Below are 57,671 nucleotides of genomic sequence, written 5' to 3'. Positions count from 1 at the left end.
CGCCACCATCGCCGCCACCGCCAGGTACGGGTTCACGTCGCCGCCCGGCACCCGGTTCTCGATCCGCAGCGACGGCCCGTGGCCCACCAGGCGCAGCGCGCAGGTCCGGTTGTCCACGCCCCACTTGACGGCCGTGGGCGCGAAGCTGCCGGGCACGAAGCGCTTGTAGGAGTTGACGTTGGGCGCGTACATGAGGGTGAGCTCGCGCAGGCAGGCGAGCTGACCGGCGACGAACGCGCGGCCGAGCTGCGACAGCCCGTGCGGGCCCGCGCCCGCCATGACGAGCTCGCCGTCGAGGCCGCGCAGCGACAGGTGGATGTGGCAGGAGTTGCCCTCGCGCTGGTTCGGCTTGGCCATGAACGTGATCGCCTTGCCCTCCTGGGCGGCGATCTCCTTGGCGCCGTTCTTGTAGATGGCGTGGTTGTCGCAGGTGACGAGCGCCTCGGCGTAGCGGAAGGCGATCTCGTGCTGGCCCAGGTTGCACTCGCCCTTGGCCGACTCGACGTACAGGCCGGCGCCCTCCATGCCGAGCCTGATCCGGCGCAGCAGCGGCTCCACGCGGGCGGTGCCGAGCAGGGAGTAGTCGATGTTGTAGAGGTTGGCGGGCGTCAGGTCGCGGTAGGCGCGCCGCCACGCGTCCTCGTAGGTGTCGTCGTAGACGACGAACTCCAGCTCGGTGCCCACCTGGGCGCACAGGCCGCGCTCGGCCAGGCGGGCGAGCTGTGCGCGCAGGATCTGGCGCGGCGAGGCCGTCACGTCGGCGCCGCCCTCCCAGGCCAGGTCCGCCATCAGCATGGCGGTGCCCTCCTGCCAGGGGACCCGCCTGAGCGTCGACAGGTCGGGCTTCATCACGAAGTCGCCGTAGCCGCGCTCCCAGGACGACATCGCGTAGCCGGCGACGGTGTTCATGTCGACGTCCACGGCGAGCAGGTAGTTGCAGCCCTCGGAGCCGTGGTGGAGCACCTCGTCCAGGAAGTAGCGGGCCGACAGCCGCTTGCCCTGGAGCCTGCCCTGCATGTCGGCGACGGCGAGCAGGACCGTGTCGATCCGCCCCGCGGCCACCTCGTCCCGCAGCTCGCCAACGGCGAGGAACCCGGCCCGCTCGTTCACGCCCATCCCGCTTTCCCGTTGATTGGGCTAGTCTCAGACCATTGATGTGTATAGCGGGATCATCTGTCAAGACCTGAGGACATGTTGGACGAGTCGGCGCGTTTGATGACGGTGCTGCGCCCGGTGCGGGCCGGCAACGCCTTCGAGGAAACCGTGGAACGGCTCCTGCAGGCGATCAAACTCGGCGTGGTCGCCCCGGGCGAGAAACTGCCGCCCGAGCGCGAGCTGGCGGTCCGGCTCGGCATCAGCCGCGTCACGCTGCGCGAGGCCATCCGCGCCCTCCAGGAGGCCGGCTACCTCGACGTGCGGCGCGGCCGTTACGGCGGGGCGTTCGTCACCTACGTGCCGCCCCGGCCCGCCGACGGCGACCTGCGCCGCGTCGTCGCCGACATGGGCACCGCCGACCTGACCGACGCGCTCACCTTCCGCATGGCCGTCGAGTGCGGCGCCGCCCAGGTGCTCGCCGGGACCCCGCTCACCGCCGACCGGCGCGCCGTGCTGGAACGCCGCCTGGCCGACCTGAACGCGGCCTCGCTGGAGGACTACCGGCGCCTCGACACCGCCTTCCACCTGTCGATCGCCGAGCTGACCGGCTCCCCGCTGCTGGCCGCTGCCTGCGCCGACGCCCGGCTGCGCGTCTCCGACCTGCTCAACGCCATCCCGATGCTCCAGGTCAACCTCGACCACGCCGCCACGCAGCACCGCGCCATCGTGGCCGCCGTCGTCGCCGGCGACCCGGACGCGGCCCGCCGGGCGGTCGCCGAACACCTGGAGGGCACCGCCGCGCTTCTCCGGGCATTCCTCTCCTGACGGACACTCCACTCGGGGAGAGCTCGTAGAGTCTCTTTCAAGGTCATGGCGAACTGGTTCGAGCACAGCATCATCGCGACAGGACGGCTTCCGCTGTTCTGCTTCTTCGTCGCGCTCATCGTCACGTTCATCGCCACCCGCATCAACGTCCGGCTCATCCGGGCCAAGATCGGCTGGTTCCGCAACGTCAACGTGGGCGAGATGCACATCCACCACGTGGTCTTCGGCGTCATCCTCATGCTGGTGGGCGGCGTCGCCGGGCTGATCGTCTCCGGCGGCTCCCAGACCGGCTACGCCGTGGCCGCCTCCGTCTTCGGCATGGGCTCGGCGCTCGTCCTCGACGAGTTCGCGCTCATCCTGCACCTGCACGACGTCTACTGGGAGGAGGAGGGCCGCACCTCGGTCGACGCGGTCTTCATCGCCATCGCGATCACCGGCCTGCTCCTGACCGGCCTGCGCCCCCTCGTCTGGGACTACGCCCTGCCGATCAGCCCCGTCCCGCTGATCGCCGCCCACCTGGCCATGGTCGTCATCACCCTGCTCAAGGGCAAGATCTGGACCGGGATGGTGGGCATGTTCGTGCCCATCCTGCTCGCGGTCGGCGTCGTCCGGCTGGCCCGGCCCGGCTCGCCGTGGGCGCACTGGTTCTTCGCCGGGCGCTCGCCGCGCAAGCTCGCCAAGGCGATCCGGCGCGAGGAGCGCTGGCGGCGTCCCGTCATCCGGGCCAAGATCGCCTTCCAGGAGTTCCTCTCGGGCCGCCACGACCTCCCGTCCACCCGCCGCGCCCGCCGCCTCCCGTGACCCCCGGCGGCGTGGGGCCCCTGGTGCTGGCGCTGCACGACCGGGGGCTCGCCGAAGACCTGGCCGCCGTGGCCGCGCTCGCCGGGCGCTGGAGCTTCCGCGAGCTCGAGGCGCACGCGCGGGCGCACGACGCCGCGTTCGGCCTGGACGAGCTGATCATGCGGCTGGAGTACGCCGAGTTCATCCCCGACGACGAGTACGCGCCACACGGTGACGGGCCGGCCGTCCGGCGGTTCGCCGCGGCCTGGGTGGAGGACGTCAAGCTGCGGCGCGCCGACGACGGGGACGCCGACCACGACTGGCCCGACACCCCCGACCTCGACTAGATCACCGTCCCGCCCCTCCTCGGCTCCGCCCCCCGCCCCCGCCTCTCCGCGGCCCCGCCCTCTGCCCTGCCTCCGTCCCCGCCTCTCCTCGGTTCCGGGCGCGTGCGTTCCCGTGGGGTGTTCTCCTCCTCAGGGAGGAGGCGTCAATCAAAGTTGACATACTTTGGTCGTCAATTTAGGTTGACCGGTGCGGATTCCGCTCCGTCGTTCGTTGGGGTTTTTCGGGATATGTCGCGAGAGGAGATCGCGTGATCAAGGAGTTGCTCGCTTACCTGCGACCGCACAGGGGCATCCTGGTCGTGGGCGGGGTGCTGGGCCTGATCGGCTCGGCGGCGGGCCTCGCGATGCCGCTGCTGGCCAAGTACGTGGTCGACGCGTTCGGCGAGAACGCCTCCATGGCCGGGCCGCTCATCGGGCTGACCGTCGCGGTGCTGGTCGGAGCCGTCGTGTCGGCCGGTGGCAGTTATCTGATGGAGCGCACCGGCGAGGGCATCGTGCTGGGCGCCCGGCGCAGGCTGGTCGACCGGATGCTGCGCCTGCGGGTCGCCGACGTCGACCGGCTCAAGCCCGGCGACCTGCTGTCGCGGGTGACCGGCGACACGACGCTGCTGCGCGCGGTGCTGACCAACGGCGTGGTCGACTCGGTCAGCTCGGTGTTCATGCTGGTCGGCGCCGTCGTCATGATGGCCACGATGGACGGCGTGCTGCTGCTGGTCACGCTGCTCGTGATCGTGGTGATCGGCGGGCTGACCGGGCTGGTCATGCCGAAGATCCAGCGGGCCCAGAAGGACGCGCAGGAGGCCGTGGGCGAGATGGGCGCGGTCCTCGACCGGGCGCTGCAGTCCTACCGCACGGTCAAGGCCAGCGGCGCCGAGGAGCGGGAGATCGGCGTCGTCGCCGAGGCCGCCGAACGCGCCCGTGATCGCGGTCTCCAGGTCGCGGGCTGGACCTCGCTCGCCGGGGTCGCCACCTGGATGGCCGTGCAGATCGCCTTCCTGGCCGTGCTCGCCGTCGGCGGCGCCCGCGTCGCCGCGGGCACGCTGGAGGTCTCCTCGCTGATCGCGTTCCTGCTCTACCTGTTCTACCTGGTGGCGCCGATCGGCCAGCTCGTCGAGGGCGCCGTCCAGCTCCAGCAGGGCCTGGCCGCGATGAAGCGCATCCGCGAGATCGAGGACCTGCCCGGCGAGCCCGTCGGCGCCGTCCCGGCGAGCGACGCGCGCCCGCTCGGCGTCCGCTTCGACGACGTCGTCTTCTCGTACGGCGAGGACCGGCCGGTCGTGCACGACGGCGTCACGTTCGAGGTGCCGCCCGGCGGCCTCACCGCGCTCGTCGGCCCGTCCGGCGCGGGCAAGTCCACCGTGTTCGCCCTGCTCGAACGCTTCTACGAGCACCAGGGCGGGACGATCACGCTGGACGGCCGGGAGATCCGCGACTGGCCGCTGGCCGAGCTGCGGGCCGCGCTCGGCTACGTCGAGCAGGACGCCCCCGTGCTGGCCGGCACGCTGCGCGAGAACCTGCTGTTCGCCGCCACCGACGCGACCGAGGAGGAGCTGCTCCGCGCCGTCGCACGCACCCGGCTCGACGACCTGGTGGCCCGGCTGCCCGACGGGCTCGACACCGCCGTCGGCCACCGCGGCGTGCTGCTGTCCGGCGGCGAGCGGCAGCGGGTCGCGATCGCCCGCGCGCTGCTGCGCAAGCCCCGGCTGCTGCTGCTCGACGAGGCCACCTCCCAGCTCGACGCGGTCAACGAGCTGCGGCTGCGCGAGGTCATCGCCGAGGTGGCGACCGAGACGACCGTGCTCGTCATCGCGCACCGGCTGTCCACCGTGACGAACGCCGACCGGATCGTGGTCATGGAGGGCGGCGGCGTCCGCGCGGTCGGCACCCACGACGAGCTGGTCGGACAGGACGGCCTCTACCGGGAGCTCGCGGCCACCCAGTTCCTCGTGACCTGAGCCGTTGTACTCTTCGGGTGACAAAGGTGAATGTGTTCATTCAGGAGGGTCACCATGGGCCGCACCGTCCGCGCGCCGCGAGGCGCCACGCTCACCGCCAAGGGCTGGCCGCAGGAGGCCGCCCTCCGCATGCTCCAGAACAACCTGGACCCCGAGGTCGCCGAGCATCCGGAGGAGCTGGTCGTCTACGGCGGCTCGGGGCGGGCGGCGCGTGACTGGCCCTCGTTCGACGCGCTGGTCAGGACCCTCACCACGCTGGAGGGCGACGAGACGCTGCTCGTGCAGTCCGGCCGCCCGGTCGGCGTCTTCCGCACCCACGAATGGGCGCCCCGCGTCCTCATCGCCAACTCCAACCTGGTGCCCGACTGGGCCAACTGGGAGGAGTTCCGGCGGCTGGAGGCGGCCGGGCTGACCATGTACGGGCAGATGACGGCAGGCTCCTGGATCTACATCGGCACCCAGGGCATCCTCCAGGGCACCTACGAGACGTTCGCGGCCGTCGCGGCCAAGCGGTTCGGCGGCTCGCTGGCCGGCACGATCACGCTGACGGCCGGGCTCGGCGGCATGGGCGGCGCCCAGCCGCTGGCCGTCACCATGAACGGCGGCGTGGCCATCTGCGTCGACTGCGACCCGCGCTCGGTCGAGCGCCGCATCGAGCACCGCTACCTCGACGTCCGCGCCGGCTCCCTCGACGAGGCGCTGGAGCTGGCGTACGAGGCCCGCGACGCGCGCCGCCCGCTGTCGATCGGCGTGGTCGCCAACGCCGCCGACGCCCTGCCCGACCTGCTGGCCAGGGGCGCCGAGATCGACATCGTGACCGACCAGACCTCCGCCCACGACCCGCTGATGTACCTCCCGTCCGGCGTGGCGTTCGAGGACATGGCCGGCGAGCGCGACAAGGATCCGGCGGGCTTCACCGGCCGGGCCCGCGAGTCGATGGCCCGGCACGTCGAGGCCATGGTCGGCTTCCAGGACGCCGGGGCCGAGGTGTTCGACTACGGCAACTCCATCAGGGGCGAGGCCAAGCTGGCCGGCTACGAGCGGGCCTTCGACTTCCCCGGGTTCGTGCCCGCGTACATCAGGCCGCTGTTCTGCGAGGGCAAGGGCCCGTTCCGGTGGGCGGCGCTGAGCGGCGACCCGGCCGACATCGCCGCCACCGACCGCGCCATCCTGGAGCTGTTCCCCGAGAACGAGCCGCTGGCCCGGTGGATCAGGAAGGCGGGGGAGAAGGTCCACTTCCAGGGGCTGCCCGCGCGCATCTGCTGGCTCGGCTACGGCGAGCGCGACCGGGCCGGCGAGCGGTTCAACGACATGGTCGCCACCGGCGAGCTCAGCGCGCCCGTCGTGATCGGGCGCGACCACCTCGACAGCGGCTCGGTCGCCTCCCCGTACCGCGAGACCGAGGCGATGGCCGACGGCTCCGACGCGATCGCCGACTGGCCGCTGCTCAACGCCATGCTCAACACCGCGTCGGGCGCCTCCTGGGTGTCCATCCACCACGGCGGCGGCGTCGGCATCGGCCGCTCCATCCACGCCGGGCAGGTCACCGTCGCCGACGGCACCGCGCTCGCGCGGGAGAAGCTCAACCGCGTCCTCACCAACGACCCCGGCACCGGCGTCATGCGTCACGTCGACGCCGGTTACGAGGAGGCGGCCGCGGTGGCCGACGAGCGGGGCGTCCGCATCCCCATGCGCGAGCGTCCCGAAGCGGGAAAGTGAGTTTCCCGTTACGGGATGAGATTGCCGTGGCCGCGGTGTTGGAGGAGGCGTGACGGGCGCATACCACGGCGGGCTGGACGGGCTGCTCGACGGCCGGAGGCTGTCACCGGTGCAGCGCAGGATCGCCCACTACCTGTCGGAGCACCTCGAAGAGGCGATCTTCCTGTCCAGCGTCGAGCTGGCCGAACGGTCGGGCGTGAGCCAGCCGTCGGTGACGAGGTTCGCGATGGTGCTGGGGTTCGCCGGCTACCCGGAGCTGCGGCAGGCGCTGCGCCCGCTGGTGCTCGGCGCCCCCGCCGAACGGCCGCAGGAGAGCCTGATCAAAGGGGCCATCGACCGGGAGATCCGCAACCTGTCGCTGGTCCGCGACCGGCTCGGCAGCCTGCCGCTCAAGGAGCTCGGCGCGTCGCTGGCCGCCGCCGAGCCGCTGCCCGTGCTCGGGCTGCGGGTCTCGGCGGGGCTCGCCACCACGTTCGCCTACTACACCCGGCGCATCCACCCTGACGTCCGGCTGCTCACCCACGGCGGGTCCGAGCTGGCCGACGGGCTGCACGCGGCGCGCCGGGCCGGTGCCGAATGGCTGGTGGCCGTCGTGCTGCCGCGCTACCCGGCCGAGGTCATGCAGGCGCTGGAGTACGCCGGGAAGCTCGGCTACCGGGTGGCGGCGATCTGCGACCGGGCCGACTTCCCCGCCGAGGTGGTGCTCGACGCGCCCGTCGGCGACCGGCTCGTGTTCGACTCGCACGCCGCCCCGCTCGCCCTGGCGATGGCCCTGGTGGAGGCCATGGCCGACGCCGCGCCGCTGCGCACCCAGGCGCGGCTGGAGGAGTACGAGCGGATGACGGACGAGACCGGCACGTTCCTAACCGGCGATCCGTCGTAGCGAGCGCACCGACCAGGTGACGGTCAGCGCCGCCAGGCCCAGCATCACGGCGAACGCCAGCGGGATCGACAGGTCCGTCAGGTCACCGGCGAACAGCGCCCGGCCGGCCTCGACCGGATGGTAGAAGGGCGTGAACCAGGCGACCCGCTCCAGCCAGTCGGGGCCCAGCGCCATCGGCAGCAGCGCGCCCGACAGCAGCATCAGCGGCAGCGCGAAGAACTGCATGATCTGCCCCATCGCGTTCTCGTCCTTCAGCCCGAACGCCAGCCCGTACGCCACGCCGGAGGAGAACAGCCCCGTGACGCCGAGCAGCAGCAGCATGAGCAGCAGCCCGGCCACGCCGATGCGCAGGCCCATGAGCGCCGCGATGAGGATCACCACGAGCGACTGCGCCATCAGCACGGCCACGTCGCGCAGCATCCGGCCGAGCACGATCGCCGGCCGCCACGTCGGCGTGACCGCGATCCGCTCCAGCACGCCGCTGCGCATCTCGTAGATCGTCCCGTACGCGACGCTCATCGAGCCGAACAGCGCCGTGATGACCAGCATGCCCGGCGCGAACGAGGTCAGCGCCCGGCCGACGTCGCCCCCGGCTCCCATGCCCGCGTACAGCGGGCCGAACAGCAGCAGGTACATCACCGGCTGCATGATGCCGAACAGCGGCCAGATCGGGTTGCGCAGCGTGCCGCGCATCTCGTGGCCCAGGAAGAGCGCGGTGTCCCTGATCACGCGGCCACCCCCGTGTCACGCAGGGACCGGCCCGTCTTGGCCAGGAAGACGTCGTCGAGCGTCGCCCGGTCGAGCGAGACGGACGTGATGCCCAGCCGCTGCTCCTCCAGCGTGCGCAGCAGCACCGGCAGCGTGTGCTCGCCGTCGTCCACGTACACGCGCAGCACGTCGTCGTCCACGCGGGTGTCCTTGGCCAGCGGCGCCAGCGTGCCGGCCGCCCGCTCCGGCTCGGCCAGCCTGAGCGTCACCACGTCGCCGGACACCTCGCGCTTCAGCTCCGCCGGGGTGCCGTCGGCGACGACCACGCCGTGGTCGACGATCGCCAGCCGGTCGCAGAGCGCGTCGGCCTCCTCCAGGTAGTGGGTGCTGAGCAGCACGCTGGTGCCGCCGTCGCGCAGCTCCCTGATGCGGTCCCACAGGTTGGCGCGGTTCTGCGGGTCGAGGCCGGTGGTCGGCTCGTCCAGGAACAGCAGCGGCGGCGTGTGGACCAGGCCGAGGGCGATCGACACGCGCCGCTTCTGGCCTCCGGAGAGGGTACGGCCCGGCCGGTCGGCGATCTCCGCCAGGCCGAACCGCTCCAGCACCGCGGCGGTGGCCTTCTCCGGCTGCGGCACCCCGTACAGCCTGGCCGCGAAGACGATCTGGGTCCGCGCGGTGTTCTGCTCCTCGACGCCGCCGTTCTGGCTCACGTAGCCGAGGTTGCGCCGGACCATCGCCGGCTCACTGAGCAGGTCGTGGCCGGTGATCGTGGCGGTGCCCGCGTCGGGCCTGATCAGCGTGGCGAGCATCCGGATCGTCGTGGTCTTGCCGGCGCCGTTGGGGCCGAGCACGCCGTAGATCTCGCCGGCCTTCACCTCCAGGTCCACGCCCCGGACGGCCTCGACCGTCTGGGGGCCTTTGCGGCTCTTGGTGGTGAAGGTCTTCTTTAACCCATGTGCCTGAATGATCATGCTTCTCCCTAGGGAAGCTCGTCGTCTTCCACCTTCCGCATCGCCTGCTGGCACCATTCGAGCTGCGCGCGCAGCGTGCCGATGTTGAGCTTGAGGTTCTCGTCGATGTGGCGGGGGGCGCCGTAACGCTGCTTGGCGCCCAGCGCCCGCTCGGTCGTCGCGATGCCCAGCTTGAGCTGCTCGATCCTGTTCTCCATGGCGGCCAGGATCTGGGACTTCTCGAGCCGGTCGAGATAGGTGACCGCCACCTGGAACGGGTCGACGATCGGCTGGAGCTCGTGCCAGGTCTGCATCAGCAGCCGGTGGAACTCGAACCGGCCGTCCTCCGTCAGCTGATAGACCGTGGAACCGCCCTTGCCGCCCTCGACCACCTCCAGCAGGCCCTCGTCGGCCATCTTGCCGAGACCGTGGTAGATCGAGCCGAACTTGACGTTGGCCCAGGTGTCGGTGCCCCACGTCTCCAGGTGCCTGCGCACCTGATAGCCGTTGAGCGGGCCGTCGAGGAGGGTGCCGAGGATGAGGATGCGGGTCGTGGATGCTGTGGACACATTCAAGTTTGTATTCAAATTTGAGTGCCTGTCAAGCGTGAGAGGCTTCCCGTCATGAGCGAACGACCGACGGCCCTGGTCACCGGGGCCTCACGCGGGGTGGGCGCGGCCGTGGCCCGGGCCTTCGCCCCGACCCACCACATCATCCTCGGCGGCCGCGACCGCGACGCGCTCTCGGCGCTGGCCGCCGAGCTGCCCGGCGCGCGGGCCTGGCCGGTCGAGCTGACCTCCGTCACCGAGGCCGACGTCGCCGGGATCGACCGGCTCGACGTGCTCGTCCACAGCGCCGGCCTCACCCGGCTCGGCCGCATCGGCGACCTGCCCGCCTCCGTGTGGCGCGAGACCATGGAGCTCAACCTGTTCGCGGTCGCCGAGCTCACCCGGCTCCTCCTGCCCGCCCTGCGCCGCGCCCGAGGCCACGTGGTCTGCGTCAACTCCGGCGCCGGCCAGCGCGCCAACCCCGGCTGGGCCGCCTACTCGGCCAGCAAGTTCGCGCTGCGCTCGTTCGCCGACGCGCTCCGCCTCGAAGAGCCCGAGCTGCGCGTCACCACCGTCTACCCCGGGCGCATCGACACCGACATGCAGCGCGGCGTACGCGAGCAGGAACACGGGGCGTACGAGCCCGAGAAGTACCTCACCGCGCAGAGCGTCGCCCGCGCCATCCACGCCGCCTGCACCGCCGGGCCCGACGCGCACCTCACCGAACTCACCCTCCGGCCGAGCGCGGGACCCCTCACCTGACCGCCTGAATGGATCCATTCACTACAGTGGGTCCATGCTTGAAGATCTCGCGCGCGTGGGCCGCGACCCCGCCACCGGAGGCTACGTACGGGACGCCTGGTCGCACGCCGACCAGGAACTGCGCGAATGGTTCGCCGGCGAGGCCACGCGCCGCGGGCTCGACCTGCGCGAAGACCGCAACGGCAACCTGTGGGCCTGGTGGGGCGACCCCGCCCGCGAGCCCGGCGTCGTCACCGGCAGCCACCTCGACTCCGTCCGCCAGGGCGGCGCCTACGACGGGCCGCTCGGCGTCGTGTCCGCCTTCGCCGCCATCGACCTGCTGCGCCGCCGCGGCTTCCAGCCCCGCCGGCCCCTCGGCGTCGTCTGCTTCACCGACGAGGAAGGCGCCCGATTCGGCGTCCCCTGCGTCGGATCCCGGCTCCTCACCGGCGCGCTCACCCCCGAACGGGCGCTCGGGCTCACCGACGACCACGGCGACACCCTCGCCGACGTCCTCACCCGCCTCGGACGCGACCCCCGCGCCCTCGGCCCCGACCCCGAGACCCTGCGCGCCATCGGCGTCTTCGTCGAACTCCACGTCGAACAGGGCAAAGGACTCGTCGAACACGGCCGGCCCGTCGGCGTCGCCAGCGGCATCTGGCCCCACGGACGGTGGCGCTTCGACCTGCGCGGCCAGGCCAACCACGCCGGCACCACCCGGCTCGCCGACCGGCACGACCCCATGCTCGCGCTGGCCCGCCTCGTCCTCGCCGCCCGCGAGCACGCCGCCCGCCGCGGCGTCGTCGCCACCGTGGGCAAGGTGCTCGTCTCCCCCAACAACGCCAACGCCGTCCCGGGGCTCGTGTCCGCCTGGCTCGACGCCCGCGGGCCCGCCGAGGCCGACGTCCGCGCCCTCGTGGCCGACCTCCACCACCTCACCGCCCCGCCCGATCACCCCGCCGCCCCCCAACCCCCCGAACCCCGCACCCCAGCCGGCTCCCCCAGCCACCAGCCCCCGCCGGCCGCCCCCCATCCGGAGGGTGCGACGCCCCAAGGGGACGGGTACGGACCGCCGGCCGTGGGGGAGGCCGGCCCGCCCACCCCAACGACCGCGCCCCCGGCGGGCAACTCCGCCCCGGGGGAGGCCCCGGCCCCGTACGGCGGCGCGGCTTCCCCCGAGGGCGCGGCCTCGCAGGGGGGTGCGGCCTCTCAGGGTGGGGTGGGTCCGGTGGCTGGCTCCTCCTCGGGGGAGGCCGCAGCCCCGTACGGCGGTGTGGGGTCTCAGGGGGGTTACGTGGGTTCGGTGAAGCGTCGGGGCTCCGAGGAGGGCGGTTTGGCTCCGGGTGAGGGGTCGGGCTTGCGGGGTGGGGTGGTGGTGCGGGAGGAGTCCTGGACGCCGCTGGTCGGGTTCGATGTGGGGTTGCGGGAGCGGGTGGGGCGGGCAGTGGGAGGTGAGGTGCCGGTGCTGGCGACCGGCGCCGGGCATGACGCGGGGATCCTGGCGGCGGCCGGGGTGCCGAGCGCGATGTTGTTCGTGCGCAACCCCACCGGCGTGTCCCATGCCCCGGATGAGCATGCCGAGCAGGCAGACTGCGAGGCGGGAGTCGCCGCACTCGCGAACGTGCTGGAGGAGCTGTGCCGCTGACCTACTGGTGTGAGCAGGCCTGGCTGCCCGACGGCGTGGCGGCCGGGGTGCTGGTCGAGGTGGAGGGCGCCCGGATCGTCGGGGTGCGCCGGGGCGAGCCCGGGGGCGCGCACCGGCTGCCGGGGTTGACGATCCCGGGCCTGGCCAACGCGCATTCGCACGCCTTCCATCGGGCGTTGCGGGGTGTGACGCAGGGCGGCAAGGGGGATTTCTGGACGTGGCGCGACCAGATGTACGAGGTGGCCGCGCGGCTGGATCCGGACGCGTATCTGGCGCTGGCCCGGGCGGTCTACGCCGAGATGGCGCTGGCGGGGATCACGAGTGTGGGGGAGTTCCACTACCTGCATCACGGTCCGGGCGGCACGCCGTACATCGATCCGAACACGATGGGGCACGCGCTGGTGCAGGCGGCGCGGGAGGCGGGGCTGCGGATCGCGCTGATCGACGCCTGTTATGTGGCGGGCGGGCCGGGGCGGGCGCTGGCGGGGGCGCAGTTGCGGTTCGGTGACGGTGACGCTGACGGGTGGGCGGTGCGGGCGGAGGAGCTGGCCGCGGCGTACGAGGGCCGGCCGGACGTGGAGATCGGCGCGGCGATCCATTCGGTGCGGGCGGTGCCGCCGGAGCAGATGCCGGTGGTGGTGGAGTTCTCGCACCGGCATGCCGCTCCGCTGCACGCGCACGTGTCGGAGCAGCGGGCGGAGAACGCCGCCTGCGTGGAGACGTACGCGGCGACTCCCGTGCAGGTGCTGCACGAGCAGGGGGCGCTGGGCCCGCGTTCGACGGCGGTGCACGCCACGCATCTGTCGGAGGTGGACGTGGAGCTGCTCGGGCAGTCGGGGACGTACGTGTGCATGTGCCCGACGACGGAGCGGGATCTGGCCGACGGGATCGGGCCGGCGAGGAGGGTGTACGACCGGGGGGCGCCGGTGACGCTGGGGTCCGACAGTCACGCGGTCGTGGACCTGTTCGAGGAGGCGCGGGCGGTCGAGCTGGACGAGCGGCTGGCGACGGAGCGGCGCGGCCATTGGAGCGCCGCCGAGCTGCTGGGCGCGGCGACGGCGGCGGGGCACGCGTCGCTGGGGTTCCCGGAGGCGGGGCTGCTGGTGCCGGGGGCGTGGGCGGATCTGGTGACGGTGGGCCTGGACTCGGTGCGTACGGCGGGTGCGGGCGGGCTGGAGGCGGTGGTGTTCGCGGCGACGGCGGCGGACGTGCGCTCGGTGATCTCCGGGGGCCGCCGGGTGGTGTCCGACGGCCGCCACGAGCTGGGGGACGTCGGCGCGATGCTGGCCGACGCGATCGGCCGCGTGAGATGACCGCGCGGGACGACCCGCGCGGGACGGCGATGACGGCATGACGGCATGACGGCATGACGGCATGACGGTGACGATGACGGCGACGAGGGCGGGACGGGTGCGATGACGACGACGGTGATCGACGGGATCGGGTTGCTCTACACGGGGGATCCGGAGCGGGAGGAGGTCGCCGGGGCGGCGCTCGTGCTGGAGGACGGCCTGGTCGCCTGGGCGGGACCGGCGGGGCGGGCCCCGGCGGCGGACCGGCGGGTGGACGCCGGGGGCAGGGCGGTGATCCCGGGGTTCGTGGACAGTCACGCGCATCTGGTGTTCGCGGGCGACCGCACCGCCGAGTTCCGGGCCCGCATGTCGGGGGAGCGCTACACGGGCGGCGGCATCAGGACGACGGTCGAGGCCACCCGGGCGGCGGGCGACGCGGAGCTGGCCACGCGGGCCGCCGCGCTGGTCGCCGAGATGCTGGCGCAGGGCACGACGACCGTGGAGATCAAGAGCGGTTACGGCCTGTCCGTGGAGGACGAGCGGCGCTCGCTGGAGATCGCCACGTCGCTGACCGACGAGACCACGTTCCTCGGCGCGCACGTGGTGCCGGCGGGCGTGGACGCCGACGACTACGTCCGGCTGGTCACGGGCGACATGCTGGCGGCCTGCGCCCCGTACGCGAAGTGGGTGGACGTCTTCTGCGAGCGCGGCGCCTTCGACGGCGAGCAGTCGGCGGAGATCCTCAAGGCCGGACTGAAGGCCGGGCTGCAGGCCAGGGTGCACGCCAACCAGCTCGGCGAGGGGCCGGGGGTGCGGCTGGCGTGCGAGCTGGGCGCGGCCTCGGCCGACCACTGCACACATCTGAGCGCCGCCGACGTCGACGCGCTCGCCGCCTCGGAGACGGTGGCGACGCTGCTGCCGGGGGCGGAGTTCTCCACGCGCTCGCCGTACCCGGACGCCAGGCGGCTGATCGACGCGGGGGTGACGGTGGCGCTGGCGACCGACTGCAACCCGGGCTCGTCGTTCACCTCGTCGATGCCGTTCTGCGTGGCGCTGGCGGTGCGGGAGATGGGGATGACGCCGCTGGAGGCGGTGCGGGCCGCGACGGTGGGCGGGGCGCGCGCGCTGCGGCGGACGGACGTAGGCTGGCTGGGTCCCGGCGCGCGTGCCGACCTCGTCATCCTCGACGCGCCCTCCTACGTTCATCTGGCTTACCGGCCCGGTGTTCCCCTTGTTCACCAGGTGTTCCAGGACGGCCTCCTCCTTTAGGAGGACATCCAGAACCGTCCGCTGGTCGTAGTCCTTTAGGGAATCTTTGCCCCTGGCCGGACGTTGGCCGGATATAGAACGCAGCTGCGGAACGAGGTGCCTGGGGATGGCAAGGCCTACGGGGAGTCGCGCGCAGGAGCAGGCGGTCGCCGACCGCGATCTGCTGGGGACCTACCTGGCGGAGATCGGCAGGGTCCCGCTGCTCACGGCGGAGGAAGAGGTGGAGCTCGCCAAGCGGATCGAGGCGGGCCTCTTCGCCGAGGTGCTGCTCGACAGCGGGGGCGCGGAGCCGCGGATCGGGGACGCGGCGGACGAGGAGCTGGAGCGGCTGGCCGTCTCCGGCCAGCGGGCGAAGGACGAGTTCATCCAGGCGAACCTGCGCCTGGTGGTGGCGGTGGCCCGCAAGTATTCGGGGCGCGGGATGCCGCTCATCGACCTGGTCCAGGAGGGCAACCTCGGGCTGGTCCGGGCGGTGGAGAAGTTCGACTACAAGCGGGGTTACAAGTTCTCCACCTATGCCACGTGGTGGATCCGGCAGTCGGTGGGCCGGGCGATCCACGAGCAGGCGCGGCCGGTGCGGCTGCCGACGCACGCCGGTGAGCAGATGACGCGGCTGATGCGGGTGCGGCGCGACATGCTGGCCGAGTTCGACGTGGAGCCGACCGACGAGGATCTCGCGGCGCTGCTGGAGCTGCCCATCGAGCGGGTGCGCGAGCTGCGCCGCTGGGCGTCCGACCCGGTGTCGTTGCAGCTCGGCGTGGGTGACGAGGACGAGACCGAGCTGGGCGACATGATCGCCGACGAGACGTGGGCGGATCCGGAGCAGCAGGCGATCGACATCCTGGAGCGCGAGCGGCTGGACCAGTGGCTGACCGGGCTGGAGGGTGACACGAGCGAGATGCTGCGGTGGCGTTACGGGCTGGTCGACGGGCGCGAGCACACGCTGACCGAGGTGGGGGAGCGCTACGGCATCGGCCGTGACCGGGCGCGGCGCATCGAGCGTGACGCGCTGGCGCGGCTGCGGCGGATGGCCGACGCCGCCGCCTGAGCTCGCCGCACCGGGTGCCTAGGATTCCGGGCATGCAGATTGGTGAGATCGCGTCCCTGTTCCGTTACCCGGTCAAGTCGATGCTGGGCGAGGAGGTCGCGGCCAGCAGCGTGAGCGAGCGCGGGCTGGCCGGTGACCGGGTGAAGGCCGTGCTCGACGTGGCGACCGGGAAGATCGCCAGTGCCAAGAACCCGAGGCTGTGGCGCGGGCTGCTGACGCTGCGCGGCGGCGCGGCGCCCGGTGACGCGGAGCTGTCGGAGCTGCTGGGCCGCGAGGTCCGGCTGGTGGACACGCCGCCCGAGGGCGCCGAGCTGGAGCGGTCGGTGCCGGACGAGGTGCTCGACCGGGGCGTCGACGCGGAGGTGCCGTTCACGGTCGGCGGGCTGGGCGGGGCGGCGCCCGAGGGCACGTTCTTCGACTTCGCGCCCGTCCATCTGATCACCACGTCGGCGCTGGCCAGGATCGGCGAGCTGGGGCCGCGCGGAGTGGTCGAGGCGGCCCGCTACCGGCCGAACCTGGTGATCACGACGCCCGAGCCCGGGTTCCCGGAGAACGCCTGGGTGGGCGCGGAGCTGACGGTGGGCGACGAGCTGGTGCTGGGCGTCATCGCGCCGACGCCGCGCTGCGCGGTGCCGACGCTGGCCCACGGCGAGCTGGGGCGCGACACCGACGCGCTGCGCACCCCGGCCCGGCACAACCGGGTGGACGTGCTCGGCACCGGCCCCCAGCCGTGCGCGGGCGTGTACGCGCGCGTGCTGCGTCCCGGCACGATCGCGCAGGGCGATCCGGTGCGCCTAACGCGCTGAAGCCCCTTGCGGGCGGGGCTCATAGGACCGCAACGGGCCGCGTGAACTGTCCGAAACGCGGGTGAAACACCGGCGCGGCGAGATTCACCCATGCGAAACACACCAGGTGGAGGGCCGAAACCGGCGGCGAACACGCTGTGGCGACACGTCACATTTAAGGAGGGTCGCCGTGCAGATCGATACCGGCACCACGGCCTGGATGCTCGCGGCCACCGCGCTGGTGCTGTTGATGACTCCCGGCCTCGCGTTCTTCTACGGTGGTATGACCAGGGCCAAGAGCGTCCTGAACATGATGATGATGTCGTTCGCCGCGATCATCACCGTCACCGTCATCTGGGTGCTGTTCGGCTACTCGCTGGCCTTCACCGAGAACCCGAGCCCCGCGCTCAACAACCTCGTCGGCGGGTTCGACGCGCTCGGCCTGCAGAGCCTGGTCGACACCGCGACCAAGGACGACGGCACGGGCATGCCGAGCCTGCTGTTCGCGGCCTTCCAGCTGACGTTCGCCATCATCACGGTCGCCCTGATCAGCGGCGCGATCGCGGACCGGGCCAAGTTCGGCGCCTGGGTGCTGTTCACCGTGGTGTGGGCGACGATCGTGTACGTCCCGGTCGCGCACTGGGTGTGGGGCACCGGCGGCTGGCTCAACGCGATGGGCATCGAGGACTTCGCGGGCGGCACCGTCGTCCACATCAACGCCGGAGCCGCCGCGCTCGCGCTCGCCCTGGTCATCGGCAAGCGGCAGGGCTGGCGCAAGGAGCCGATGCGGCCGCACAACCTGACGCTGGTGCTGCTCGGCGCGGGCCTGCTGTGGTTCGGCTGGTTCGGCTTCAACGCCGGCTCGGAGCTGGCGGTCGACGGCACGGCCGCGCTGGCGTTCATGAACACGCAGATCGCCACCGCCGTCGCGGCGGGCGCCTGGCTCGTGGTGGAGAAGCTGCGCGACGGCCACGCCACCAGCCTGGGCGTCGCCTCCGGCGCGGTCGCCGGGCTCGTCGCCATCACCCCGGCGTGCGGCTTCGTCGACCCGTGGGCGGCCATGCTCATCGGCCTGCTCGCCGGCGCGGCCTGCGCCTACGCGGTCGGCCTGAAGTACCGGCTCGGCTTCGACGACTCGCTCGACGTGGTCGGGGTGCACCTCGTGGGCGGCGTCGTGGGCGCGGTGGCGCTCGGCTTCGTGGCCGCCTACCCGTTCCTGCCGCAGCAGAGCAAGGGCCTGTTCTACGGCGGCGGCCTCGGCCAGCTCGGGCTGCAGGTGCTCGGCCCGGTCGTGGTCGGCGGCTACTCGTTCGCCGTCACCTGGGTCATCGCCAAGGTCATCGACAAGACGATGGGCTTCCGCGTCAAGCCCGAGGACGAGGTCACCGGCATCGACGTCACCAGCCACGCCGAGACCGGCTACGACCTCGGCACCGTCTACGCCTCGGGCGTGACCTCCCCGAACGGCCCCGTCACCGTCACCCCGGCCCCCAAGAATCCGGCCTCCAAGAAGGTGGAAGCATGAGGCTCATCACAGCCGTCATCAAGCCCTTCAAGCTCGATGACGTGAAAGCGGCCCTGGAGCAGTTCGGCATCAAGGGCATGACGGTCAGCGAGGCGAGCGGCTACGGCCGCCAGCGCGGCCACACCGAGGTCTACCGGGGCGCCGAGTACCAGGTCGACCTGGTGCCCAAGGTCCGGCTGGAGGTGCTGGCCGAGGAGGACGACGCCGAGGACGTCATCGACGTCATCGTCAAGGCGGCCCAGACCGGCAAGATCGGCGACGGCAAGGTCTGGTCCGTCCCGGTGGACACGGTGATCCGGGTGCGCACCGGGGAGCGGGGGCCGGAAGCCCTGTGACGAGGGGAGAGGCGCGGTCCTACGCCGCGGCCCGCAAGGAGCGGGCCGCGGACACCGACCGCTGGCTCAGGGATCTCTTCCGCACGGCGAGCGACGGGGAGCGCGTCTCCCTCGTCGCCGTCGGCAGTCTGGGCCGCGGCGAGCTGGCCCCGGGCAGCGACCTCGACCTGGTCCTGCTGCACGACGGCCGGCCGGACGTGGCCAGGATCGCCGACCGGATCTGGTACCCGATCTGGGACTCGGCCGCCGGGCTCGACCACTCGGTGCGCACGGTGGACGAGGCCGTCTCGGTGGCCAGGCAGGACCTCAAGGCCGTGCTGGGCCTCATCCAGGCCCGGCACGTGGCCGGCGACCCGGAGCTGACGCGCCGGGCCAGGGAGGGCGTGCTGGCCGAGTGGCGGGCCGACTCGCGGCGGCGGCTCGCCGAGCTGCGCGAGTCGGCCGACCAGCGGGCCAAGGTCAGCGGCGAGCTGGCCTTCCTCCTCGAACCCGATCTCAAGGACGGCCGGGGCGGGCTCCGCGACGTGCAGGCGATGCAGGCGGTGGCGGCGGCGTGGGTGGCCTCGGCCCCCGGCCCGCGGGCGCGGGAGGCGTACGAGTTCATCCTGGACGTCAGGCACGCGCTGCACGTGGTCACCGCGCGCGGCACGGACCGGCTGGTGTTGCAGGAGCAGGACGCGGTGGCGGGGCTGCTGGGCCTGCTCGACGCGGAGGCGCTCATGCGCAGGCTCGCGGAGGCGGGCCGGACGATCTCGCACGCCTTCGACGGCACCTGGCGTTCCGTTGACAGGCTGCTGTCAGGCCCGGTGCCGCGCGGGCGGCGTCCGCTGGCCGACGGGGTGGTGGAGCACGGCGGGGAGGTGGTGCTCGCCCGGGGGGTGTCGCCGCGCAAGGACCCGGTGCTGGTGCTGCGGGCCGCCGCCGCGGCGGCCGGGGCGGGACTGCCGCTGGCGCCCGCCACGGTGTCCGTTCTCGCAGCTCAGTCGCCTCCGATGCCGGTGCCGTGGCCGGAGGAGGCGCGGGACGCGCTGGTGTCGATCCTCGGCGCCGGGCGCGCCGCCGTGCCCGTGTGGGAGGAGCTCGACCAGGCGGGCGTGCTTGTCAGACTGCTTCCTGACTGGGAGCGCGTACGGCACCGGCCGCAGCGCCATCCGATCCACCGTTTCACCGTCGACCGGCACCTGATCGAGGCCGCCGCGAACGCGGCCGGCCACACCCGCGAGGTCTCGCGCCCCGACCTGTTGCTGATCTCCGCGCTCTTCCACGACATCGGCAAGGGCTGGCCGGGCGACCACTCGGTCACGGGCGAGGTCGTGGTGCGCGACCTCGGCGCGCGCATCGGCCTGCCCCCGGCCGACGTGGACGTGCTGGCCACCGTGGTGCGCCACCACCTGCTGCTGCCCGAGACGGCCACCCGCCGCGACCTGGACGACCCGGTCACGATCGAGAAGGTCGCCGCCACCGTGGGCTCGCGCGACGTGCTGGACCTGCTGGCCGCTCTGGCCGTCGCCGACGGCGCCGCGACCGGCCCCGCCGCCTGGAACGCCTGGAAGGCCGGGCTCGTCGCCGACCTCGTGCGCCGGGTGCGCTCGGTGCTGGCGGGCTCGCCGCCGCCGCAGCCGCCCACGCTCTCGCCCGAGCAGGCCGCGCTGGCCCGGCACGGCGGCGGCGCGGTGCGCGTCAGCGGCGGGGCGGTCACGGTGGTCGCGCCCGACCGGGCCGGGCTGCTGTGGAGCGCCGCCGGGGTGCTCGCCGCGCACCGCCTCGTCGTGCGGTCGGCCTCGGCCGCGTCGGCGGGCTCCACGGCCGTGATCGAGTTCTCCGTCATCCCCGAGTACGGCACCCCGCCCGACCCCGCCACGCTGGAGGCGGATCTGCGTCTGGTCCTTGCTGGACGCCTTGACATCGAGCAGCGGCTGGCCCGCCGGACCAGGTCGATGCGGCCCGCCCGGGTGCCGGTCGCTCCACCCCGTGTGACGTTGGTGGACGACGCCTCCGCGACGGCCACCGTGGTGGAAGTCAGGGCCCATGACAAGCCAGGACTCCTGTGGCGCATCGGACGGGCATTCGGGGCCTGCGGTCTTGACGTAAGGGCCGCTCGCGTAGAGACTCTCGGCGCGGAGGCGGTGGACGTCTTCTACGTGGTTGACCGCGCCGGACGCCCCCTCAGCGACGAGGCGCAGCGCAACCAGGTCCGCGACGCGGTGCTTGCGGCACTGCGGTAACCAACAGCACACGACACACGGTCACATTTGTAACGATTGTGTCCGTTTTGCCTGATACGTCAGATGCTGCGGATACCTTGTGGACGGCCTACGGCCCGTGCCGGGAACGGGATGATTGAGGGGTAGCGGGAGCAGTGACAACGGGGAGTGCAGACAGCGGCGCCGCCGCCGGGAAGGGTCGCCTGAAGCGGCCGATGCCCCGGCTGGGGCTGCGCAATTGGCGCGTGAGGTGGCGGCTCACCGCACTCGTCCTGGTCCCCACCATCGCAGGCGTCGTGCTCGGGGGAGCGCGCGTGGTGGGCTCGGTTCAGAGCATCGGTGACTATGATCGCACAACTGTCGCGGCGGAGCAGGCATCCCGCATCCGCGACCTCGTCGAGGCCGTCGGGCTGGAGCGTGACACCGGCGGCTGGAGCAACGCCGCCAGGAGCCTGCGCAAGAAGCTGAGCAAGCCCTACAACGACCGCAAGGCCGATGTCGACCGGCTGGTCAAGGCCGTGCGGGCCGACCTCGGCGCGATGGACGAGTCCTACGGCGACCGCGTCCAGGCCGTCGTCAAGCGGGCCCACATCGACCTCAACGCGCTGCCGCGCATCAGGGAAGAAGCCCAGCGCGACACCACCCGCTACGACACGATGCTCGACACGCTGCTGCGGCTGCACGACGAGCTGAGCCTGCTGAGCGAGGACCCGCAGATCATCGGCCACTTCCGCGCGCTGAGCGCGCTGACCCGGGCCAAGGAGCAGGTCTCCCGCCAGCGCGACCAGCTCCTGCGCGGCTACTACAACTCCGCCAGCGTCGACGCCCAGGAGGTGGAGCGGTTCATCGCCTCCAACTCCGTGCAGCACAGCGAGATCGACAACGTCACCCAGGAGGCCGGCGCCTCCATCGGCATGGAGCTGCAGAAGGCGCTGACCATCCCCGAGTACGTCAACACCGAGCTGACCAAGTCGCGGGCGATCACGCTGGCCAGCGGCAAGCAGCCCGGCGTCCGGCTGCGCCAGAACCTGCTCGCCGCCACCGTGCCGGACAAGTCCGCGCCCGACCAGTGGTTCGACGACAACACCACGATCATCAACGCGCTGTCGTCCATCGAGGACAAGCTCAGCGAGCGCGTCGCGCTGCGCGGCCAGGAGCTGCGTGACGCCGAGATCCGCAGCGCGATCATCGCCGGCGCGCTCATCCTGGGCCTGCTGCTGCTCGTGCTGCTGCTGACCGTCGCCATCGCCCGTTCGATGGTCTCGCCGCTGCGCCGCCTGCGCACCGAGGCCCTGGAGATCGCCGGCTTCCGGCTGCCCGACGTGGTGCGCGCGCTGCGCGTGTCCGGCGACAGCGCGCCGCCCGACGTGCGCCCGATCGAGGTCGAGGGCGACGACGAGATCGGCGAGGTCGCCAAGGCCTTCGACCAGGTCCACCGCCAGGCCGTGCGCCTCGCCGGCGAGGAGGCCGAGCTGCGCGGCAACATCAGCGCCATGTTCGTCAACCTCTCCCGCCGCACCCAGACGCTGGTCGAGCGGCAGATTTCGCTCATCGACGGCCTGGAGAAGGGCGAGCAGGACGGCGCCCGGCTGTCGGACCTGTTCAAGCTGGACCACCTGGCCACCCGCATGCGCCGCAACTCCGAGAACCTGCTGGTCCTGGCCGGGCACGAGCCCACCCGCCGCCGCAGCCAGCCCGCCAAGCTCGTCGACGTGGTCCGCGCCGCGCTGTCGGAGGTCGAGGGGTACGAGCGCGTCCAGGTCAAGGTGCACCGGGCCACCTCGGTGCTCGGCAGCGCCGCCAACGACCTCGTCCACCTGGTGGCCGAGCTGGTCGAGAACGCCATCCAGTTCTCGCCGAGCAACTCCCAGGTCATCGTCTCCAGCAGCCTCATCGAGGGCGGCGGCGCGCTGCTGTCGGTGAGCGACACCGGCATCAGCATGACCGACGAGGAGCTGGCCGAGGCCAACCGCCGGCTGGCCGAGCCGCCCGTCGTGGACGTGTCGGTGTCGCGCCGGATGGGCCTGTTCGTGGTCGGCCGGCTGGCCCTGCGCCACGGCATCCGGGTCCAGCTCCGCAAGGGCGAGGGCGAGGGGCTCATCGCCATGGTGCTGCTGCCGCCCGCGCTGGTGCAGGACGGCGGCCAGCCGCCGCTGCCGCAGCGCTCGGCCTACAACCAGGGCGCTCCCGCGCAGCCGCCGCTCCAGCAGCGGCCGGTGCCGCCCGCGCGCAACGGCCACGGCTCGTTCGCCAGCTTCGACTCCTTCGACACCGCCGCGGGCCGGGGCGGCCAGCCTGTCGGGCCCTTCACCGCCGACACCGACGGCGGCGCCTTCGGGCAGCGGCCGTTCGACTCCGGGGCGTTCCCGTCCTACCCGAGCCCGGCGCCGACGCCGCCACCTGCGGCTCCCGCGCCGCCGTCGTACCCGTCGTACCCGTCGCAGCCCGGCCCCGAGCGGATCGGGACGTTCCCGTCGTATCCCAGCTCGGACGGGGGATTCCCGTCCGCGCCCGCCTACAGCACGAACGACGTGCGCAGGCCCGAGCCGCCGCCCTCCGTGGACGTCTCGCCGATGGAGCCCGGGCAGGAGGAGTTCCTGCCGATCTTCGCCTCGGTGGAGTCCGCCTGGTTCCGCAGACCGACAGGCGATACAGCACCGGAATCGAACCGGGATGAGCAATCGCCCGCGCAACCCGTACCCTCTGGGGAGGAAGCGTGGCGAACCGCTGCCGATGCCGGTTGGCAGGCGGCGGCCGCCGCGAGCGACCCCAGCCTCGGCGGCACCACCGCCGCCGGGCTTCCCAAGCGCACCCCCAAGGCCAACCTGGTCCCGGGCACGGCCGCCGCACCGGCGGCCCAGCCGCAACAGCGGCAGGCCCCGGCCCAGCCGTTGTCACCGGACCGGATACGCAGCAGGATGGCCAGCTACCAGCAGGGAGTGCGCCGGGGTCGGGCGGAAGTACGTGAACAGGAGGAACGAGAGTGAGTGAGCGTCCTGCTAGGGAGGGCGAGTGACGACCCTCAGCCATGAGGCGCACCGGTTCGACTGGCTGATCACCGACTTCGTGCGTAACACGCCCGGAGTCGCGCACGCGGTCGTCGTCTCGGCGGACGGGCTCTGCCTGGCCGCCTCGGAGGGCTTCCCTCCGGACCGGGCCGACCAGCTGGCCGCGGTCTCCGCGGGCCTGCTGAGCCTCACCGTGGGCGCTTCCCGGGTGTTCGAAGGCGGATCGGTCTCGCAGACCGTCGTCGAGATGCAGCGTGGACTGCTGATCGTCATGGCGATCAGCGACGGCTCGGTGCTGACCGTGCTGGCCGGGCCCGACTGTGACATGGGGCTGGTGGCGTACCAGATGACGCTGCTCGTCGACCGGGCGGGCCAGGCACTGACCCCCGCCCTGCGGGCGGAGCTGCAGGCGGCCAGGACGCGGTGATGCAGATGACGGGAGTGGGTCGTGTACGGCAGTGACGGCGCAGGGGACGACGAGCCCCTGTTCCGTCCCTACGCGGTGACCGGCGGCCGTTCGGAGCCGCGTTACCACCTCGCGATGGAGACGCTGATCTCGTCCATGTCCATCCCGGACGACGAGATGGCCCTGCTCACCCCGGAGCAGGAGGCGATCATGCAGCTCTGCAGGTCGTTCCGGTCGGTCGCAGAGATCTCGGCCCTGCTCCGCGTCCCGCTGGGCGTGGCTCGCGTGCTCGTCGCAGACATGTCGGACGAAGGGCTCGTCCGGCTGCACGCGCCACGCCTCAGCCAGGGACAGCCAGACCTCAATATGCTCGAAAGGGTGCTCAGTGGACTTCGCAGGCTCTAGCCCCGGGCTGACGTCGACGAAAATCGTCGTCGCGGGCGGGTTCGGCGTCGGCAAGACGACGTTCGTGGGGGCGGTGTCCGAGATCCTGCCGCTCACCACGGAGGCGGTGATGACGGACGCGTCCGCGGGCATCGACGACCTCGGTCTGACGCCGACCAAGCGGACGACGACCGTCGCCATGGACTTCGGGCGGCTCTCGCTCGACCGTGACCTGATCCTCTACCTGTTCGGCACGCCCGGACAGCACCGGTTCTGGTTCATGTGGGACGACCTGGTGAAGGGCGCGATCGGCGCGGTCGTGCTGCTCGACACGCGGCGGCTGGCCGACAGCTTCCCGGCCATCGACTACTTCGAAGAGGCGAAGCTGCCGTTCGTCATCGGGATCAACGGGTGGGACGGGCAGTTCCTCCACACCGACGACGAGGTGCGCGAGGCGCTGGCGCTGTCGTCGCACGTCCCGATCGTGCGCACGGACGCGCGCAACCGGGAGTCGGTCAAGGCGACGCTGATCTCGCTGGTCGAGCACGTGGTGCGGCTGCGGGCCGCCCCCGTGCGGTGATAGCTGGAATTGTCGGATTTATCGGGCATGATCACACTACGCTGCTAGGTCTTCTTCGGATCCCTGAAAGAGGCACGGAAAAGGCATGCACAGGAGTGTGAATCGTGTGGATCGCGGTCGTTGTGGCACTGGCCGTCGCCGGGGTGATCGTCTGGTCGTTCCGGCGCCGGGCCACCGGCGCTGACGAGGCGCCGGACCCGGCCTGGGAGTGGGAGTCCCGGCTGGAGGAGAACGCCCGGGTGGCGTTCATGGAGGGCCTGCGGGCCTGCCACGACCAGGCGGCCGTGAGCGAGGAGCGCGGCGTGCTCCGGCTCTTCGGACCGCCGTGCGCGATCTCGCTGTCCCTGCTGGCCGACCGCTTCGCCGCGCGCGGCCAGGAGGGACTGCACGACCCCGAGGGCGTGGTGCGCGAGCTGGTCGAGAAGTGCGCCGCCGCCGAGCAGCCCGGTGTGCTCCACGTGACCGAGGGCCTGCCGGGCGACGACGCCTCCGACGGCGCCTCCGATGACGCCGGCGGGATGGACCGGGCGGCGTTCGGCGCCGCCGTGCGCGAGCTCGTCCGGCCGGACGGCGCGCCCGGCGGCTCCTGGTATCTCGACGAGGCCGGCGGCTGCCTGGAGGTCGTCGTGCCCGGCGAGTACGCCACCACGCTGCTGCTGGACCTGGGCCGGCTGCGCGAGCGCCATCGCGCGGCGCGCGCGGAACGGCCCGGGATGCCCGCCGCCGCCGTGCTGCGCGACGTGGTGTTCGGGCTCATCGCCGAGGACGGGCCCGGCGTGACCTGGACCAGGCCGCCGTCGGAGCGGCACCGCACCGCCGTGCTGCCCGCCGGCGAGCGACGCACCGCGAGCTGACCCCCTCCTCAGCCCCGGGTACGCCGCTCGACCAGCGCCTCCACTCCGTCGAGCAGCCGCTGCAGGCCGAACTCGAAGGCGTGCCCGGCGCTGTAGGCGGCCCCCATGGCCTCGGCCGCGGCCTGGCCCACCCGGGTGGCCGTGGGGAACCGGCTGGCGTCGGCGATCCGGTTGAAGAACGGCGCGTGCGCCGCCCACCACTGCTCGTCGGTCACCCCGGTGTGGCTCTCGGCCTGCGCCGCCTCCACCGCGCCCCGCGCCGTGCCGTGCACGAACCCGGACACCAGCGTGATCACCGAGTCCATCTCCACGTCCGTCAGGCCGATGCCGTCGACGGCGCGCAGCTCGTGGTCGTACTTGGCGGTGGCGTTGGGGCCCAGCACCGGGCGGCTCGCCGCCACCTGGAGCAGCCACGGGTGGCGCAGGTAGAGGTCCCAGTTGTCGCGTGCGATGCGCTCCAGCCGGTCGCGCCAGCCGCCCTCGGCGTCCTCCAGCGGGACCTCGCCGTAGACGGTGTCGAGCATGACGTCGAGCAGCTCCGGCTTGCCCGGCACGTACGTGTAGAGCGACATCGTGCCCACGCCCAGCCGCTCGGCCACCCGGCGCATGGACAGCGCCTGCAGCCCCTCGGCGTCGGCGACGTCGATCGCCGCGCGGGCGATCCGGTCGACGCTCAGGTCGGGCTTGCCCTTGCGGCTGACGCGCTCGCTGGTGCGCCAGAGCAGCGCGAGGCTGCGGGCGGGGTCGCCCTTGCCGCTGTACTCCACAGTCACCCTCGTACGGTACACCGTACGGTCAATCATGCGCGGTAGAAGGGCACAGGTTCCGGGGGGAGCGGCGTGTTGCCGAGGACGAGGTCGGCGGCCTTCTCGGCGATCATCATGACCGGCGCGTAGATGTTGCCGTTGGTCACGTACGGCATGACCGAGGCGTCGACCACGCGCAGCCCGTCGAGGCCGTGCACGCGCATCGTGGCGGGGTCGACGACCGCCATCGGGTCCACGCCCATGCGGCTGGTGCACGACGGGTGCAGCGCCGTCTCGCCGTCCCTGGCCACCCAGGCGAGGATCTCCTCGTCGGTGCGCACCGACGGGCCCGGGCTGAGCTCGCCGCCGTCGAGCCTGGCCCAGGCGGGCTGGGAGAGGATCGCGCGGGCGTGCCGGACGGCCTCCACCCACTCGCGCCGGTCCTGCTCGGTGGACAGGTAGTTGAAGCGCAGCGCCGGCTTGACCCGCGGGTCGGCGGAGGTGATGCGCACCGAGCCGCGCGCGTCGGAGTACATGGGCCCGATGTGCACCTGGTAGCCGTGGCCGCCGGCGGGGGCCGAGCCGTCGTAGCGCACGGCGATCGGCAGGAAGTGGAACATCAGGTTCGGGTACGCCACGTCGTCGTTGGAGCGGATGAAGCCGCCCGCCTCGAAGTGGTTGGTGGCGCCCGGCCCGCCGCGCAGGAACAGCCACTGCGCGCCGATGAGCGGCCTGCGCCACAGCGACAGCGACGGCTGCTGCGACACCGGCCGCGTGCAGGCGTGCTGGACGTACACCTCCAGGTGGTCCTGAAGGTTGGCGCCGACGCCCGGCAGGTCGTGGCGCGCCTTCACCCCGGCGGACGCCAGCACGGCGGCCGGGCCGACGCCGGAGACCTGGAGGAGCTGCGGCGTGTTGATCGCGCCGCCGCACAGGATCACCTCGCCCGCCGTGATGCGCTCCCCGTCGCACACCACGCCGGTGGCGCGCGTGCCGTCGAACGTGATCCGCTCGACGAACGCGCGCGTCCGCACCGTGAGGTTGCGCCGCCGCCGCACCGGATGCAGGTACGCGCGCGCCGCGCTCAGCCTGCGCCCGCGGTGCAGGGTGCGGTCGAACGCGGCGAACCCCTCCTGGCGGAACCCGTTCACGTCGTCGGTGAGCCGGTGCCCGGCCTGCTGCACGGCTTCGAAGAACGCCTCGAACAGCGGCCCGCGCGCCGGCCCGCGCTCCAGCTTGAGCGGCCCGTCGCCGCCCCGGAAGCGCGACTCCGGGTCGGCCAGGCAGTTCTCCATGCGCTTGAAGTAGGGCAGGCAGTGCGCGTGGTCCCAGCTCGCCATGCCGGGATCGGCGGCCCAGCGCTCGTAGTCGAGCGGGTTGCCCCGCTGGAAGATCATGCCGTTGATGCTGCTGGAGCCGCCCAGCACCTTGCCCCTGGCGTGGTAGACACGGCGGCCGTCCATGAACGGCTCGGGCTCCGACTCGTAGCGCCAGTCGTAGAACCGGTTGCCGATGGGGAACATGAGCGCCGCCGGCATGTGGATGAACACGTCCCACAGGTAGTCGGGCCGCCCGGCCTCCAGCACGAGCACGGACGCCGACGGGTCGGCGCTGAGCCGGTTGGCCAGCGCGCAGCCCGCCGACCCGCCGCCGACGATGACGTAGTCGTAGCCGGTGCTCACCGGGGCATCCAGTCCTTCCACACGATCGCGTTCTCCTCGACCCACCGCCTGGCGGCCTCGTCGGCGGTGATCTTCCGGTTGACCATGTCGGCGGCCACGGCGTTCTGGTCGGCGTTGGTCCAGGTGAAGTTGCGCACCAGCTCGTAGGCCCGGCCGCCGCGCTCGGCGAACCGCTTGCTGACGATCTTGTCGAGCAGGTACGGGGGATAGTCGCAGGCGACCTCGGCCGGCACGGTGTCGCAGCCGATGGCGTGCGGCGGAAGATTGACCTTGACCAGTTTCACCTTGCTGAAGAGCCATTGCGGTTCGTAGAAATACATCAGCAGGGGCGTCCGATTCTTCGTCGCCGCCTGGGCCGCCTTGATGAGCGCGGCTTCGCTGCCGGAGTAGACGACGCGGTAATTCAGGTCGAGGTTCTTGACGATCGCCTCGTCGTGGGTGACGAACGTCGGATCGCCGTCCAGGACTTGCCCGGCATTTCCGGATCTTGAAGTTTTAAATAGATTCGCGTACTTGTTCAGGTTCCGCCAGTCGGTGATGTCTGGATATTTCTTGACCATCCACTCCGGGACATACCAGCCGATCACCCCTTTGTTCCCCGTGAGACCGGCGGAGAGCGCCACCTTCCTGCGCTCGACGTACTCCTCCTTCAGCTGGTTGTGACCCCAGTTCTCCACGATCACGTCGACCTCGCCGGACTCGAACCCCGCCCAGGAGTCCTCCTCCTTCATCGGCCGCCGCTCCACCCGGTACCCCAGCTCGTGCTGGAGCAGGTAGGCCAGCACGGCGGCCTGGGCCTCGTACCCGTCCCACGCGTGGACGTCGATCCTGACCGTGCGGTCCCCGGTGGCCACCGGGACGGCGGGCCGGGAGCCGGTGCAGGCCGCCAGCAGCAGGACCAGCGCCAGCGGGCCCGCGAGCATCGTCGTGATCCGCATGGCTACCGGGGGATCCAGGCCTGCCACTTGGCCGGGTTGGCCTCCACCCACTTCTTGGCGGCCTCCTCGCCGCTCATGCCGCCGTTCGTCATGTCGTCGGCCACGGCGTTCTGGTCCTCGTTGGTCCAGCTGAAGTTCTTGACCAGCTCGTACGCCTTGCCTCCGGTCTGCGCGAACTTCGTGCTCACGATCTTGTCGAGGTCCATCTCCGGGTAGTCGCAGGCCACCTTCTTCGGGTCGGCGTCACAGCCCTCGGTCCACTCCGGCAGCTTGACCCGGACCAGCTCCGTCTTGCTGAACAGCCAGTGCGGGTCCCAGAAGTAGAACAGCAGCGGCTTCTTCTGCGCCTGCGCCTGCTGGGCGCCCTTGATCAGCGCCGCCTCGCTGCCCCCTGTGACGATCTTGAAGTCGAGCTTGAGGTTCTTGATCAGCGCCGCCTCGTTCGAGACGTACGACGGGTCGCCGAACAGGAGCTGGCCCTTGCCGCCCGACTCCGACGTCTTGAACAGGCCGGCGTACTTGTTCAGGTTGCGCCAGTCGGTGATGTCCGGATACTCGTCGGCCATCCACTTGGGGATGTACCAGCCGATGACGCCCTTGTTGCCGGTGGACCCGGCCTCGACCGCCGTCCTCTTCTCCTGGATGAACTGCTTCTTCAGGTCCGGGTGGCCCCAGTTCTCGATGATGACGTCCACGTCGCCGGTCTCGAAGCCCTCCCAGGCGAGCTGCTCCTTGATCTCCGGCAGCTCCACCGTGTAGCCGAGCTCGTTGCGCAGCAGGTACGCGACCACGTTGGCGCTGGCCTCGTAACCCACCCACGGGTTGATCGCGATCTTCACGGTCCCGGCGGGCGCCGGCGCGCTCGCGGAGCCCTCCGCGGCGGTCGCACTGGGCGCGGTCTCCACGGTGGCACCGCCGCAGGCCGTGGCGAGCCCCAGCGCTAGCAGGCCTGCGAGCAGGCGAATCCTCATGTGACTGTCCTTTGGTGGGGGGAGGTGCGCCTGTCGGCGCCCTGCGTGATGCGGTCGAGCATGACGCCGAGCAGCACGGTCGCCACGCCCGCGATGAATCCCATGCCGAAGTCCGTGCGCTGGGAGAAGCCCAGCACCACGTCGTAGCCGAGCGCCCCGGCGCCCACCAGCCCGCCGACCACCACCATGGCCAGGGTCATGACGATGCCCTGGTTGGCGGCCAGCAGGATGGCGCGTCTGGCCATCGGGAGCTGGACCTTCCACAGGAGCTGGCCGGGCGTCGAACCGGCGGAGACGGCCGCCTCGACGACCGGGCCCGGCACGTTCCTGATGCCCTCCTCGACCAGCCGGACGACCGGCGGGACGGCGTAGACGATCGAGGCGAAGATCGCGGTGAACCGGGTGGTGCCGAACAGCGCGAGCGCGGGCAGCAGGTAGACGAACGCGGGCATCGTCTGGGCCGCGTCCAGCACCGGCCGCTGCACCGCCGACCAGCGCGCCGAACGCGCCGCCGCCACGCCCAGCGCCAGGCCGACGACCAGCGTCACGCTCACCGCGACGGCGACCGTGGTCATCGTCCGCATGGCGTGCTCCCAGGTGCCCAGCAGCGCGATCGCGAGCAGGCAGCCGAGCGCCGTGAGCGCGGGACGCACCCCGCTCACCCGCCAGGCGACGAGCAGCACCGCGGCGGCGACCAGCCACCACGGCGCCGACGTGAACAGGCTCTCCAGCGGGTTCAGCAGCAGGTAGGAGGTGGTGTCCTTGACGAACGTGGTGACGCCGTACCAGCTCGTCTCGGCCCACAGGACGGCGTCGTTGATCTCGGCGGCCAGGTCGATCGTCAGCGCCCGCGGCCACTCGCGCGGCAGCGCGAACCCGAGCGCCACCCCCGCCACCGCCAGCGCGCCCGCGCCGGCCAGGCGGGCGCGGCCGATCCGGCTGTGCGGGCCGCGCCTGGCCACCGCGACCGTCATCCGGTCCAGCAGCATCGCCATGACCACGATCGCCACGCCCGCCGGGAGCATGATGCCGACCTGGGCGCGCGACAGCCCGAGGATGATGTCCGAGCCCAGGCCCGGCGCGTTGATCAGGTTGGCGATGACCACCATCGACAGCGCCATCATGATCGTCTGGTTCACCGCCAGCGCCATCGTCGAGCGGGCCAGCGGCAGGTGCACCTTGACCAGCGTCTGCGCCCGGGTCGCGCCGAGCGAGGCCGACGCCTCCACGGCCGTGGGGGAGACCTGCTGGATCGCCAGCGCGGTGATGCGGATCGCGGGCGGGATCGCGTAGATCATCGTCGCGATCGTGCCCGCGGGCGCCCCGATGTGGAAGAACAGCGCCAGCGGCGCCAGATAGGCGAACGTGGGCATGATCTGCATGACGTCCAGCACCGGCGTGACCGTCCGGTGCACGCGCCGCGACAGCCCCGCCCACACGCCGAGCGGCACCCCGATCGCCAGCGACAGCAGCACCGCCGCCGCGACCAGGGCCAGCGTCTCGACGCTCGACTCCCACAGCCCCAGCACGCCGAACGAGCAGAACCCCGCCACCGCCGCTGCCGCGATCCGCCGGCCGCCCGCCAGCCACGCCAGCGCCCCCATCGCCCCGATCAGCCCCGGCCACCCCAGCGCGGTCAGCGCCGCGTGGAACGCGCCGTAGACCCCGCCCACGAACAGCCGGACGTAGTTGAGGAAGTACAGGAACACCGGGTTGTCGTTGCGGTGGTCGTCGATCCACTCGCGCAGCTCGGTGACCGCCGCGAACTGCGGGGCCTCGCTGTCGTGCGGCAGCGTGCCGGTGCCGCGGAAGACCAGGTACGCCGCCGCGAACCCGGCGGCGATCCCGGCGGGCGCCACCCATCGGGGCACCCGCAGGCCCCGGGGCGTGCTGACCGCCGTGCTGCTCATGCCGCCGTCACTCCGGCGCCGCCCGTCTCCTGACCGGACAGGAAGGTGAGCAGGTCGACCCGGTCCACCAGGCCGACCAGCTCGTCGCCGTCGACCACCCGGATCGGGCGGGACGACTCCGAGGCGGCGGCGACGGCGTCCTTGATCACGGTGGTGGCCGGGAGCGCCGGGCCGTCGAGCGGCTCCCCCGGCTCGGGCGGGCGGGCGATCCAGCGCAGCGACAGGACGTGGCCGCGCGGCACGTCGCTGACGAAGTCGGCCACGTAGTCGTCCGCGGGCGCGCCCACCAGCTCCTCCGGCGTGCCGAGCTGCACGATCGACCCGGCCCGCATGATCGCGATGCGCTCGCCCAGCTTGAGCGCCTCGGCCAGGTCGTGGGTGATGAACACCATGGTCTTGCCCACCTCGCGGTGCAGGCGCATCACCTCGGCCTGCATGTCGCGGCGGATCAGCGGGTCCAGCGCGCTGAACGGCTCGTCGAACAGCATCACCTGCGGATCGACGGCCAGCGCCCTGGCCAGCCCGACCCGCTGCTGCATGCCGCCGGAGAGCTGGTCGGGGTAGGCGCCGGCGTGCCCGTCGAGGCCGACGAGCGACAGGATCTCCGCCGCCCGCGCGTGCCGCTCGGCCCGGGCCACGCCCTGGACCTCCAGCCCGTACGCCACGTTGTCGATCACCCGGCGGTGCGGCAGCAGGCCGAAGTGCTGGAAGACCATGCTGACGTGGTGGCGGCGCAGCTCGCGCAGCCGGGCCGGGCCTGCCGCGCCCACGTCCTCGCCGCCGATCGTGACCCGGCCCGCGGTCGGCTCGACGAGCCGGGTCAGGCAGCGGACGAGCGTGGACTTGCCGCTGCCCGACAGGCCCATGACGACGAACACCTCGCCGGGCCGTACGTCGAAGCTCACGTCCCGCACGGCGGCCGTGCAGCCGGTCTTCTCCCTGAGTGCGGCGGGGTCCAGAAACCTGTCATCGCACGCCAGCACCTTCGCCGCCTTGGGGCCGAAGATCTTCCACAGTCCCTCGACGCCGATGGCCGCGCTGTCGGGAGAAACCCGCACCTCTCGCCTCCTCGGTTTGAGGGGGCAAACATATGTCGGGATTCACGACAATCTCAATGCTGTGACTGGGGGGAGGCGGTGACGGATGTGCCCTGTTATGAACGTGGAACGCGACAAACGCCCATCAACGGACATTCGCCGATTTGGAGTGGTATTTCGCGCTGAAGGTGCGCTATATGTGGAGCTCCAGCTTCTATGCTCATGAGTCACACTGGTTGACTTATGTCGCGTTATGTTCTCTTGGCCGAGCTGGTCGGCATGTGTTCCAATTACCAGGATTTCCCCGCGAGTCGCATATAGCGCCGATTCGGGCGAGAGGTTGCGTTCGGTGAGTACAGAGTTAGGGCGGCGGCCGCCAGAGGAAGGCAACTGGCGACTGCGCAACTGGCGCGTCCGCGCCCGCCTCGTCGCGCTCATCCTCGTGCCCACCGCCGCCGCCGTGCTCCTCGGCGGCTTCCAGGTGTTCACCTCCACCGGAGCCGCCGCCGACTACGAACGCACCAGCCGCCTCGCCCAGCTCTCCGGACAGGTCGGCGCCCTCACCCACGAGGTCGCCGCCGAACGCGCCCGCATGGCCTGGCACATCGCCCGCGGCCGCCCCCAGTCCCGGCTCGCCGACGTCCACGAGCGGATCGACCGCGCCGACGAAGCCATCCAGCGAGTACGCGGCAGCGCCACCGCCATCCTGCCCGCCGTGTCCGGCCGCACCGCCGACCAGATCGAGAACATGCTCAACCGGCTCGACGACCTGCTCACGCTCCGCCAGCAGGCGCTCAAGGGCGACCTGCTCGCCGCCCCCGCCGTCGACCTCTACACCGTCGTCATCGACGACCTGCTGTCCGTGCACGACGAGCTCATCAAGGGCAGCCAGGACGACGAGCTCATCCGCCAGTCACGCATGCTGCACGCCCTCGCCGGAGCCAAGGAGAGCCTCTCCCTCCAGCAGGCCGTGCTCACCATCGCGCTCACCGACGGCGCCATCAGCCAGGAACAGCTCAAAGGACTGCTCGGCGAGCTGTCCCGCGAGGAGAACGAACGCGCCGCCTTCGCCGACGAGGCCACCGCCGCCGAACGGCGCTTCTTCGACGAGACCGTCAACGGCCGCAGCGCCGACGCCATGCTCTTCCTGCGCGAACTCGTCCTCATCCGAGCCACCGCCGGCCAGCCCCTGCGCGGCCTCGACCAGAACACCGCCGACGACGCCGGACTGTGGTTCAAGGCGTCCACCACCGTCGTCGACTCCCTGCGCACCGTCGAACAGCGCCAGGCCGGCGGCATCCTGGCCCGCTCCCACGCGCTCAGCGCCGACGAGCGACAGCGCGCGTACGTGATCGCCGGAGCCGTCATCGCGCTGCTCCTCGCCGTCCTGCTGATCACCACCGGCGTCGCCCGCTCCCTCGTCCGCCCCCTGCGCCGCCTGCGCTCCGAAGCCCTGGAGATCGCCGGCCGCCGCCTGCCCGACTTCGTCCAGCACCTGCGCGAATCACGCGACGGCGACATCGACGCCGAAGTGCCGCCCATCCACGTCTTCACCCGCGACGAGGTCGGCGAGGTCGCCCGCGCCTTCGACGAGGTCCACCGCGAGGCCGTACGGCTCGCCGGCGACGAGGCCCGGCTGCGCGCCAACGTCAACGCCATGTTCGTCAACCTGTCCCGCCGCAGCCAGACCCTCGTCGAACGCCAGCTCACGCTCATCGAACGGCTCGAACGCGGCGAACGCGACGACACCCGGCTCGGCGACCTGTTCAAACTCGACCACCTCGCCACCCGCATGCGCCGCAACAGCGAGAACCTCCTCGTCCTCGCCGGCCAGGAAGCCGCCCGCCGCTGGAGCGAACCCGTCGAGCTCATGGACATCGTCCGCGCCTCACTCGGCGAGGTCGAGAACTACGACCGCGTCAGCGTCCAGATCCAGTCCCAGTCCGCCGTACTCGGCCAGGCCGTCAACGACGTCGTCCACCTGCTCGCCGAACTGATCGAGAACGCCGTGTCGTTCTCCGCGCGCGACACCAAGGTCGTCATCTCCAGCAACCGCATCGACGGCGGCGGCCTCATGGTGTCCGTCTCCGACAGCGGCATCGCCATGACCCCCGACGAACTCGCCCAGGCCAACTGGCGCCTGGCCAACCCGCCGGTCGTCGACGTGTCGGTGTCGCGCCGCATGGGGCTGTTCGTCGTCGGACGGCTGGCGCTGCGCCACAACATCAAGGTCCAGCTCCGCCGCCAGGACACCGGCGGGCTCACCGCCATGGTCGTCCTCCCCGAAGCCCTCCTCACCCCCATCCCCCACCCCCCGACCCCGGCCCTCGACACCACCCCACCGCCCCCCGTCCCCCCGCTCCCCACCCCCGAGCCCCCCACCCCGCCGACCCCCGGCCCCCCAGCGGCCGACGCCACCCCCGAACCCTCCTCCTGGTTCACCACCGACCACGCCCCCTCCACCGAACCGCCCGCCCCTCCCCGCCAGGGCGACTTCCTGCCGATCTTCGCCTCGCTCGAGTCCAGCTGGTTCACCAAACCGTCCCCCACCCCCGACCACCGCACCCCCGGCGCCTCCGCGCGGGCCATGGGGGAGGCGCCGTCCGCCACCGCCCCCGCCTCCACCGGTCCGGGTGCCGCGCCGTCCTCCGAGGGCGCGCAATCCCCCGAGGGCGGGTCGTCCCCAGTGGGCGGGCCGTCCCAGGAGGGTGGGCCATCCCCGGAGGGCGGGGCGTCTCTGGTGGGGGAGGGCTCCGGTGCGCCACGGCTGCCGCGACGCTCCCCCGTAGGCGGCCCGGCTGCGGTTGAGGGAGGGGGTGCCTCCGGAGCTCCTCGCCTCCCGCAGCGGTCACCGGCCGGGCGGTCGGGTGGCGGGTCTGCGGTCGGCTCGGGACTGTTCGTGCGGGCGGCGGAGGGTGCGCCGTCCGGGGACGCGCCCGCCGCAACCGGGCCGGGCGACGCGACCTCCCCCGAGGGCGGGCCGTCTTCGGTGGGGATGCCGTCCCGGGAGGGTGGGCCGGCTTCGGTGGGGGCGCCGGCTGTGGTGGGGGAGGGGTCCGGTGGGCCGCGGTGGGCGCCTGGGGGCGGCTCGGGTGCGGCTGAGGGTGGGGGCGCCGATGGTGAGGGGCGGGTGCCGGGCGGTGGGGGTGCCAACGGCTCTGCGGGCACGTCCGGTACGGCGGTCCAGGGGGCGGGGGAGGGCGCGGTGACCCGGGCGGGGCTGCCGCGGAGGACGCCGCGGGCGAACCTGGTGGCCGGGTCGGCGCCGCCGTCGTCGTTGCCGCCGCCCGCGCCTCCCGTGTCGCCGGACCGGTTGCGTACCAGGCTCTCCAGCTACCAGCAGGGCGTCCGCAAGGGCCGGGCCGAGCTTGAGGAGGACGGATGAGGAACCTGAGCCAGGGCGCCAGGGACGTGAACTGGCTGGTCAGCGGTTTCGTCGACGAGGTGCCGGGCGTGGCGCACGCGGTGGTGGTGTCGGCGGACGGCCTGCCGATGGCGTTCTCTCGCGCTTTCCCGCAGGACCGGGCGGACCAGTTGGCGGCGATCGCGGCGGGGCTGGTGAGCCTGACGCAGGGGTCGGCGCGGGTGTTCGAGGGCGGGGAGGTCGTCCAGACGCTGGTGGAGATGGATCGCGGCCTGCTGCTGGTGATGGCGATCAGCGATGGTTCGTGCCTGGCGGTGCTGGCGGCGCCGGACTGTGACATGGGCCTGGTGGCCTATCAGATGACGATCCTGGTCGAGCGTGCCGGGCAGGTGCTGACGCCTGATGTGCGCGCGGAGTTGTCGGCCGCGCGCCCCTGGTGATGGGAGTGGACGTTGGCATCGTGGCATGGCGGGGAGCCGGAGCGCAGTTCGCTGGTGCGGATGTACGCGGTGACGGGCGGCCGGACGGCGCCGCGTGGCGGGCTGGCGATGGAGGCGCTGGTGTCGTCGGCGACGTCGGCGCGGCTGGGCCCGGCCTATACGCGCGAGTACCGGCGGATCAGCGAGCTGTGCCGCCAGGTGCGTTCGGTGGCGGAGATCTCGGCGCTGCTGGCGGTGCCGCTGGGGGTGGCGCGGGTGCTGGTGGCGGACATGGAGGCGGAGGGGCTGGTGCGGGTCTACCAGCCGCGGCTCGACGCCGGGTTGCCTGAGCGGAGCCTGCTCGAGCGGGTGCTGGGCGGGCTCCGCCGGCTGTGACCTCGACGAGCTACTGGGCGGCCCACCAGTAGGCGGCGACGAGCTCGGCGACCAGCGTCTCGGTGAGGAGCGCGACGTCGGGGTCGGTGTCGTGGGCGTAGCGGATGACGGCGGCGGTGTCCTTGACGTCGGCGCCGACGGAGATCACGGTGGAGCCGCGCTGCCGGACCCAGTCCATCGCCTGCTCGTCGTAGCGGGAGCCGGGGTAGAGCAGCGCCCGGTAGTCGAGGGTCTTGGTCAGGTAGACGTCCACGTGCGCCCAGTCGCCGGTCTCGCAGGCGTCGGCGGCGCGGCGCGGGCCTTCGCGGACCATGAGCGCCGACTGCTGGGCCGACGACAGCCGTTCGGCGGGGGCCAGGGCGTAGACGCCGTGGGGGCCGTCGAGGAGTTCGAGCGTCAGGGGCAGCCAGTCGTCGCGGCGGTCGAGCAGGTCGGCGGTGGCCTCGGCGGCGCGGCGTACGAGGGCGGCGACGTCGCGGCCGGAGCCGGTGAGGCGGGATTCGAGCGCGAGGAGGAGCGCCAGCGTGTGCTGGAAGGTGCGGCAGGCGACGCCGCCTTCCTCGGGGCCGGCGAGCAGCGGGACGACCAGGTCGGCGCCGGCGGTGAGTGCGGAGCCGGGGGTGTTGGTGAGGGCGGCGACGGGGGAGGCGCCGCCGGTGTAGCGGGCGAGCGCGTCGAGGGTCTCGCGGCTGCCGCCGGTGGCGGAGATGGGCACGACGAGCGTGCGGGGATCGGGCGGGTAGGAGGCGGCGGCGGAGGCGTACTCGGCGTGGGCGGAGACGCCGGCGGCGCGCAGGCGCAGGGCGGCGACGCCGGCGGCGTAGCGGGAGCTGCCCATGCCGAGGAACAGCACCCGCTCGATGCCGCCGGGCAGCGCCGCGAACGGGTCGGCGGCGTCGAGCGAGTCGGCGAGCGCGGTGAGCGCGGCGGGTTTGGCCTCCAGGTCGGCCAGGTAGAGCTCGGGGTTCATGGGGTCTCCTCGTGGTACCAGGTGCGCAGCACGCCCATGGGGGCGTAGCGCCATCGGGGCAGGTGGCGGGCCGCGTAGATGAGCTCGCGGCACTCCTGCTCGATCTCGAACGGGCGGATCAGGGTCTCGTCCAGCAGGCCGGCGCGGTCGTGGCGGGCCAGGTGGGCGCGGTAGGCGTCGAGCATGGCGGCGCGGGCCCCGGCGGCCCAGCGGGCGGCGTCGGCGGGCGCGGTGCCGCGGCGCTTGATCGCGACCTGGGCGACGTGCTGGAGGCTGGTGGTGAGCTGGGCGACGTCGCGGGCGGCGGGCTGGTACGGGTCGGCGCCGGTGAGCGTGGGGTTGCCGTCGAAGTCGATGACGGCGTAGCCGTCGCGCCACCGGAGGATCTGGCCGACGTGGAGGTCGCCGTGGACGCGGATCAGCGGGCCGGTGACGGGGCTGTCCAGCGGGGCGAGCTCGGCGCGCAGGCGGTGGGCGTGGCGGGCGAGCCAGTCGCCGTCGTCGCCGGTGGTGAGGTCGAGCGCGTCGCGGAGCGCCGTGCCGGCCCGGCCGGACAGGTCGGTGCCGCTGGGCGGGGCGCCGGGCAGGGTCGCCAGGGCGAGGTGGAGCCCGGCGGCGAGTTCGCCGAGCGCGGGGGCGAACCCGGTGCGCCCGGCGGCGGCCTCGTCGGCGCACCATTCCCACCCGTCGGTGGCTTCCGGCAGGTAGCCGGTCACGAGGGCGAGCAGGAGCTCCCGGTCGCCCTCGGCCCGGGTGAGGGCGGCGTACGGGGGCGCGGTCTGTTTGAAGCCCGCCTCAACGAGGTGGGCGAACACTTCGGGAGTGGGGTGGGGCAGGGGCACGGGCGGGGTGAGCCATTTGACGACGACCTGCTCACCCACGATCACCGAGTAGTTTGTCTGGTCTACGTGTGGTCCGAAGTCGCGTTCGGCTGGGACCCCAGTGTGGAGATCCTCTGGGCTGTGCGAGAAAGTGGGCAGCGGCAGATACCGGCGGACGGCGAAGGGCGGCGGCACGGGGCCGTCCAGCGACGCCAGGAGAGCCGCCGTGAGGCCGCGATCCCGCGCGGTGAGCGGGTTCTCACCGAGAGAGATCAACCGGCTCCATATTGAATCCGAATTCAACAGTTGGACCAAACTTCCAGGTAGCAATGTCCGCCAAAGTCTTGCTCATGTTGATTTCTGCTGCAACACTCCTGCTCTGGTCTGCCGTGTCCAGTTGGTCGCGAGACCCCTCGTACATCGCCATTTCATAAGGAGTAGCGGCCTTGTCCCGTACCCGGTTCACCCGTCGTCTTCCGGCCGCCGTCGCGGTGGCCGGCCTCGCGCTCGCCGCAGCGGCGTGCGGCGGTGAGTCGACCAACAGTGCAGAGACGGCGACCCAGGCGACGGCCGCCGCGCTCAACCCCAACGCCGACCTCACCAAGCAGTCGCTGGCCGTGACCGTGTGGGAGGGCTACACCCCTGAAGAGCTTCAGGCCATGGTGAAGAAAGAGCTCAAGATCAAGGAGCTCACGGTCACCCTGCACGAGACCAACGAAGTGGCGATGACGAAGCTCACCGCCGGCGGCGACCACGGGATCGACGTGGCGTTCGTGTCGGGCCAGTACGCCCAGGCGCTCAACGAGCAGGGCCTGCTGGAGCCGATCCACCCCGAGCTGATCCCGAACCTGGCCAACCTCTACCCCGAGGCGACCCAGCTCTCCTACGACAAGGGCAACAAGTACTCCGTCCCCTACACCTGGGGCACCACCGGCATCTGCTACCGCAGCGACCTGGTGAAGTCGAAGCCGACGAGCTGGAACGATCTACTGAAGCCGCCGGCCTGGGCCGACAAGAAGGTCACGCTCATGACCACCGAGCGCTGGCTGGCCCTGCCCGCGCTCAAGTCGCTCGGCTTCTCGGTCAACACCGACAAGGACGAGGAGATCGCCAAGGTCAAGGAGGTGCTGCTCGCGGCCAAGCCGCACCTGCTCGCCTTCGACGACACGACGTTCGGCGACAAGCTGATCAGCGGCGAGGCCCTCATGGTCGAGGCGTGGGACGGCTGGTGCCCGACCACGCACGAGAAGCAGAACATCAAGTTCGAGGTGCCGAAGGAGGGCAGCGACCTCTGGGTGGACACCATGGTGATCATGAAGTCCTCCAAGAACAAGGAGGCCGCGCACGCCTTCATCAACTACATCCTCAACCCCGAGGTGCACCGCTGGGCCGCCGAGAACATCAACTACAAGGTGCCCAACAAGGCCGCTATGGAGAAGGTGAAGATCGCGCCGGGCTCGCTGCTGGGCATCAAGCCCGCCGAGCTGCTCAACGGCGAGTCGATCATCGACCTCGGCCAGGCGTCGACCAAGTTCACGCGCCTGTCCTCTGAGATCACGGCCAGCTAGTTGCGGTGAAGGCTGATACCGAGGCCCGGCCGGTGTCCCCCTCGCGGGGCCGCCGGCTGGGCGCGTTCGTTTTCCTCTCGCCGGGGCTGACCTACCTGATCGTGCTGCTGCTGGTGCCGCTCGCGATGGTGCTCAGCTACACGGTCTTCCAGCGTGGCCGCTTCGGCGGCGTCGTCTACGAGTTCACCACCGAGAACTTCTCCCGCCTGTTCGACCCGCTCTACCTGAGCGTGGTCGTCGAGTCGCTGAAGCTGGCCGGCCTGGCCACGCTGATCGCGTTGCTGGTCGGCTACCCGACCGCCTACCTGATCACGCGGCTGCCGGGCAGGTGGAAGACGGTGGCGCTGGTGATGATCGTCCTGCCGTTCTGGACGAACTTCATCATCCGCGTCTACGCCTGGATCATCCTGCTCAACGGCGAAGGCCTGATCAACAGCGGGCTGGAGGCCATCGGGCTGGGCCCGTACGAGCTGCTCTACAACCAGGGCGCCATCGTCACCGGGCTGGTCTACTCCTACCTGCCGCTGATGGTGCTGCCGCTGTACGCGACGATCGAGAAGCTCGACCCGCAGCTCCGGGAGGCGTCGGCCAACCTGGGCGCGTCCGGGTTCACCACGTTCCGCAAGGTGACGCTGCCGCTGACGCTCCCCGGCGTGATGACCGGCAGCCTGTTCGTGTTCGTGCCGAGCCTGGGCAACTTCGTGATCCCCGAGATGCTGGGCGGCGGCAAGTCGGCGATGGTGGGCAACCTGATCCGCAAGGAGTTCCTGTCGGCGCGCGACTGGCCGTTCGGCTCGACGCTCGCGCTGGCGCTCATCGCGGCGCTGCTGGTGCTGCTCGTCGTGCAGGCCTGGGTGGCGCGCCGTGCGTAGCTCCCGCCTGCTCCACGTCCCGTTCTGGCTCACGTACGTCTTCCTGTACGCGCCGATCGTCGTGCTCGTCGTCATGTCGTTCAACTCGGGCGAGTCCGCCTACACCTACGAGGGGTTCAGCCTCAAGTGGTACGGCGAGCTCGCCAAGGACGAACGGGTGCTGAAGGGCCTGGTCAACACGCTGATCGTGGCGACCGGCGCGACGCTCATCGCGACCGTGCTGGGCACCCTGCTGGCCGTCGGCCTGGCCCGCTACTCCAGGTCGAAGACGCTGGAGGCGCTCTCGCTGATGCCGGCGGTGCTGCCCGACCTGGTGATCGCGATCGGGCTGCTGCTGTTCTTCGGCATGATCCAGCTCACGCTCGGGCGCTACTCGGTGGTGCTCGCGCACGGCCTGTTCGCGATGGCGTTCGTCGCCGCCGTGGTCCGCACCCGGCTCAGCGGCACCGACACCTCGCTGGAGGAGGCCTCGCGCGACCTCGGCGCCGGACCGGTCACCACGTTCATGAAGGTGACGCTGCCGCAGCTCGCCCCGGGCATCGTGGCGGGCGCGCTGCTGGCGTTCACGCTGTCGCTGGACGAGTTCGTCATCGCGTTCTTCACGATCGGCAACATGGAGCAGACGCTGCCGATCGTCATCTATTCAATGATCCGTTTCGGGGTGACCCCGGAGATCAATGCGCTGGCCGCGATCCTGCTCCTGGTGAGCTTCACCGCGGTGATCGCGGGGCAGCGCCTGACCAAGATCGGGGAGTCGCGTGCTCAAGATTGACGGGGTCACCCGCAGGTTCGGTGACGTCACCGCGCTCGACGGGGTGTCGCTGGAGATCGGGCAGGGCGAGTTCTTCGCCCTGCTCGGCCCGTCGGGCTGCGGCAAGACGACGCTGCTGCGCATCATCGCCGGCTTCGAGACGCCCGACAGCGGCACCGTGACGCTCGACGGCGAGGACCTGCTGGCCAAGCAGCCCAACCGGCGTCCGATCAGCCTCATGTTCCAGTCGTATGCGCTGTTCCCGCACATGACCGTGGCCAAGAACGTCGCGTACGGGCTGGAGCGGGAGAAGCTGCCCCGCGACGAGATCAAGAAGCGGGTCGGCGAGGTGCTGGAGACGGTGGGCCTGTCGGCGCACGCCGGGCGCAAGCCGCAGCAGCTCTCCGGCGGCCAGCGGCAGCGCGTGGCGCTGGCACGCTCCATCGTCAAGCGGCCCCGGCTGCTGCTGCTGGACGAGCCGCTGTCGGCCCTGGACAAGAAGGTCCGCGCCGACATGCAGCTGGAGCTCAAGCGGCTGCAGAACGAGGTCGGCATCACGTTCGTGGTCGTCACGCACGACCAGGAGGAGGCCATGTCGCTCGCCGACCGCATCGCGGTCTTCGAGAGCGGCAGCGTGCGCCAGGTGGACGCGCCCGTCGCCCTGTACGAGCGGCCGCGCACCAGGTTCGTGGCCGACTTCGTGGGGGCCAACAACCTGTTCGAGGGCACCGTGGGCGGTCCTGAGACGTTGGCGGCGGGGGAGTTCGGCGACCTGCCGGGCACGCCGCTGGGCGAGCTGGAGACCGGCGCCAAGGCGCTGCTCGGCGTCCGGCCGGAGAAGATCAGGCTGGCGGAGAGCGGCGGCCTCAGGGGCGCCGTGCTGGACGTCAGCTTCTACGGCGGCGTCTCGCACATCTCGGTCGACGTGCCGGGGCGGGTCAAGCCGGTGCTGGTCGCCGTGCAGGGCGCCGGCACGGTCCAGCCGGGCGAGGAGGTCTCGCTCAACTGGACGGCCGGCGACGCGGTGATCATCCCGGTGGATCAATGAAGCAGGTCGTTGCCCGTCACCGTGCGCGCGTAGGACAGGATCAGCTCGGCCGCCTCCTCGGGGCCGATGATCGGGTGCCGGGCCGTGATGCGGTAGCCGTAGGCGTCCTCCAGCGCCACCAGGTTGCGCGAGATCGACAGCGCGTCGGCCGTCAGCCTGAACACGCCCAGCGCCTGCCCGGTGTCCAGGATCGACTGGTACATCGACACCTGGCGGTCGTACAGCGACGTGAGCAGCACCCCGTAGACGCGGTTGCGCCCGGCGGCCCCGCCCAGCTCGTTGAGGAGCCGCACGTCCGGGTCCAGCGGCCCGGTGGGCAGCCCGGAGCGGATCGTCAGCACCAGCTTGGCGACCGGGTCGGTGAGCGCGGCGATCTGCCGCAGCCGCTGCTCGTAGAAGCGTTCCATGCCCGCGTGCTGCGCCTCGACGAGCAGTTCGCTCAGGTCGGGGTAGTGGTAGAGCACCGCCCCGGAGGTCAGCCCGGCCTCCTCGGCGACGTGCGAGAGCTGCACCCCGTCGATGCCGAAGCGGATGATGGCCCGCCGCGCCGCCTCGATCAGGTCGATGCGCCGGTCAGTACGGCTCTTGCGCTGGGCCATCTTCACCACCTTGCCCTCATGTTCGTCTGTCGTTCAGTAATCCGTGACAATAGTGCCCTGAAGTTGACCAACGCGCTAGATGCGTATTTGAATTCCTCTTCAAATGGCTAGATCCCCCCGGAGTGTGCCCATGTCTCTCACCATTCTGTTCATGCCGGAAAGCGCCTACGGGCCGACCAACAACAGCATCGGCATCGGCGACATTCTGCGCCGTCGCGGCCACCGTGTCGTCTTCGCCGCCGAGTCGTCGTGGAAGGGCAAGCTGGAGGCGCTGGGCTTCGAGGAGGACCTCGTCGACCTGGCACCGCCGGCCGAGGAGGAGCAGGACGCGGGCCAGTTCTGGAAGGACTTCATCCGCGACACCGCCCCCGAGTACCGCAAGAGCACCCGCGAGCAGCTCGAGACCGTCACCAAGCCCATCTGGGAAGAGCTCATCGAGGGCGCCAAGTACTGCGAGCCGCAGCTCAAGCGCATCATCGAGCGGGTCCAGCCGGACGTCATCGTCGAGGACAACGTGATCACGTTCCCGGCGCTGCTCACGGCCGGCAAGAAGTTCGTCCGCATCGTCTCCTGCAACCCGCTGGAGATGCGCGGCGAGAACATCGCGCCGGTCTTCTCCGGCCTGCCCGCCGCCGACCGCTCCGAGTGGGACGACTTCCGCGCCGAGTACGACCGCACCCACCGCGAGCTGTGGACCGCGTTCAACGAGTGGTGCGTCGAGCAGGGCACCGAGCCGCTGCCCGACCTCGACTTCATCCACGAGGGCGACCTGAACCTGTACGTCTACCCGGAGATCCTCGACTACGTGGCCGACCGGCCGCTGGGCGACACCTGGCACCGCCTCGACTCGTCGGTCCGCGAGACCGAGGAGGAGTTCGAGCTGCCGTTCGCGCGCAACGAGGGCTCGCTGGTCTACTTCTCGCTCGGCTCGCTCGGCTCGGCCGACGTGGAGCTCATGCAGCGGGTCATCGACGTGCTCGCCACGACGCCGCACCAGTACATCGTCTCCAAGGGCTCGCTGCACGAGGAGATCAAGCTGGCCGACAACATGTGGGGCGCCGAGTTCGTCCCGCAGACGAAGGTCATCCCGCTGTGTGACCTGGTCATCACGCACGGCGGCAACAACACCACCACCGAGGCGATCCACTTCGGCAAGCCGATGATCCTGCTCCCGCTCTTCTGGGACCAGTACGACAACGCGCAGCGGGTGGCCGAGTTGGGCTATGGTGTCAGGCTTTCGACCTACACGTTCACGGACGAGGAGCTGAAGGGCGCGCTGGAGCGCCTGCTCGGCGACGACGACCTCCGCGCGAGGCTCGCCGCCGCCGGTGCGGAGGTCCGCGAGCGTGACGGTCTGCGCAAGGCCGCCGACCTCATCGAGCAGCTCGGCCAGAAGTAGGTACGGCCCCCCGTACCGAGCAGGGAAAGATATCCATGCGTGAATTGATCAACCCGGCCACCGGTCTCGTGTGCGCCGAGGTCCCCGACAGCTCCGTGGAGGCCGTGGCCGCCGCCGTCCGGCGGGCCAGGGACGCCTACGCCGAGTGGGCGCAGACGACGCCCGCCGAGCGCTCGCGGCTGCTGCTGCGGCTCGCGGATCTGGTGGAGGCCGACGCTGAGGAGCTGACGCGGCTGGAGGTCGAGGAGACGGGCAAGCCGGCGGCCGTGTTCAGGGACGGCGAGCTGCCGTTCGCGGCCGACAACCTGCGCTTCTTCGCCGGGGCCGCCCGCTCGCTCGACGGGACCGGCGCCGGGGTGTTCAGCGCCGGTTACACCTCGGTCCTGCTGCGCCGCCCCGTCGGGGTGGTCGGGTCGATCGCGCCGTGGAACTTCCCGTTCATCATGGCCGTGTGGAAGGTCGGCCCGGCCGTCGCGGCGGGCAACGCGGTGGTGATCAAGCCGGCCCCGCAGACGCCGCGCACGACGCTGCGGCTGGCCGAGCTGTTCGCGAAGGCGGGCGCGCCCGACGGGCTCGTCCAGGTCGTCACCGGCGGCGCGGACGTCGGCCAGGCCCTGGTCACCGACCCGGGCGTGGACATGGTGAGCGTGACCGGCTCGACCGAGACCGGCCGGGCCGTCATGACCGGCGCGGCCGGCACGCTCAAGCGGGTGCACCTGGAGCTCGGCGGCAAGGCCCCCGCGCTCGTCTTCGAGGACGCCGACCTGGCCGAGGCGGCGCGCGGCGTGTCGATGGGCGCCACCTACAACACCGGTCAGGACTGTACGGCGGCTACGCGCGTGTACGTCGCCCGCGAGGTCTACGGTGACGCCGTGGAGGCGTTTCGGGCAACTCTTGCCGAAATCTCGGTGGGTGACCCCTGGGACCCGGCCACCGACATCGGCCCGCTCATCTCCGCCGCGCACCGCGACCGGGTGCACGGCTTTGTCTCCCGCTCGGGCGGCCGGGTGCTGCACGGAGGCGCCCCGATCGAGGGTCCCGGCTTCTACTACCCGCCCACGCTTGTGACCGATGTCGCACAGGAGAGCGAGATCGTCCAGGGGGAGCTGTTCGGCCCGGTCCTCGTGGTGCTGCCGTTCGACGGCGAGGACGAGGCGGTCCGGCTGGCCAACGACACGCCCTACGGTCTCGCCTCGTCGGTCTGGTCGCGTGACGTGGCCCGCGCGATGCGGGTGTCGCACCGCCTGGACGTGGGCGTGACCTGGGTGAATGATCATCTCCCGATCGCCAGCGAGGCGCCTCACGGCGGCGTCAAGGGCAGCGGCTTCGGCAAGGACATGAGCCAGGAAGCGGTCCAGGAGTACGCGGTGACCCGTCACCTAATGATCAAGCACGCGGCCCCGGTCGAGCGGGACTCGTTCCGTCCGGCCTGAAAAACGTGGACGGCGATAAGTCCCCCAAACGGCACACCTGGGGGACTTTGATGGGATATGTTCGGTTGGCCGATCTGGTACGGGTTGTGTTCCAATTACCCAGCCCGGCAGAATCCCATGCGCCACACGCGTGTCTGATTTTCTTCGAGCACGTTACGGCGAGAGGTTGCGAGAGTCAGTGAGGACGGAAAACCCCAAGCACACGAGGCCGGGGGAGTACACAGGCGGACGGTTCCGGCTGGCCAACTGGCGCGTGCGCTCGCGGCTGGTCGCCCTGATCCTCATCCCCACGGTCGTCGGCGTGCTGCTCGCCGGCCTTCAGCTGGCCAGCGCCATCGGCACCAGCGCCGAGTACCGCCGCCTCACCCAGGTGGCCGAGCTCGTGCAGCGGGTCGGGGCGCTCTCCCACGAGCTGGGCAAGGAGCGCACGCTCACCGCGTGGTACCTGTCCGACGGCCGCCGCGCCGGCCGCCTGGCCCAGCTCCGCACTCAGCGTGGAACGGTCGATTCCGCGCTGAAGAAGGTCCTCGACGCCTCCGCCGCGATCGACGCCTCCCACTCCGCGCGTGTCCGCAGCCAGGTCGAGGAGATCCGCCGCTGGCTCAACGGCCTCGACGGTCTGCGCAAGTCCATGGTCGGCGAGAGCACCCCGCCGCGCGCCACGATCAGCACGCTGTCGACGCTCATCGAGGTCCTGGGCGCGCTCCAGGACGACCTGAGCGAGGGCGTCACCGACGACGCCCTCCAGGGTGACGTCGCCGCCCTGGCCGCCATCCAGCGCGTCAAGGAAGAGGTCTCCCGCCAGCAGGGCATCCTCATCGTGGCCCTGGAGCAGCGCAGCCTCGACAACGACGACCTCTCCGACTTCCTCGGCTCCTGGAACCGCCAGCAGGACGAGCTGGCCCGGTTCGAGCAGGAAGCCGGCGAGCAGGACCTGCGCGCCTACCGGCAGAACGTGCGCGGCCAGCAGATCGACCGCGCCGACGCCATGCGCCAGCGCGCCCTGGCCCAGCTGCGCGAGTACGACACCATCCGGGACCTGGACAACACCACCCGCCAGGACATCAACGTCTGGTACAACAGCACGCTGCTGACCACCAACGCCATGCGCAAGGTCGAGGACGGCCTGGCGACCCGCGTCGTGACCCAGACCCGTGAGCTCAGCGACAGCGAGCAGCGCAACGCCATCATCTCCGGCGCGACCATCCTGGTCCTGCTCCTCCTCGTCCTGGTGATCACCACCCGGGTGGCCGGTTCGCTCGTGCGCCCGCTGCGCCGGCTGCGCGCCGAGGCCCTCCAGGTCGCCACCACGCGGCTGCCGGAGACGGTCCGCGTGCTGCGCGAGTCCGGCGACAGCGCCGAGGTGCCCGACGTGCCGTCGGTCGGCGTCAACACCCGCGACGAGATCGGGGAAGTGGCCCGGGCCTTCGACGAGGTCCACCGCGAGGCGATCCGGCTGGCCGGCGACGAGGCCAAGCTGCGCGCCAACGTCAACGCCATGTTCGTCAACCTCTCGCGCCGCAGCCAGACGCTGGTCGAACGGCAGCTCCAGCTCATCGAGGGCCTGGAGCAGGGCGAGGAGGACGAGAACCGGCTCGCCAACCTGTTCCGCCTGGACCACCTGGCCACCCGCATGCGCCGCAACAGCGAGAACCTGCTGGTTCTGGCCGGCCAGGAGGCCGCGCGCAAGTGGAGCGAGCCGGTCCCGCTCGTCGACGTCGCCCGCGCCTCGCTGTCGGAGGTCGAGGGCTACGAGCGGGTCCAGATCCAGATCCCGTCCAGCACCCAGGTCGCCGGCCCGGCCGTCACCGACGCCGTCCACCTGCTGGCCGAGCTGATCGAGAACGCCATCTCGTTCTCCCCCCGCGAGAGCAAGGTCCAGGTCACCAGCAACCCCACCGAGGGCGGCGTGCTCGTGACGATCAACGACCTGGGCATCGGCATGAGCCCCGAGGAGCTGGCCGAGGCCAACTGGCGCCTGGCCAACCCGCCGGTCGTGGACGTCGCCGTCTCGCGCCGCATGGGCCTGTTCGTGGTCGGCCGCCTGGCCCTGCGCCACGGCATCCGCGTCCAGCTCAAGATGCGCGAGCGCAACGGCCTGACCGCCCTGGTGCTGCTGCCCGACATGTTGCTCGTCGGCTCCCAGCCCGCCGGCGGCCCGCAGCCGCGCTCCCAGTACGACGCGTTCACCAGCTTCGACCCCGGCATGTTCGAGTCGGGCCAGTTCGACGCCGGCCAGCCGGCCGCGGCGAGCAACGGCACCGGCGTCTACGCCGCGCCGGCCGGCTTCGAGACCACCGACGTGCGCGGCACGCGCGACGTGCCGGTGGACACCGAGTGGCCCGGATCGCTGCCCGCGCCGGGCGGCGGCGAGGCGTGGCCGTCGTTCGGCGAGCCGCCCGCGCAGGAGACCCGGCAGGACCAGCCCTGGCCGTCCTTCGCCGAGCAGCCCCCGCCGGCCCCGGCGCAGGCTCCGCAGGTGCCCGCGCAGCAGCAGGAGGAGCCGCGCTGGCCGTCGTTCGCCACCGAGCCGCCCCCGATGAAGGAGGAGCCGCGCTGGTCCTCGTTCGCCGAGGAGCCGCCGGCGGCGAAGGAGGAGCCGCGCTGGCCGTCCTTCGCCGAGGAGCCGCCGCCCCTCCAGCAGGACGAGCCGCGCTGGCCGTCGTTCGCGACCGAGCCGCCCGCGATGAAGCAGGACCCCCAGCAGGACGAGAGCCGCTGGACGTCCTTCGCCGACCCGCTCCCGCGCCGCGACCCCCTCGGCGACGAGCTGCCCCGCCGCGACTCGTTCGGCGAGGACCTGCCGCGCCGCGAGGAGCTGCCGCGCCGCGACGCCGCCTTCGGGGCCGAGCCCGGCAGGTCCGCGTTCGGGGACGACGACCGGCCCTGGCCGTCGTTCGCCGAGGGCCCCAAGCCCGGCGACGCCGGCTACAACCCGTTCGGTCCCGGCGACTACTCCTCCCAGGACCTGACCGGCCCGCTTCCCGTGGTGCGCAGCTCGCCCATGGAGGAGCAGAGCGAGGAGTTCCTGCCGATCTTCTCCTCGGTGGGCTCCGACTGGTTCCGCCGGCCCGACCCCTCGGAGCCGGCCGCGCCCGCCGAGGCGGCCGAGCCGGAGTCCCCGGCGCCCGCGCCCCTGGCCGCCGAGCCCGCCGCGCCGTCGGCGCCGTCAGCGTCCGCCGGAAGGTCGGCGCTGCCGCAGCGCCGGCCGGGCCAGTCGGGCGCCGGCGCCTCATGGTCCTCTCCCGCTGACAGCGGCTGGCAGGCCGCCGAGGCGGCGGCCAAGCCCGCCCAGGCCGGCACCACCGCATCCGGCCTGCCGCGCCGCGTGCCCAAGGCCAACCTGGTGCCGGGTACGGCCAGCCTCGCGGAACCGCCGGTCACCTCACCGGCGCCGCAGATCTCTCCTGAGCGCCTGCGGAGCCGGCTGTCCAGCTTCCAGCAAGGTGTACGGCAAGGCCGCGCGTTCACTCGCGGAGAAGAGAATGAGGAGGAGAAATGAGAGAGCTGAGCCAGGGAGCGCGTGGCATCAACTGGCTGATCACTGATTTCGTCAACAACGTGCCCGGTGTCGCGCACACCGTGGTGGTGTCGTCCGACGGCCTTCCGCTGGCCTTCTCCGAGGGGTTCCCCAAGGACCGGGCCGACCAGCTCGCCGCGGTGGCCTCGGGCGTGATCAGCTTGACCCAGGGCGCGGCGCGCGTGTTCGAGGGCGGGATGGTGACCCAGACCGTCATCGAGATGCAGCGCGGGCTGTTGATGATCATGTCGATCAGCGACGGCTCGTGCCTGGCCGTGCTGGCCGCGCCCGACTGTGACATGGGCCTGGTGGCCTACCAGATGACGCTGCTGGTCGAGCGTGCCGGGCAGGTGCTCACGCCGGCCGTACGCGCAGAACTGCAGGCGGCCCGCCCCCGCTAGACGGGCGGTGACAGGAGATCATGGTGTCAGGTCAGGGTTGGGCTGGTGATAGCACTCCGCCGCATCCGTCGGCTCCCCGTGCGCCGAAATCAAGTTCCCTGGTACGGCCTTACGCCGTGACCGGGGGGCGTACGGCCCCGCGGATGAAGTTCGCCATGGAGGCGCTGGTGTCCTCCGTGACGTCCGAATACCAAGACATTTCCCTACTAAGTCCGGAATATCAGGCGATCATCCAACTGACACGGAACGTTCGGTCGGTTGCTGAGATCTCCGCCCTTTTACGGCAGCCTCTCGGGGTGGTCCGGGTGCTGATCGCCGACATGGCGTCGGAAGGCCTGATCCGCGTGCACCAGCCTGCTCTGGACGCGGGCAAGCCGGACCTCAACCTGCTCGAAAGGGTGCTCAGTGGACTTCGCAGGCTCTAGCCCCGGCCTAACCTCGACGAAGATCGTCGTGGCCGGCGGCTTCGGCGTGGGCAAGACGACGTTCGTGAAGGCGGTGTCCGAGATCCTGCCGCTCACCACGGAGGCGGTGATGACGGACGCGTCGGCCGGAGTGGACGACGTCTCGCTCACGCCGAACAAGACGACGACGACCGTGGCCATGGACTTCGGCCGGGTGTCGCTGGACAGGGAGCTGATCCTCTACCTGTTCGGCACGCCAGGACAGCACCGGTTCTGGTTCATGTGGGACGACCTCGTACGCGGCGCCATCGGGGCCGTCGTGCTGGTCGACACCCGCCGGCTGGCCGACAGCTTCCCGGCCATCGACTACTTCGAAGAGGCGAAGCTGCCGTTCATCATCGGGATCAACGGCTGGGACGGGCAGTTCGCGCACGCGGAGGAGGAGGTGCGTGAGGCGCTCTCGCTGGGCGGCCACACGCCCATCGTCCGCCTGGACGCCCGCTCCCGCGACTCGGTCAAGGCCACGCTGATCACGCTGGTCGAGCACGCGCTGGCCCGCCACATGCACGCCCCGGCCTGACCGTCGCAGTCCCGCCCGCCGTGCCGCCAGACCTCAGGTCCGGCGGCACGCGGCGTCAGCGGGCCCTTTTCAGGTCGGTACGCCCTCTCAGTGGGTGAGGGAGTGGCCGCGGACCAGGCGGCCGACCTCGGCGCGCAGGTGCACGAAGTCGTGGTGCTCCCGCGTGGAGATCTGGTCGCGGGGCTCGGGCAGCTCGACCTTGAGGTCGCCCACCACGTGCGCGGGCGCCTTGGACAGCACCACCACGCGGTCGCCCACGTAGACGCTCTCGTCGATGTCGTGCGTGATGAGCACGATCGTCATCTGGTGGTGGCTGCGCACCTTCAGCACGAGGTCCTCGAGGTCCTCGCGGGTCTGCGCGTCGACCGACCCGAACGGCTCGTCCATCAGCATCAGCTTCGGCCGGTACGCCAGCGCGCGGGCGATCGCCACCCGCTGCTGCATGCCGCCCGAAAGCTGGAACGGGTATTTGCGCCCGGCCTCGGACAGGCCGACCGACTCCAGCGCCTCCTGGGCGGCCTCGCGGCGCGCCTTCTTGTCCATGCCCTTGCGCCGCAACGGCAGCGCCACATTGTCGGCCACCGACATCCACGGAAACAGCGAACGGCTGTAATCCTGGAAAACCACGGCCAGATTGTCGGGCGTCTGCTTCACCAGCACGCCGTCGACCTTGATCTGCCCGCCGGTGGGGGTGATGAGCCCGGCGATGGACCGCAGCAGCGTGGACTTCCCGCATCCGGACGGCCCGACGATGCACAGCAGCTCGCCCTCGGCCACGCTGAGGTTGAGCCCGTCGATGGCGTGGTGCTCGTTCGGTCCGCCGCCACCGTAGACGTGGGTGAGGTTGTCTATCTCGAGCAAGGGATTTCCTAGGGATGGGTCCAGAGATAACACGGCGACTCTATCGAAGGGGACATTCCTTGCACATGGTAAGGAAGAGGTGCTCTGCCCCATTTCTTCTGTTTATTGCTCTCATCTGTCTGTAGTGTGAAGGACCTGATGGACGGCTTCAGCGAGGCGGAGCTCGCTTACCTGCGCGAACACGACCTGGCGAGGCTGGCGACGGCCACGGCCGCCGGGGCGCCCCACGTCGTACCCGTCCGCATCCACCTCGGCGTCCAGCTCGGAGGCGACCGCGCGGGCGGCAACGGGTCCCCGGACGGCGAACGGCCCCTGGTGATCGGCGTCGGCTCGCTGCGGCTGCCCGGCGGCCCCCGCCACCGCCTCTACCGGCAGCACGTCGAGGAGAACGACCAGCTCGCGCTCGTCGTCGACGACTTCACCCCCGACGGGCCGCGCGGCGTCGCCGTCCACGGCATCGGCCGCGTCCACCCCGACGGCGGCGACCGGCTCGACAACCGCTTCGAGCCGGTCTGGCTCGCGATCGTGCCCACCTGGATCTCCTCCTGGGGGATCGACACGCCGCCCATGGACCCGCCCCACAGCCGCCACGTCAGGTCTCCAGCCGCCGCTCGTGATGGTGCCAGGCCAGCACCCGCCGCTCCACGAGCAGGAACAACTCGTTGAGCAGATAGCCGAGAATGCCGAGCAGCACGATGCCCGCCCACATCGCCGGCAGGTTGAACGAGGAGTAGGCCACGGTGAGCTGGAAGCCGATGCCGTTCGTGGTGCCCGGCAGCAGCTCCGCGAACACGGTCACGATCAGCGACAGCGACAGGGCCAGCCGCAGCCCGGCGAAGATCTTCGGCAGCGCCGACGGCAGCACGATCCGGAAGACCCGTTCGGCCCGCGACAGCCGGAACGCCTGCCCGGTGTCCAGATGCAGCGGCTCCACCGAACGCGCCCCGTCAGCCGTGTTGAGCAGCACCGGCCACACGATGCTGAACATGATGAACGCGAGCTGCATCTTCAGCCCGAACCCGAACACCACCAGGAACACCGTCACCAACGCCGGCGGCGGGATCGCCCGCAGAAACTGCAGCACGCCGTCGAGATAGTCGTACACCCGCGCCGACAGGCCCAGCGCCAGCCCGAGCGCCACCCCGGCCGCCGCCCCGCCCACCAGCCCACCGGCCATCCGGCCCAGGCTCGGCAGCACGTTCTCCACGGCCAGCTCGGTCAGGAACAACCGGTCGGGCGGGCCGGAGAACCACATGGCGTGCATCCGCGTCGCGATCGTCGACGGCGGCGGGAAGAACGCGCTCCCGGCCGCCCGCGTGGCCCACTCCCACACGGCCACCAGCACCACGAGCAGCAACCACCGGGAAGCCACCACCCGCCAAACCCGCCCCGCCATTCCCTGACGACCCCGCCGCCCTGCAGCCCGCCCCTGACCGATCAGGTCGCCCCGGGCTCGGTTGCCTCCGCCATCGGGCGGCCCGCTCGCGGGTCCGTCGGTCTCGCGCTGCCCGGTACCGGGCTGGGCGCGGCCATGCCGCCCGCCGGCCCGTGCTACGTCGGCTTGGCCCCTGTCGGGCCGGGCGCGTCCGCCCTCGGGCGGCTCGCCCGAGGGTCCGTCGCCCTCGCGCTGCACGGCCTGGGTGCGGCCATGTCGCCCGCCGGGGCGGCCCTCGCCGGTGGGGTCACCGGCGACGCGCCTCCCCCCGCCGTTGCCCGCGCCGTTTGCGGGCTCGGGGTCCTCGCCAGGGCGGGTAGGGGCATGCCGTCCGCCTGCGTTGGGGGACCGGTCCTCGTCGGGCGGGGTGATGTGGGGGTGGTCAGGGGACGGGGTGGGGAGGGGTGGGTTGGCGTCCGGGGTGCGGGTGGGGTGGGCGGAGTCGGGGAAGCGGCCGCGGGCCGGGGGCGGTGGGGCGGTCATGAGAGGCCTCCGTTCCGGGCGTGGTGCCAGCGGAAGAGCCTGCGCTCGGCGGCCACCAGGAGGGCGTTGACCACGACGCCGAACAGCCCGACCCAGACGACCCCGGCCAGGATGTCGTCCATGCGCGCCGGTACGGCGATGCCCGCGAAGTAGATGAACACGCCGACGCCCTCTCCCCGCCCGGCGACGATCTCGGTGCTCACGGTCAGGATGAGCGCGACGCCGGTGGCCAGCCTGAAGCCCGTCATGATGAACGGCGCCGCCGAGGGCAGCGAGACCCGCCACAGCACTGCCAGCGGGCCGAATCCGTACGACCTGAGGGTCTCCTTGGCGACGGGGTCGACGCCGCGCAGGCCGTACATCGTGTTGTAGAGGATGGGCCACAGCGCCGCGTAGATCACCAGGGTGACGCGGAGCTGCAGGCCGGTGCCGATGACGAGGGCCACCAGCGGGATGAGGGCCACCGACGGGATGGGCCGCATGAACTCGACGATGGCCCGGGTGGCGGAGTCGATCACCGGGACGCTGCCGAGCAGCAGGCCGAGCGGGACGGCGACGAGGGCGGCGATGCCGAGGCCGATGGCCCAGGCGAGCATGCTGGTGGCGGCGTGGGCGCGGAAGGCGGGGTCGAGGAGCAGCCCGCCGGCCCGCTGGAGGATCTCCGAGGCGGGCGGCAGGAAGGCGGCGGAGACGAGCTCGGCCCGGCCGAGCGCTTCGAACAGGGCGGCGAAGACGAGTGCCCCGGCCGCCCGGCGCGTCCACCGTGCGGTGGCCGTGTTCGGGCGGTCGCGGACGAGGGCGGGCGCGCTCACCCTGACGTGGTGGGGGACATCAGCGAGGCGACGTCGATCTCCTTGGTGAGCCACTTGGCTTCGTGCATCCAGTCGGCGACCCGCTGCAGCCGCACCGGGTTGTCGGAGCTGGAGAACAAGGGGAACGTCACGGTCGCGGCTGTGGCCTTGTCGATCTGGGTGAAGTTGGGCAGCACGTCGGCCACCACCTCACGGTTGTTCTCCATGAGCTTGGCGGCGTTGTGGAGGGCGCGCTGGAACGCCGCGGCTGTCTTGGGATATTTGTCGTACCATTCCTGAGTACTGACATAGCCGGAAATGGGGAATTCGGCCGCGGGTCCTGAGGCCGGATCCAGGATCTTTCTGGCGCCCATTGACGAGGTCGCGGCGGTGACCATCGGCTCGCCGAGATAGGCCGCGTCGAGCTGGCCCTTCTGCCAGGCGGGCATGATGTTCTGGAACGTCACCTGAACGTACTTGATCTTCGCCGGATCGATGTTGTTGGCCTTCAGGACCTGCGTGAGCGCGAGCTCCTGGAAATTGTGCAGAACGTTCACGTTGATCGTCTTGCCTTCGAGGTCCTTCGGCGACCTGATCGGCGAATCAGGCAAAGCCATGATGCTCAGGGAGTCCGGGGCCGCGCGGGAGCCTTCGGCCAGGATGCGCAGCTTCAGCGCGCCTTGGTCGTGGGCCTGGAACATCGACACGTAATTGCCGAACATGGCGTCGATCTCACCGTTGAGCAACATCGGAATGGCCTCGGGCGACGCCTGGACGATTTGCGGCGTGACCTTGAGTCCTTCCTTCTCGAAGAGCTTCTGGTCAATGGCCACGTACATGGCCGCGGTGTCGATGGCCGGCAGGCCCGCGACCTTGAGCTCCGTCTTCTCCAGGCCGCCCGCGTCGGCGGCGGTGGAGGACTTCGGAGCGGCGGACTCCGGCTCGGCGGTGCAGGCGGCGATTCCCAGCGCCAGGGCAAACCCGATGACGGCGACTCTGCTGGAACGGGCAAGCCTCATGTCGGGGACTCCTTTCACGAGGGGGGGTGTGGAGCCTGGAGGGGTAGGGGGGTGCTGTTACTCACGGGACGTGTGCCGTACGCACAACAAGCACTGACGGTAGCACCACATGGGGCGTCATCATCGCAAAAATAACATCTGTGGTTGCAAGGTCAGTTTGGCGCTATATCGTGGTCAATGACCCCATGAATTTCCAGTCTAGGTGCTTTTGCCTGATTTGGTGTGGTTCGTGAGAGCCGTGCCGTGAGTGAAGGGAGGGGCGACAGGCGGGGCTGTCTGTGGCGATGGCGAGCGATCTTTTGTTGGGACAAATACCCAATGAATGAGTCAATGCTGAATTCATAGTGTTTGGTGGTGGTAGTCGCCGTATGCTCAAAAGGCCCTCATCTCGATTTCACATAGTGCCCCCCACGGTCATCGAGATCCCCCTCAGGGGCGAGAGGTTGCGAAAGCAGTGAGTACGCAGAGCGCTGGTGCTTCCGTTGACCACGAGCCGCACGGCCATCAGAAGCGCAAGGTGCCCCGGCCGGCCAGATTCGGCCTGGGCAACTGGCATGTCCGATCACGCCTCGTCGCGCTGATCGTGGTCCCGACGGCGGTGGCGGTCGCGCTGGGTGGCCTGAACGTGGTCACCTCGCTCAGCGACGCCAACACCTACCAGACACTCAGAGAGGTCGCCGAGTTCAGCGAGAGCCTCGGCGCCGTCAGCCACGACCTCGCCTCCGAGAGGGACGAGACCGCGCTCTACATCGCCCAGGGGCGACCTCCGGCCAAGGAGCCACAGCTCAGAGGCACCTACGCCGGAGTCGACGACCTCATCGGGGAGGCCAAGCGGAGCGCCCAGGCGATCAACGACTCGCACGGTGACGCCGTACGACCCGTCCTGCGCCGCCTGGAGGAGATCTCCGCGCTGCGTGAGACGGCGGTCAAGGGCAAGATCCAGCCCCTGCCGATGATCGAGAAGTACACCCAGATCATCGCCGCGCTCGTGCAGTTCCACGACCAGGTCGGCCAGGTGGCGGTGGACGAGCAGGTCGCGCACAGCGCCGGCGCGATGGCCGCGATCGCCCGGGCCAAGGCCCAGTCGTCCAAGCAGCGCGGCATCCTGGCCGGAGCCCTGGACAACAAGGCGTTCGACGCGGGCGAGCTCGACTCGCTCACCGCCGCCAAGGCGCGTGAGGAGAGCGAGGTGACCCTGTTCGGCACGCTGGCCACGCAGGATCAGCTGGAGCTCTACCGCAACACCGTCGTCGGCCGCGACATCGACCAGACCGACCTGTTCACGCTGCGGGCGATGGCCCAGTCGGCGGAGAACAAGCCGCTCAGCATCGGCAGCCGCGACGTGGCCACCTGGTTCGACGTGAGCA

Annotated in this window: 52 protein-coding genes (2 of these 52 running past the window's edge); 35 read left to right on the top strand and 17 right to left on the bottom strand. The window is 71.4% G+C overall.

Translation table 11 applies throughout. The annotated features are described in order from the left end of the window. Positions 1 to 1,116: the 5' portion of a glutamine synthetase family protein gene (locus AB0J53_RS35615; RefSeq protein ID WP_364180449.1), read on the bottom strand. The gene continues 255 nt to the left of window position 1, outside the view; 1,116 of the gene's 1,371 nt are visible here — the first part of the coding sequence; the start codon lies at positions 1,114 to 1,116; its stop codon lies beyond the left edge, outside the window. A gap of 75 nt (positions 1,117 to 1,191) precedes the next feature. On the opposite strand from AB0J53_RS35615, the gene AB0J53_RS35610 reads away from it, so the two are divergent. The 6 genes from AB0J53_RS35610 (at position 1,192) to AB0J53_RS35585 (ending at position 7,604) form a co-directional block, all read left to right on the top strand. Continuing rightward, the gene (locus tag AB0J53_RS35610; RefSeq protein WP_246646142.1) at positions 1,192 to 1,920 is read left to right on the top strand and encodes an FCD domain-containing protein; all 729 of its coding nucleotides are present in this window, start codon (positions 1,192 to 1,194) and stop codon (positions 1,918 to 1,920) included. 45 nt (positions 1,921 to 1,965) lie between these two features. Then, on the top strand, positions 1,966 to 2,721 hold the full coding sequence (locus tag AB0J53_RS35605) for a hypothetical protein (protein WP_364180446.1): 756 nt from the start codon (positions 1,966 to 1,968) through the stop codon (positions 2,719 to 2,721). A gap of 11 nt (positions 2,722 to 2,732) precedes the next feature. Then, positions 2,733 to 3,047 carry a hypothetical protein gene (locus tag AB0J53_RS35600; protein ID WP_364180444.1) on the top strand — a complete coding sequence of 105 codons (315 nt, stop codon included), beginning with the start codon at positions 2,733 to 2,735 and terminating at the stop codon, positions 3,045 to 3,047. 248 nt (positions 3,048 to 3,295) lie between these two features. Then, the gene (locus AB0J53_RS35595; RefSeq protein WP_364180442.1) at positions 3,296 to 5,002 is read left to right on the top strand and encodes an ABC transporter ATP-binding protein; all 1,707 of its coding nucleotides are present in this window, start codon (positions 3,296 to 3,298) and stop codon (positions 5,000 to 5,002) included. Between the two features lie 54 nt (positions 5,003 to 5,056). Then, on the top strand, positions 5,057 to 6,721 hold the full coding sequence (gene hutU / locus AB0J53_RS35590) for a urocanate hydratase (protein WP_364180440.1): 1,665 nt from the start codon (positions 5,057 to 5,059) through the stop codon (positions 6,719 to 6,721). A gap of 49 nt (positions 6,722 to 6,770) precedes the next feature. Further along, complete coding sequence (locus AB0J53_RS35585; RefSeq protein ID WP_219510415.1) at positions 6,771 to 7,604, top strand: MurR/RpiR family transcriptional regulator; 834 nt, start codon at positions 6,771 to 6,773, stop codon at positions 7,602 to 7,604. On the opposite strand, the gene AB0J53_RS35580 is transcribed toward AB0J53_RS35585, so the two are convergent. From AB0J53_RS35580 to AB0J53_RS35570, 3 genes are read right to left on the bottom strand one after another with little or no spacing between them, the layout of a single operon-like run. Next, positions 7,584 to 8,333: an ABC transporter permease gene (locus tag AB0J53_RS35580; RefSeq protein WP_364180438.1), complete on the bottom strand. Its 750-nt coding sequence runs from the start codon at positions 8,331 to 8,333 to the stop codon at positions 7,584 to 7,586. The two genes, AB0J53_RS35585 and AB0J53_RS35580, sit on opposite strands and share 21 nt — an antisense overlap. Further along, positions 8,330 to 9,283, bottom strand: a complete 954-nt coding sequence (locus AB0J53_RS35575) for an ATP-binding cassette domain-containing protein (RefSeq protein WP_364180436.1) — start codon at positions 9,281 to 9,283, stop codon at positions 8,330 to 8,332. The genes AB0J53_RS35580 and AB0J53_RS35575 overlap by 4 nt, the downstream gene beginning before the upstream one ends. Positions 9,284 to 9,291: 8 nt before the next feature. Continuing rightward, positions 9,292 to 9,831, bottom strand: coding sequence for a PadR family transcriptional regulator (locus tag AB0J53_RS35570; RefSeq protein ID WP_219510418.1), 540 nt, complete (start codon positions 9,829 to 9,831; stop codon positions 9,292 to 9,294). A gap of 54 nt (positions 9,832 to 9,885) precedes the next feature. Between AB0J53_RS35570 and AB0J53_RS35565 the strand changes: the two genes are divergently transcribed. The 14 genes from AB0J53_RS35565 (at position 9,886) to AB0J53_RS35500 (ending at position 25,886) form a co-directional block, all read left to right on the top strand. Beyond that, on the top strand, positions 9,886 to 10,572 hold the full coding sequence (locus tag AB0J53_RS35565) for an SDR family oxidoreductase (RefSeq protein WP_364180433.1): 687 nt from the start codon (positions 9,886 to 9,888) through the stop codon (positions 10,570 to 10,572). A 34-nt stretch (positions 10,573 to 10,606) separates the two neighbouring features. After that, positions 10,607 to 12,196, top strand: coding sequence for an allantoate amidohydrolase (locus tag AB0J53_RS35560; RefSeq protein ID WP_364180431.1), 1,590 nt, complete (start codon positions 10,607 to 10,609; stop codon positions 12,194 to 12,196). Continuing rightward, complete coding sequence (locus tag AB0J53_RS35555; RefSeq protein WP_364180429.1) at positions 12,187 to 13,509, top strand: formimidoylglutamate deiminase; 1,323 nt, start codon at positions 12,187 to 12,189, stop codon at positions 13,507 to 13,509. Before AB0J53_RS35560 ends, AB0J53_RS35555 begins: the two co-directional genes overlap by 10 nt. A 102-nt stretch (positions 13,510 to 13,611) precedes the next feature. Then, on the top strand, positions 13,612 to 14,757 hold the full coding sequence (gene hutI, locus AB0J53_RS35550; protein WP_364180427.1) for an imidazolonepropionase: 1,146 nt from the start codon (positions 13,612 to 13,614) through the stop codon (positions 14,755 to 14,757). 106 nt (positions 14,758 to 14,863) lie between these two features. Further along, positions 14,864 to 15,805: a sigma-70 family RNA polymerase sigma factor gene (locus AB0J53_RS35545; RefSeq protein ID WP_364180425.1), complete on the top strand. Its 942-nt coding sequence runs from the start codon at positions 14,864 to 14,866 to the stop codon at positions 15,803 to 15,805. A 32-nt stretch (positions 15,806 to 15,837) separates the two neighbouring features. After that, a complete protein-coding gene (locus tag AB0J53_RS35540; protein ID WP_364180422.1) occupies positions 15,838 to 16,611 on the top strand; it encodes an MOSC domain-containing protein in 774 nt (257 codons plus the stop codon). Positions 16,612 to 16,780: 169 nt separating this feature from the next. Then, entirely contained in the window at positions 16,781 to 18,115 is a 1,335-nt protein-coding gene (locus AB0J53_RS35535) for an ammonium transporter (RefSeq protein WP_364180420.1), read from the top strand. Beyond that, entirely contained in the window at positions 18,112 to 18,450 is a 339-nt protein-coding gene (locus tag AB0J53_RS35530) for a P-II family nitrogen regulator (RefSeq protein ID WP_049576418.1), read from the top strand. The genes AB0J53_RS35535 and AB0J53_RS35530 overlap by 4 nt, the downstream gene beginning before the upstream one ends. After that, on the top strand, positions 18,447 to 20,675 hold the full coding sequence (locus AB0J53_RS35525) for a [protein-PII] uridylyltransferase (RefSeq protein ID WP_364180418.1): 2,229 nt from the start codon (positions 18,447 to 18,449) through the stop codon (positions 20,673 to 20,675). Before AB0J53_RS35530 ends, AB0J53_RS35525 begins: the two co-directional genes overlap by 4 nt. A gap of 224 nt (positions 20,676 to 20,899) precedes the next feature. After that, on the top strand, positions 20,900 to 23,641 hold the full coding sequence (locus AB0J53_RS35520) for a nitrate- and nitrite sensing domain-containing protein (RefSeq protein ID WP_364180415.1): 2,742 nt from the start codon (positions 20,900 to 20,902) through the stop codon (positions 23,639 to 23,641). A gap of 25 nt (positions 23,642 to 23,666) precedes the next feature. After that, a complete protein-coding gene (locus tag AB0J53_RS35515; protein WP_049575902.1) occupies positions 23,667 to 24,089 on the top strand; it encodes a roadblock/LC7 domain-containing protein in 423 nt (140 codons plus the stop codon). Between the two features lie 21 nt (positions 24,090 to 24,110). After that, complete coding sequence (locus AB0J53_RS35510) at positions 24,111 to 24,473, top strand: DUF742 domain-containing protein (protein WP_049575903.1); 363 nt, start codon at positions 24,111 to 24,113, stop codon at positions 24,471 to 24,473. After that, positions 24,454 to 25,032, top strand: a complete 579-nt coding sequence (locus AB0J53_RS35505) for an ATP/GTP-binding protein (protein WP_357590502.1) — start codon at positions 24,454 to 24,456, stop codon at positions 25,030 to 25,032. The genes AB0J53_RS35510 and AB0J53_RS35505 overlap by 20 nt, the downstream gene beginning before the upstream one ends. 104 nt (positions 25,033 to 25,136) lie before the next feature. Then, the gene (locus AB0J53_RS35500; protein ID WP_364180412.1) at positions 25,137 to 25,886 is read left to right on the top strand and encodes a hypothetical protein; all 750 of its coding nucleotides are present in this window, start codon (positions 25,137 to 25,139) and stop codon (positions 25,884 to 25,886) included. Between the two features lie 8 nt (positions 25,887 to 25,894). Here the strand turns inward: AB0J53_RS35500 and AB0J53_RS35495 are convergent, their stop codons facing one another. Genes AB0J53_RS35495 through AB0J53_RS35470 form a run of 6 tightly spaced genes read right to left on the bottom strand, consistent with a single transcriptional unit; the run spans position 25,895 to position 33,191 of the window. Further along, entirely contained in the window at positions 25,895 to 26,659 is a 765-nt protein-coding gene (locus AB0J53_RS35495; RefSeq protein WP_357590499.1) for a TetR/AcrR family transcriptional regulator, read from the bottom strand. A 26-nt stretch (positions 26,660 to 26,685) separates the two neighbouring features. Beyond that, positions 26,686 to 28,335 (bottom strand): choline dehydrogenase, encoded by a 1,650-nt coding sequence (gene betA, locus AB0J53_RS35490; RefSeq protein ID WP_364180410.1) that lies wholly within the window; start codon positions 28,333 to 28,335, stop codon positions 26,686 to 26,688. Next, positions 28,311 to 29,252: an ABC transporter substrate-binding protein gene (locus tag AB0J53_RS35485; protein ID WP_357590495.1), complete on the bottom strand. Its 942-nt coding sequence runs from the start codon at positions 29,250 to 29,252 to the stop codon at positions 28,311 to 28,313. Before AB0J53_RS35485 ends, betA begins: the two co-directional genes overlap by 25 nt. A gap of 2 nt (positions 29,253 to 29,254) precedes the next feature. After that, positions 29,255 to 30,223 carry an ABC transporter substrate-binding protein gene (locus AB0J53_RS35480; protein ID WP_364180407.1) on the bottom strand — a complete coding sequence of 323 codons (969 nt, stop codon included), beginning with the start codon at positions 30,221 to 30,223 and terminating at the stop codon, positions 29,255 to 29,257. Then, a complete protein-coding gene (locus AB0J53_RS35475) occupies positions 30,220 to 32,133 on the bottom strand; it encodes an ABC transporter permease subunit (protein ID WP_364180405.1) in 1,914 nt (637 codons plus the stop codon). The genes AB0J53_RS35480 and AB0J53_RS35475 overlap by 4 nt, the downstream gene beginning before the upstream one ends. Then, positions 32,130 to 33,191, bottom strand: coding sequence for a glycine betaine/L-proline ABC transporter ATP-binding protein (locus tag AB0J53_RS35470; protein WP_219518265.1), 1,062 nt, complete (start codon positions 33,189 to 33,191; stop codon positions 32,130 to 32,132). Before AB0J53_RS35470 ends, AB0J53_RS35475 begins: the two co-directional genes overlap by 4 nt. A gap of 328 nt (positions 33,192 to 33,519) precedes the next feature. Between AB0J53_RS35470 and AB0J53_RS35465 the strand changes: the two genes are divergently transcribed. From AB0J53_RS35465 to AB0J53_RS35455, 3 genes are read left to right on the top strand one after another with little or no spacing between them, the layout of a single operon-like run. Beyond that, positions 33,520 to 36,555, top strand: a complete 3,036-nt coding sequence (locus tag AB0J53_RS35465) for a nitrate- and nitrite sensing domain-containing protein (protein WP_364180402.1) — start codon at positions 33,520 to 33,522, stop codon at positions 36,553 to 36,555. Beyond that, entirely contained in the window at positions 36,552 to 36,974 is a 423-nt protein-coding gene (locus tag AB0J53_RS35460) for a roadblock/LC7 domain-containing protein (protein WP_364180400.1), read from the top strand. Before AB0J53_RS35465 ends, AB0J53_RS35460 begins: the two co-directional genes overlap by 4 nt. Before the next feature lie 12 nt (positions 36,975 to 36,986). Then, positions 36,987 to 37,349, top strand: coding sequence for a DUF742 domain-containing protein (locus tag AB0J53_RS35455; protein WP_364180398.1), 363 nt, complete (start codon positions 36,987 to 36,989; stop codon positions 37,347 to 37,349). Between the two features lie 10 nt (positions 37,350 to 37,359). Here AB0J53_RS35455 and AB0J53_RS35450 read toward each other — a convergent pair whose 3' ends face one another. After that, on the bottom strand, positions 37,360 to 38,319 hold the full coding sequence (locus AB0J53_RS35450) for an SIS domain-containing protein (RefSeq protein WP_364180396.1): 960 nt from the start codon (positions 38,317 to 38,319) through the stop codon (positions 37,360 to 37,362). Further along, complete coding sequence (locus AB0J53_RS35445) at positions 38,316 to 39,206, bottom strand: hypothetical protein (RefSeq protein WP_364180394.1); 891 nt, start codon at positions 39,204 to 39,206, stop codon at positions 38,316 to 38,318. Before AB0J53_RS35445 ends, AB0J53_RS35450 begins: the two co-directional genes overlap by 4 nt. A 380-nt stretch (positions 39,207 to 39,586) precedes the next feature. Between AB0J53_RS35445 and AB0J53_RS35440 the strand changes: the two genes are divergently transcribed. The 4 genes from AB0J53_RS35440 to AB0J53_RS35425 are packed head-to-tail and all read left to right on the top strand — an operon-like array spanning position 39,587 to position 43,379. Further along, complete coding sequence (locus AB0J53_RS35440; RefSeq protein WP_364180392.1) at positions 39,587 to 40,708, top strand: spermidine/putrescine ABC transporter substrate-binding protein; 1,122 nt, start codon at positions 39,587 to 39,589, stop codon at positions 40,706 to 40,708. A 5-nt stretch (positions 40,709 to 40,713) separates the two neighbouring features. Beyond that, positions 40,714 to 41,580 carry an ABC transporter permease gene (locus AB0J53_RS35435; protein ID WP_357590483.1) on the top strand — a complete coding sequence of 289 codons (867 nt, stop codon included), beginning with the start codon at positions 40,714 to 40,716 and terminating at the stop codon, positions 41,578 to 41,580. Beyond that, positions 41,573 to 42,352 carry an ABC transporter permease gene (locus AB0J53_RS35430; protein WP_364180390.1) on the top strand — a complete coding sequence of 260 codons (780 nt, stop codon included), beginning with the start codon at positions 41,573 to 41,575 and terminating at the stop codon, positions 42,350 to 42,352. The genes AB0J53_RS35435 and AB0J53_RS35430 overlap by 8 nt, the downstream gene beginning before the upstream one ends. Next, complete coding sequence (locus AB0J53_RS35425; RefSeq protein ID WP_364180388.1) at positions 42,339 to 43,379, top strand: ABC transporter ATP-binding protein; 1,041 nt, start codon at positions 42,339 to 42,341, stop codon at positions 43,377 to 43,379. Before AB0J53_RS35430 ends, AB0J53_RS35425 begins: the two co-directional genes overlap by 14 nt. On the opposite strand, the gene AB0J53_RS35420 is transcribed toward AB0J53_RS35425, so the two are convergent. Then, positions 43,373 to 43,978 carry a TetR family transcriptional regulator gene (locus AB0J53_RS35420; RefSeq protein WP_219518116.1) on the bottom strand — a complete coding sequence of 202 codons (606 nt, stop codon included), beginning with the start codon at positions 43,976 to 43,978 and terminating at the stop codon, positions 43,373 to 43,375. The genes AB0J53_RS35425 and AB0J53_RS35420 overlap by 7 nt on opposite strands. 130 nt (positions 43,979 to 44,108) lie before the next feature. Here AB0J53_RS35420 and AB0J53_RS35415 point away from each other — a divergent pair, with 130 nt between their 5' ends. From AB0J53_RS35415 to AB0J53_RS35390, 6 genes are all read left to right on the top strand, one after another. After that, a complete protein-coding gene (locus AB0J53_RS35415; protein ID WP_364180386.1) occupies positions 44,109 to 45,377 on the top strand; it encodes a glycosyltransferase in 1,269 nt (422 codons plus the stop codon). 29 nt (positions 45,378 to 45,406) lie between these two features. Next, positions 45,407 to 46,810, top strand: coding sequence for an aminobutyraldehyde dehydrogenase (locus tag AB0J53_RS35410; protein WP_364180502.1), 1,404 nt, complete (start codon positions 45,407 to 45,409; stop codon positions 46,808 to 46,810). A gap of 178 nt (positions 46,811 to 46,988) precedes the next feature. Next, entirely contained in the window at positions 46,989 to 50,312 is a 3,324-nt protein-coding gene (locus tag AB0J53_RS35405; protein WP_364180384.1) for a nitrate- and nitrite sensing domain-containing protein, read from the top strand. A gap of 5 nt (positions 50,313 to 50,317) precedes the next feature. After that, complete coding sequence (locus AB0J53_RS35400; protein ID WP_197093780.1) at positions 50,318 to 50,731, top strand: roadblock/LC7 domain-containing protein; 414 nt, start codon at positions 50,318 to 50,320, stop codon at positions 50,729 to 50,731. 20 nt (positions 50,732 to 50,751) lie between these two features. Then, a complete protein-coding gene (locus tag AB0J53_RS35395) occupies positions 50,752 to 51,156 on the top strand; it encodes a DUF742 domain-containing protein (RefSeq protein WP_246646842.1) in 405 nt (134 codons plus the stop codon). After that, positions 51,137 to 51,715: an ATP/GTP-binding protein gene (locus AB0J53_RS35390; protein ID WP_219518121.1), complete on the top strand. Its 579-nt coding sequence runs from the start codon at positions 51,137 to 51,139 to the stop codon at positions 51,713 to 51,715. Before AB0J53_RS35395 ends, AB0J53_RS35390 begins: the two co-directional genes overlap by 20 nt. Before the next feature lie 87 nt (positions 51,716 to 51,802). Here AB0J53_RS35390 and AB0J53_RS35385 read toward each other — a convergent pair whose 3' ends face one another. Continuing rightward, positions 51,803 to 52,576, bottom strand: a complete 774-nt coding sequence (locus AB0J53_RS35385) for an ABC transporter ATP-binding protein (RefSeq protein ID WP_219518122.1) — start codon at positions 52,574 to 52,576, stop codon at positions 51,803 to 51,805. Positions 52,577 to 52,714: 138 nt separating this feature from the next. Between AB0J53_RS35385 and AB0J53_RS35380 the strand changes: the two genes are divergently transcribed. After that, positions 52,715 to 53,242 (top strand): pyridoxamine 5'-phosphate oxidase family protein, encoded by a 528-nt coding sequence (locus tag AB0J53_RS35380; protein ID WP_219518123.1) that lies wholly within the window; start codon positions 52,715 to 52,717, stop codon positions 53,240 to 53,242. Here the strand turns inward: AB0J53_RS35380 and AB0J53_RS35375 are convergent. The 3 genes from AB0J53_RS35375 to AB0J53_RS35365 form a co-directional block, all read right to left on the bottom strand. After that, on the bottom strand, positions 53,169 to 53,951 hold the full coding sequence (locus AB0J53_RS35375) for an ABC transporter permease (RefSeq protein ID WP_364180380.1): 783 nt from the start codon (positions 53,949 to 53,951) through the stop codon (positions 53,169 to 53,171). The genes AB0J53_RS35380 and AB0J53_RS35375 overlap by 74 nt on opposite strands. Before the next feature lie 539 nt (positions 53,952 to 54,490). Continuing rightward, positions 54,491 to 55,306: an ABC transporter permease gene (locus AB0J53_RS35370; protein ID WP_364180378.1), complete on the bottom strand. Its 816-nt coding sequence runs from the start codon at positions 55,304 to 55,306 to the stop codon at positions 54,491 to 54,493. After that, a complete protein-coding gene (locus AB0J53_RS35365; RefSeq protein ID WP_219512136.1) occupies positions 55,303 to 56,304 on the bottom strand; it encodes an ABC transporter substrate-binding protein in 1,002 nt (333 codons plus the stop codon). Before AB0J53_RS35365 ends, AB0J53_RS35370 begins: the two co-directional genes overlap by 4 nt. Positions 56,305 to 56,821: 517 nt before the next feature. Between AB0J53_RS35365 and AB0J53_RS35360 the strand changes: the two genes are divergently transcribed. Continuing rightward, positions 56,822 to 57,671 carry the start of a nitrate- and nitrite sensing domain-containing protein gene (locus AB0J53_RS35360; protein ID WP_364180375.1) on the top strand. 1,907 nt of this gene lie beyond the right edge of the window, so only the first 850 of its 2,757 coding nucleotides appear in the window; the start codon lies at positions 56,822 to 56,824; the stop codon falls past the right edge of the window.

This window comes from Nonomuraea sp. NPDC049725, from assembly GCF_040674795.1.
GTDB lineage: Bacteria > Actinomycetota > Actinomycetes > Streptosporangiales > Streptosporangiaceae > Nonomuraea > Nonomuraea ceibae.
Note: the sequence above shows the minus strand (reverse complement) of the source record. Positions and strands in the feature narration are given on the sequence as shown.

Coding starts and splice junctions, on each gene's coding strand:
- AB0J53_RS35610 (WP_246646142.1), top strand. CDS start 1,192: ATGTTGGACGAGTCGGCGCGTTTGATGACGGTGCTGCGCCCGGTGCGG.
- AB0J53_RS35605 (WP_364180446.1), top strand. CDS start 1,966: ATGGCGAACTGGTTCGAGCACAGCATCATCGCGACAGGACGGCTTCCG.
- hutU (WP_364180440.1), top strand. CDS start 5,057: ATGGGCCGCACCGTCCGCGCGCCGCGAGGCGCCACGCTCACCGCCAAG.
- AB0J53_RS35575 (WP_364180436.1), bottom strand. CDS start 9,283: ATGATCATTCAGGCACATGGGTTAAAGAAGACCTTCACCACCAAGAGC.
- AB0J53_RS35565 (WP_364180433.1), top strand. CDS start 9,886: ATGAGCGAACGACCGACGGCCCTGGTCACCGGGGCCTCACGCGGGGTG.
- AB0J53_RS35560 (WP_364180431.1), top strand. CDS start 10,607: ATGCTTGAAGATCTCGCGCGCGTGGGCCGCGACCCCGCCACCGGAGGC.
- hutI (WP_364180427.1), top strand. CDS start 13,612: ATGACGACGACGGTGATCGACGGGATCGGGTTGCTCTACACGGGGGAT.
- AB0J53_RS35545 (WP_364180425.1), top strand. CDS start 14,864: ATGGCAAGGCCTACGGGGAGTCGCGCGCAGGAGCAGGCGGTCGCCGAC.
- AB0J53_RS35540 (WP_364180422.1), top strand. CDS start 15,838: ATGCAGATTGGTGAGATCGCGTCCCTGTTCCGTTACCCGGTCAAGTCG.
- AB0J53_RS35530 (WP_049576418.1), top strand. CDS start 18,112: ATGAGGCTCATCACAGCCGTCATCAAGCCCTTCAAGCTCGATGACGTG.
- AB0J53_RS35485 (WP_357590495.1), bottom strand. CDS start 29,252: ATGCGGATCACGACGATGCTCGCGGGCCCGCTGGCGCTGGTCCTGCTG.
- AB0J53_RS35480 (WP_364180407.1), bottom strand. CDS start 30,223: ATGAGGATTCGCCTGCTCGCAGGCCTGCTAGCGCTGGGGCTCGCCACG.
- AB0J53_RS35475 (WP_364180405.1), bottom strand. CDS start 32,133: ATGAGCAGCACGGCGGTCAGCACGCCCCGGGGCCTGCGGGTGCCCCGA.
- AB0J53_RS35460 (WP_364180400.1), top strand. CDS start 36,552: ATGAGGAACCTGAGCCAGGGCGCCAGGGACGTGAACTGGCTGGTCAGC.
- AB0J53_RS35450 (WP_364180396.1), bottom strand. CDS start 38,319: ATGAACCCCGAGCTCTACCTGGCCGACCTGGAGGCCAAACCCGCCGCG.
- AB0J53_RS35420 (WP_219518116.1), bottom strand. CDS start 43,978: ATGGCCCAGCGCAAGAGCCGTACTGACCGGCGCATCGACCTGATCGAG.
- AB0J53_RS35415 (WP_364180386.1), top strand. CDS start 44,109: ATGTCTCTCACCATTCTGTTCATGCCGGAAAGCGCCTACGGGCCGACC.
- AB0J53_RS35395 (WP_246646842.1), top strand. CDS start 50,752: ATGGTGTCAGGTCAGGGTTGGGCTGGTGATAGCACTCCGCCGCATCCG.
- AB0J53_RS35380 (WP_219518123.1), top strand. CDS start 52,715: ATGGACGGCTTCAGCGAGGCGGAGCTCGCTTACCTGCGCGAACACGAC.
- AB0J53_RS35365 (WP_219512136.1), bottom strand. CDS start 56,304: ATGAGGCTTGCCCGTTCCAGCAGAGTCGCCGTCATCGGGTTTGCCCTG.